General features: G+C 48.1%; 40 protein-coding genes (1 of these 40 running past the window's edge). 14 read left to right on the forward strand and 26 right to left on the reverse strand.

Annotated features, from left to right (window positions below; translation table 11 throughout):
• Nucleotides 1-206 (forward strand): integrase core domain-containing protein (locus BMZ54_RS16880; protein WP_143081038.1); only part of this gene is annotated, 206 nt, incomplete at its 5' end.
• Nucleotides 207-502: 296 nt separating this feature from the next.
• Here the strand turns inward: BMZ54_RS16880 and BMZ54_RS32765 are convergent.
• On the reverse strand, nucleotides 503-646 hold the full coding sequence (locus tag BMZ54_RS32765) for a helix-turn-helix domain-containing protein (RefSeq protein ID WP_143081039.1): 144 nt from the start codon (nucleotides 644-646) through the stop codon (nucleotides 503-505).
• A gap of 96 nt (nucleotides 647-742) precedes the next feature.
• Here BMZ54_RS32765 and BMZ54_RS16885 point away from each other — a divergent pair, with 96 nt between their 5' ends.
• The 3 genes from BMZ54_RS16885 to BMZ54_RS16895 all read left to right on the forward strand — a co-directional run bounded on the left by BMZ54_RS16885 (nucleotide 743) and on the right by BMZ54_RS16895 (nucleotide 3,836).
• Nucleotides 743-1,600, forward strand: a complete 858-nt coding sequence (locus BMZ54_RS16885) for an AraC family transcriptional regulator (protein ID WP_089914279.1) — start codon at nucleotides 743-745, stop codon at nucleotides 1,598-1,600.
• A gap of 79 nt (nucleotides 1,601-1,679) precedes the next feature.
• Nucleotides 1,680-2,810, forward strand: coding sequence for an FAD-dependent monooxygenase (locus BMZ54_RS16890; protein ID WP_089914282.1), 1,131 nt, complete (start codon nucleotides 1,680-1,682; stop codon nucleotides 2,808-2,810).
• Between the two features lie 24 nt (nucleotides 2,811-2,834).
• Nucleotides 2,835-3,836, forward strand: a complete 1,002-nt coding sequence (locus BMZ54_RS16895) for a phosphotransferase (RefSeq protein WP_089914284.1) — start codon at nucleotides 2,835-2,837, stop codon at nucleotides 3,834-3,836.
• Here the strand turns inward: BMZ54_RS16895 and BMZ54_RS16900 are convergent.
• A complete protein-coding gene (locus BMZ54_RS16900) occupies nucleotides 3,833-5,062 on the reverse strand; it encodes a BamA/TamA family outer membrane protein (protein ID WP_089914287.1) in 1,230 nt (409 codons plus the stop codon). The genes BMZ54_RS16895 and BMZ54_RS16900 overlap by 4 nt on opposite strands.
• A 185-nt stretch (nucleotides 5,063-5,247) precedes the next feature.
• On the opposite strand from BMZ54_RS16900, the gene BMZ54_RS16905 reads away from it, so the two are divergent.
• Together BMZ54_RS16905 and BMZ54_RS16910 are read left to right on the forward strand one after the other, a co-directional pair.
• On the forward strand, nucleotides 5,248-6,165 hold the full coding sequence (locus tag BMZ54_RS16905) for a TIM barrel protein (protein WP_089914290.1): 918 nt from the start codon (nucleotides 5,248-5,250) through the stop codon (nucleotides 6,163-6,165).
• A 300-nt stretch (nucleotides 6,166-6,465) separates the two neighbouring features.
• On the forward strand, nucleotides 6,466-8,826 hold the full coding sequence (locus BMZ54_RS16910) for an ABC transporter permease (protein ID WP_089914294.1): 2,361 nt from the start codon (nucleotides 6,466-6,468) through the stop codon (nucleotides 8,824-8,826).
• 84 nt (nucleotides 8,827-8,910) lie between these two features.
• Here BMZ54_RS16910 and BMZ54_RS16915 read toward each other — a convergent pair whose 3' ends face one another.
• Nucleotides 8,911-9,849: an NADP-dependent oxidoreductase gene (locus BMZ54_RS16915; protein WP_089914297.1), complete on the reverse strand. Its 939-nt coding sequence runs from the start codon at nucleotides 9,847-9,849 to the stop codon at nucleotides 8,911-8,913.
• Between the two features lie 88 nt (nucleotides 9,850-9,937).
• Between BMZ54_RS16915 and BMZ54_RS16920 the strand changes: the two genes are divergently transcribed.
• Nucleotides 9,938-10,783: an AraC family transcriptional regulator gene (locus BMZ54_RS16920; protein ID WP_089915714.1), complete on the forward strand. Its 846-nt coding sequence runs from the start codon at nucleotides 9,938-9,940 to the stop codon at nucleotides 10,781-10,783.
• Nucleotides 10,784-10,823: 40 nt separating this feature from the next.
• On the opposite strand, the gene BMZ54_RS16925 is transcribed toward BMZ54_RS16920, so the two are convergent.
• Complete coding sequence (locus tag BMZ54_RS16925) at nucleotides 10,824-12,053, reverse strand: MFS transporter (protein WP_089914300.1); 1,230 nt, start codon at nucleotides 12,051-12,053, stop codon at nucleotides 10,824-10,826.
• Between the two features lie 96 nt (nucleotides 12,054-12,149).
• Here BMZ54_RS16925 and BMZ54_RS16930 point away from each other — a divergent pair, with 96 nt between their 5' ends.
• The 3 genes from BMZ54_RS16930 to BMZ54_RS16940 are packed head-to-tail and all read left to right on the forward strand — an operon-like array spanning nucleotide 12,150 to nucleotide 15,080.
• Entirely contained in the window at nucleotides 12,150-13,049 is a 900-nt protein-coding gene (locus BMZ54_RS16930) for a LysR family transcriptional regulator (RefSeq protein ID WP_089914303.1), read from the forward strand.
• 45 nt (nucleotides 13,050-13,094) lie between these two features.
• A complete protein-coding gene (gene bla / locus BMZ54_RS16935) occupies nucleotides 13,095-13,982 on the forward strand; it encodes a subclass B3 metallo-beta-lactamase (protein ID WP_089915717.1) in 888 nt (295 codons plus the stop codon).
• Nucleotides 13,983-14,015: 33 nt separating this feature from the next.
• A complete protein-coding gene (locus BMZ54_RS16940) occupies nucleotides 14,016-15,080 on the forward strand; it encodes an ArsO family NAD(P)H-dependent flavin-containing monooxygenase (protein ID WP_202909274.1) in 1,065 nt (354 codons plus the stop codon).
• A gap of 73 nt (nucleotides 15,081-15,153) precedes the next feature.
• Here the strand turns inward: BMZ54_RS16940 and BMZ54_RS16945 are convergent, their stop codons facing one another.
• From BMZ54_RS16945 to BMZ54_RS16980, 8 genes are all read right to left on the reverse strand, one after another.
• A complete protein-coding gene (locus BMZ54_RS16945; RefSeq protein ID WP_089914306.1) occupies nucleotides 15,154-17,586 on the reverse strand; it encodes a penicillin acylase family protein in 2,433 nt (810 codons plus the stop codon).
• A gap of 96 nt (nucleotides 17,587-17,682) precedes the next feature.
• Nucleotides 17,683-18,795, reverse strand: a complete 1,113-nt coding sequence (locus tag BMZ54_RS16950; protein ID WP_089914309.1) for an aminotransferase class I/II-fold pyridoxal phosphate-dependent enzyme — start codon at nucleotides 18,793-18,795, stop codon at nucleotides 17,683-17,685.
• 103 nt (nucleotides 18,796-18,898) lie between these two features.
• Nucleotides 18,899-19,258 (reverse strand): hypothetical protein, encoded by a 360-nt coding sequence (locus tag BMZ54_RS16955; protein WP_089914312.1) that lies wholly within the window; start codon nucleotides 19,256-19,258, stop codon nucleotides 18,899-18,901.
• Between the two features lie 101 nt (nucleotides 19,259-19,359).
• On the reverse strand, nucleotides 19,360-21,150 hold the full coding sequence (locus BMZ54_RS16960) for an OmpA family protein (protein ID WP_089914315.1): 1,791 nt from the start codon (nucleotides 21,148-21,150) through the stop codon (nucleotides 19,360-19,362).
• A gap of 17 nt (nucleotides 21,151-21,167) precedes the next feature.
• The gene (locus tag BMZ54_RS16965; protein WP_162277570.1) at nucleotides 21,168-22,166 is read right to left on the reverse strand and encodes a PorP/SprF family type IX secretion system membrane protein; all 999 of its coding nucleotides are present in this window, start codon (nucleotides 22,164-22,166) and stop codon (nucleotides 21,168-21,170) included.
• 17 nt (nucleotides 22,167-22,183) lie between these two features.
• Nucleotides 22,184-27,172, reverse strand: a complete 4,989-nt coding sequence (locus tag BMZ54_RS16970) for a DUF7507 domain-containing protein (RefSeq protein ID WP_162277571.1) — start codon at nucleotides 27,170-27,172, stop codon at nucleotides 22,184-22,186.
• A gap of 419 nt (nucleotides 27,173-27,591) precedes the next feature.
• Nucleotides 27,592-33,039: a beta strand repeat-containing protein gene (locus tag BMZ54_RS16975; RefSeq protein ID WP_089914327.1), complete on the reverse strand. Its 5,448-nt coding sequence runs from the start codon at nucleotides 33,037-33,039 to the stop codon at nucleotides 27,592-27,594.
• Between the two features lie 146 nt (nucleotides 33,040-33,185).
• Nucleotides 33,186-39,608: a hypothetical protein gene (locus BMZ54_RS16980; protein WP_089914330.1), complete on the reverse strand. Its 6,423-nt coding sequence runs from the start codon at nucleotides 39,606-39,608 to the stop codon at nucleotides 33,186-33,188.
• A 522-nt stretch (nucleotides 39,609-40,130) separates the two neighbouring features.
• Here BMZ54_RS16980 and miaE point away from each other — a divergent pair.
• Complete coding sequence (gene miaE, locus BMZ54_RS16990) at nucleotides 40,131-40,727, forward strand: MiaE family protein (RefSeq protein WP_089914337.1); 597 nt, start codon at nucleotides 40,131-40,133, stop codon at nucleotides 40,725-40,727.
• A 38-nt stretch (nucleotides 40,728-40,765) separates the two neighbouring features.
• On the opposite strand, the gene BMZ54_RS16995 is transcribed toward miaE, so the two are convergent.
• On the reverse strand, nucleotides 40,766-43,009 hold the full coding sequence (locus tag BMZ54_RS16995; protein WP_162277572.1) for a patatin-like phospholipase family protein: 2,244 nt from the start codon (nucleotides 43,007-43,009) through the stop codon (nucleotides 40,766-40,768).
• 151 nt (nucleotides 43,010-43,160) lie between these two features.
• On the opposite strand from BMZ54_RS16995, the gene BMZ54_RS17000 reads away from it, so the two are divergent.
• Nucleotides 43,161-44,660, forward strand: a complete 1,500-nt coding sequence (locus tag BMZ54_RS17000; RefSeq protein WP_089914343.1) for an MFS transporter — start codon at nucleotides 43,161-43,163, stop codon at nucleotides 44,658-44,660.
• A 436-nt stretch (nucleotides 44,661-45,096) separates the two neighbouring features.
• A complete protein-coding gene (locus tag BMZ54_RS17005; RefSeq protein ID WP_089914346.1) occupies nucleotides 45,097-46,095 on the forward strand; it encodes a glycosyltransferase family 61 protein in 999 nt (332 codons plus the stop codon).
• Nucleotides 46,096-46,344: 249 nt separating this feature from the next.
• On the opposite strand, the gene BMZ54_RS17010 is transcribed toward BMZ54_RS17005, so the two are convergent.
• The 12 genes from BMZ54_RS17010 to BMZ54_RS17065 form a co-directional block, all read right to left on the reverse strand.
• The gene (locus BMZ54_RS17010; RefSeq protein ID WP_089914349.1) at nucleotides 46,345-47,319 is read right to left on the reverse strand and encodes a GSCFA domain-containing protein; all 975 of its coding nucleotides are present in this window, start codon (nucleotides 47,317-47,319) and stop codon (nucleotides 46,345-46,347) included.
• A 35-nt stretch (nucleotides 47,320-47,354) separates the two neighbouring features.
• The gene (locus BMZ54_RS17015) at nucleotides 47,355-48,209 is read right to left on the reverse strand and encodes a hydroxymethylglutaryl-CoA lyase (RefSeq protein ID WP_089914352.1); all 855 of its coding nucleotides are present in this window, start codon (nucleotides 48,207-48,209) and stop codon (nucleotides 47,355-47,357) included.
• 57 nt (nucleotides 48,210-48,266) lie between these two features.
• Nucleotides 48,267-49,055 (reverse strand): 23S rRNA (guanosine(2251)-2'-O)-methyltransferase RlmB, encoded by a 789-nt coding sequence (gene rlmB / locus BMZ54_RS17020; RefSeq protein WP_089914355.1) that lies wholly within the window; start codon nucleotides 49,053-49,055, stop codon nucleotides 48,267-48,269.
• Between the two features lie 23 nt (nucleotides 49,056-49,078).
• The gene (locus BMZ54_RS17025) at nucleotides 49,079-49,639 is read right to left on the reverse strand and encodes an NUDIX domain-containing protein (RefSeq protein ID WP_089914358.1); all 561 of its coding nucleotides are present in this window, start codon (nucleotides 49,637-49,639) and stop codon (nucleotides 49,079-49,081) included.
• A gap of 12 nt (nucleotides 49,640-49,651) precedes the next feature.
• Nucleotides 49,652-50,092, reverse strand: coding sequence for a GNAT family N-acetyltransferase (locus BMZ54_RS17030; RefSeq protein ID WP_089915720.1), 441 nt, complete (start codon nucleotides 50,090-50,092; stop codon nucleotides 49,652-49,654).
• 86 nt (nucleotides 50,093-50,178) lie between these two features.
• Nucleotides 50,179-50,652 carry a DinB family protein gene (locus BMZ54_RS17035; RefSeq protein WP_089914360.1) on the reverse strand — a complete coding sequence of 158 codons (474 nt, stop codon included), beginning with the start codon at nucleotides 50,650-50,652 and terminating at the stop codon, nucleotides 50,179-50,181.
• Nucleotides 50,639-51,556: an EamA family transporter gene (locus BMZ54_RS17040; protein WP_089914362.1), complete on the reverse strand. Its 918-nt coding sequence runs from the start codon at nucleotides 51,554-51,556 to the stop codon at nucleotides 50,639-50,641. Before BMZ54_RS17040 ends, BMZ54_RS17035 begins: the two co-directional genes overlap by 14 nt.
• Nucleotides 51,557-51,581: 25 nt before the next feature.
• Nucleotides 51,582-53,042 carry a pyridoxal phosphate-dependent decarboxylase family protein gene (locus BMZ54_RS17045; protein ID WP_089914365.1) on the reverse strand — a complete coding sequence of 487 codons (1,461 nt, stop codon included), beginning with the start codon at nucleotides 53,040-53,042 and terminating at the stop codon, nucleotides 51,582-51,584.
• 353 nt (nucleotides 53,043-53,395) lie between these two features.
• Nucleotides 53,396-53,881, reverse strand: a complete 486-nt coding sequence (locus tag BMZ54_RS17050; RefSeq protein ID WP_089914368.1) for a methylated-DNA--[protein]-cysteine S-methyltransferase — start codon at nucleotides 53,879-53,881, stop codon at nucleotides 53,396-53,398.
• A 73-nt stretch (nucleotides 53,882-53,954) separates the two neighbouring features.
• On the reverse strand, nucleotides 53,955-54,851 hold the full coding sequence (locus BMZ54_RS17055) for a DNA-3-methyladenine glycosylase family protein (RefSeq protein ID WP_162277573.1): 897 nt from the start codon (nucleotides 54,849-54,851) through the stop codon (nucleotides 53,955-53,957).
• A 4-nt stretch (nucleotides 54,852-54,855) separates the two neighbouring features.
• The gene (locus BMZ54_RS17060) at nucleotides 54,856-55,386 is read right to left on the reverse strand and encodes an ArsR/SmtB family transcription factor (protein WP_089914375.1); all 531 of its coding nucleotides are present in this window, start codon (nucleotides 55,384-55,386) and stop codon (nucleotides 54,856-54,858) included.
• A 303-nt stretch (nucleotides 55,387-55,689) separates the two neighbouring features.
• A complete protein-coding gene (locus BMZ54_RS17065; RefSeq protein WP_089915723.1) occupies nucleotides 55,690-56,133 on the reverse strand; it encodes a carboxymuconolactone decarboxylase family protein in 444 nt (147 codons plus the stop codon).
• Between the two features lie 95 nt (nucleotides 56,134-56,228).
• Between BMZ54_RS17065 and BMZ54_RS17070 the strand changes: the two genes are divergently transcribed.
• Complete coding sequence (locus BMZ54_RS17070; RefSeq protein ID WP_089914378.1) at nucleotides 56,229-57,656, forward strand: aminotransferase-like domain-containing protein; 1,428 nt, start codon at nucleotides 56,229-56,231, stop codon at nucleotides 57,654-57,656.
• Nucleotide 57,657: 1 nt separating this feature from the next.
• Here the strand turns inward: BMZ54_RS17070 and BMZ54_RS17075 are convergent, their stop codons facing one another.
• Nucleotides 57,658-57,671: the end of a DinB family protein gene (locus BMZ54_RS17075; RefSeq protein ID WP_162277574.1), read on the reverse strand. The gene runs 430 nt beyond the window's last position; 14 of the gene's 444 nt are visible here — the last part of the coding sequence; its start codon lies beyond the right edge, outside the window; its stop codon occupies nucleotides 57,658-57,660.

A 57,671-nucleotide genomic window follows, 5' to 3' on the forward strand; every position in this document is an offset into this window, starting at 1 on the left:
TAAAACATGAGTTTGGGCTGAAAAGGACGTTTAGCAACTATGGCGACGCCGTCAATGCTGTTGGTAAGGCCATCGACTATTATAACCGTGTCAGGCCTCATATGAGTTGTAACTATCTGACGCCCAATGAGGCACATACCAGAACAGGCCCTTTGGCCAAAAAATGGAAGCCAAGAAAAAAAACAATGAGTAAATTACCCTTGTAAAGCGCTCGCTGAAACAATCTACAACATGTAAAGCCAATTCTGCATTCAATACGTCAACTGTAAGGTTTTTCTGTACTAAGACAAGCCATCTCTTATAAGGGATAGCTTATATACGGCTCACATATAGCTTACATATAGCTTATATATGGCTTATCCGTTCTTTGCAACCGGATGCGAAGCGAAATGCAGTACTGAAACTATTAGTATACTTTAGAGCTAACAGTTCTAAAAAAAACAAAGGCCTGACAAGTTTTTTTAAACCTATCAGGCCATTGCATTTGTAAAACAGCAAAATTTCATGCCATCACTTCCCGGTTAAACCGGCTCCGGTAATCTACCGGCGGCATACCCGTGATGCGCTTAAATATATCCCGGAAAGATCTGGTATCGTTATAACCAATATCATACATCACTTCATTAATGGTGGATGCCTTCCACATTACTGAGACTGATGTCTCCTTCGGGGATTAAAACAGACACGTGTTTCATATTACAAAGATAATCATCACTATCTTTGGCACAATAGCACCATAATAATGCGCAAAAGAACGACTTCCATTCCTGTAAACCATTTTGATGGCGAGCTTAACGCAGGCATTTTCGTTGAAAAAATATCTTTTAAAGATCTGCCTGGTTTTGAGGAATTGGAGCGCCCGGAACGGCACGACCGTCATTCATTCTTCCTGCTTGAAAATGGAACCATTACGCTTGAAATTGATTTTAAAAAATATAAGATCAGGTCTCCCGCTGTCATTTACATGCACCCCAACCAGGTGCATCGGATCTTAGCATTTGAAAATGTAATGGTCAGCAGTTTGGGGATCAATAATGAAAACCTCAATCCTGCATATTTGAAATTACTGGAAGAGATCACCCCCGCAAAACCTTTGCTGTTAAAGAAAGAAACGTTTTCCCTGATCTCCGGAGCAGTATCCCTTTGCCTCAGATTTTCTAAAAGGAACCCTGATAAATTATATCATTCCTTACTAAAAGATAGCTGCAACGCATGGGTCGCATTAGTCATTTCACTGTATTTAGAACAATCCGGACCAACAGACAAACTTTCCCGGTTTGAAGTTGTTACCAAGGCCTTTAAGGAAATACTGGAACATCATTATGCTACTGTTAAACGCCCGGCAGCCTACGCCCAAAAACTAAATATATCTACCCCTTACCTGAACGAATGCGTTAAAAACGCAACCGGCTATCCCGTTACCTATCACATACAGCAACGTACTATTTTAGAAGCCAAACGTCTGCTCTATCATTCTGACAGATCGGTAAAAGAAATTGCATTTGAACTGGGCTATGATAATTACCCGTATTTCTCACGGCTGTTCACGAATATTTCAGGGATGACCCCATTGGCCTTCCGGAATAAAAACCTCGATTAGTATAATACCTACTCTGTATTGTTATTGTTCACGTTGATTGTACGATGTTCCTTTGCAGCAACAAAAGATCGTACAAAAAATGGAACCATTAAAAGAAAAAAAGGTACTCGTTTCAGGCGCAAGCTTTGCCGGCCTTTCAACCGCTTACTGGATGAACAAGCTGGGTTATAAAGTAACGGTTGTTGAAATTGCAAACGGGCTTAAAATGGGCGGCACACCTGTGAATGTGGAGGGGAACACCGTTAACATCGTTAAGCGCATCGGGCTTTTTGAGCAGATCAGGTCAAACAGGCTGGCTATGGAAATGCTGGAATTTAAAAATGCGGATGATGTTACGGAAGGAACAATGACATTAAAGAAATCGGGTGAGGAACTGCCGGATGATGCATATGAAATTGAGAGGAACACCTTGCTCAATATGTTATTTGATACTGTGAAGGATGATGTTACATTCATTTTCAACAACAGCATCACTGCCTTAAACGAAACAAAAGATCATATCGAAGCTACCTTTAAAGATGGCTCACAGCAGGCTTTTGACCTGGTATTTGGTTGTGACGGCATCCATTCGGCTATCAGAAAGATCTGGTTTGGACACGAAGCTGAATACTCACATTTTCTCGGTCAATATTTCTCCATCACCATCGTAAACAAATTGCTGATAAAAGAGAACACCACGCAATTCTATAATGTGCCGGATAAGGCTGTAATGCTGAATGCCTACAACAATAAGACCGATATAATTTTTTGCTTCCGTTCAGCAAAAGAGATCTCCTACGATTACCGTGATGAAGAACAACAAAGAAAAATTATCCTGGAACAATTTGCCGGACAAGGCTGGAGAACCCCGGCATTACTGGAAGAAGTAAAAAGATCGAAAACCTTTTACTTCGATAAGCTTTGCCAGATAAAAATGCCGTCATGGACCAAAGGCAGAGTGGCGTTGGTGGGCGATGCTGGCTATTGTGCTTCGCCAGCTGCGGGAAAAGGCGGATCACTGGCAATAGATGGAGCTGCCGCATTAGCGGATGCTTTTCACAAACACAATGGAAATTTTGAACTGTCGTTCCTGGAGTACAATCAAAATTTCCGTCCCTTTATAGAGGAAGTTCAGGCAAAAGTTGTAAGCGTGGGATTAGATATACTTGTTCCAGGAACCGAAGAAGCCATCCGCAAAAGAAATACAGAAGGCTTTGGCCCTGACTTTTAACAGGTATATTGTTACTTTTGCTGCTTGAATACACAATTTTTGTTACCTGCACAATTGGAGCACATACTACGCAGCGCAGGCTGGCTGGCGGCAGATACCCGCATCCTGTCCGTAATGCCGGAAACCCTGGAAGGCGGCGGCCTGGTAGGGAACGTGCAACGCCTGCATGTTACCTATGCGCATACACCGGGGCCAGGTACATTTATCGTTAAGCTGCCCTCCTATCAACTAACGGAAAGTGCTGCATTCAGCCAAACAGAGGCCTTTTTTTACCAGCAGGCCAGCTCCTGGTTTCCCGGTATTCCTGCTCCTGTATATTATGCGGGTGATGAAAATTACCTGCTGCTGGAAGAACTGCACAATGGCTGTTTTGTAAAACAGCTGGCAGGTTGTAATGCGGTACAGGCGCAGCTGGCCATCCGGCAAATAGCGCAGCTGCATGCACAATGGTGGGATCGTGACCTGCCTGCCGGCCTGCAGTGGGTGCAAGCACTTAACACTTCGCCGGCCGGTAACTTTTGCATTCAACGCCTGCAGGCATACGGTGGTGAATGGCCGGCATTGCTGCAACCTTATCTACCCAATATCACCAACCGGCTTGGCGAGCTGCAATCCCTGCTAATGGCAGCGCCGCGCACCATAGTACATGGCGATTACCATAGCCAGAATATTTTTTTCAGGGAAGATAATGTTACGCTGATAGACTTCCAGTTTATGCAGCAGGCCTGCGGCATGCTGGATGTGGCGAGGTTTATAGCTACCAGCCTTACTACGGAGCTGCGCCGCAGCATGGAATATACTTTACTGGAAAGCTACCGGGCATGCTTACACGCGCAGGGCATTCTTTACCCAACGCACCGCTGCCTGCAGGATTATAAAGCGGCCTTATTATGGAACCTGCTGCCACCGGTGGCCCTGCACCTGGTGAAGGTTATGGAGGCGGGAAAACCATGGCCCGCGCAGTTCCCCATCCTGCAAAAATGCATTACTGCTATTGAAGATCATGGGGCTATGCAGGTACTTTAAAATGCTTCGCCCAGGTTAATGTAAAATACATTGCCAAACTTGCTAAAGCCATAATCCAGCGCTATGTTGGTATTGGAGCGTTTGTTGAACTTAATGCGCAGGCCCGCACCGGCTGCGGGGTGAAAGCCGGTAAAGCGGTACTTATCCCTTTCCGTTACTGTATTCATATTTGCAAACAGGGTAAAACCCAGGAAGCCGCTGGGTAAAATATCGCGCCGGTACTCTGCTTCCAGGTCTATAAGGCCCTTGCCACGAAAGCGGTTCTGGTCTATACCCCGGCCACTGCGGTTGGTAGGGTCCCAGCCTATGCTGGGCAGATCCAGGTAAGGTGTTTTACTACTAAGCGTGGTCCAGTAATAGCCCCAAAAAGCCAGCACATTCTGCATTCTTTCCGGGCCAAAATGGAAATAACGCCGGTAATCTACGTACAAAGATTTCCAGTTATCATTACTCCCCAGGAAAGTAGGGTTAATACGGAAAATAGCATTTACATAATACCCGGATTGGGGGTTAATGGGGTTCTCCCGCGTATCATTCTGCACGTTCAGCGAAATACCCGAAGAAACCGATTGTTTGCCCGGCGCTGTACCATAATCATACTTTACATAATCCGGCAGGTACAAAGAATCATTACTTCTTACCTTAATGGCCGAATGCCAGTCCAGGTGATAACCTATCCCAGCCAGCAATCCTGGTCTTATACGCTGATAAAAAGTTTCGTAGAAGCGGAAATAGTTATTGCCCAGCAGCTCGCGGTCGTCGCCCGCGCCGCCTTTGCCCAGGCCCCAGGTATATTGCGGGTTCACAATAAAGCGTACATCGCCCACAATATTACGGTCGTTACCCTGAAACCATAAGTTGGGACGCACGGAGAACGAGAACCGGCCTGAAAAAGAAAAGGACGGCGAGAACGTTACGTTGGAGATACGCGTGGTGCGCCGGGGACCCAGGTAAAACGCCGCCTGGGTAGAGGTAACCAGCGCGGTACCACCCCCGGGTATATTCGTGGGAACGGGTATTAATGAATAATACACCTTCCCGTTTCTTTTGGGGACATTATGGGACTTTATGTGGAATAAATCGTTGAACAGGTCTATTACATCCAGCCGTGGCACGGTATCCTCGTCAGGGTCATAGTTCCTTTTCTGCAATGAATCCAGGCCCTTGTTCTGTGCCAGAACACAGCAGGGAGAAAGTAAGAGTATGATCAGCCACCATTTTTTCATCCGGGTACGCGTTCTTTTACGGGCTATCAGGCCCTCAGTTACACAAATAGATCTGTTTATATAAACAAAATATTGTGCCAGTACCCGGCTGATGCTTAGTAAGCCCCTATGATTTTAACTTAAATTGAGTATATTCAGGTTCCCTTTTACACAACGTTATTTCACGTTCATAAACAAACACTACTATGCACATTTCAAGAAGGAATTTTCTGCGTACCGGCGCCTTAGCCGTTGCAGGTACCACGTTATTAAGGAACGAATTATTTGCGGCCGCCCGCGCCAAAGAAATACTGGGCATACAGCTCTACTCCATCCGGGATGATATGAAAAAAGACCCTTCCGGTACCTTGAAGCAGCTGGCCGGTATGGGCTACAAATACGTGGAGCATGCCAACTACATAGACCGTAAATTCTACGGCTATTCCGCCACGGAGTTTAAAAAGCTGCTGGACGGCCTGGGTCTTTTAATGCCCAGCGGCCATACTGTAATGGGCAAACAGCACTGGGATGCTGCTAAGAAAGATTTTACCGATGCCTGGAAATATACGGTGGAAGATGCCGCTACCGTAGGCCAGCGCTATGTGATAAGCCCCTGGCTGGATGAAGGCCTGCGCAAAACCTACGACGACTTTAAAGCCTATATGGATGTGTTTAACAAAAGCGGGGAGCTGTGTAAAAAGTCGGGCATGAAGTTCGGCTACCACAACCACGATTTTGAGTTCAGCACCAAATTGAATGGCCAGAAACTGTTTGACCTGATATTGCAGAACACTGACCCATCGCTGGTAGCCCAGCAGCTGGACATTGGCAATATGTACCATGCAGGCGGTATAGCGCTGGACATTGTAAAGCAATACCCCGGCCGTTTTGAGCTGATGCATGTGAAAGATGAGATCAAAGCTGCCAAAGGCGGCGAAATGGGCGGCGCTTATGAAAGCACCGTGCTGGGTAAGGGCATTATACCGGTAAAACAGGTAATAGACCTGGGCAAACAGTCCGGCGGCACCAAATACTTTATTATTGAACAGGAATCTTACCAGGATAAAACCCCGCTGGAAAGTGCGAAGCTGGATCTGAAGCAGATGAAGGCATGGGGATACTAGGTGTCCGGTCCGCGCGCTTCAATTACGAATTGGTTAATTTCGAATTACGGATCTGGTGTAGCGAATGATGAGTTTATGCGTGTACCGGCTTGCCGGGCATCAATTGTGAGCCTGGTACAAAAAGTGTGAAGCCGCTTTTTTGTAACAGGCTCATTTTTATTTGTAAAAGCGTACACCTGCTGTACGTTTTCGAACAACACACCGATACAAGAATGCTTATTATCAGCATGTTATGCAATTGGCACGTATTTTATTCAATTGTTGGCCAGTATAGTGCCATCTCAAAAATATCATACGCGCATGTTTAAGACTTACTTCAAACTCGCTTACAGGAATATCATCAAGGATAAAGCTTACTCCATTATTAATATATCAGGTTTAGCAATAGGCCTGGCATCAAGTATCCTGATCTTGCTTTGGGTACAAAATGAATTAAGCTACGACAGGTTCCATAAAAATGCCGGCCAGATATATCGTATCACCGGAGATTTCGGTGATCTTAAGATCGCGCTCAACGCAGAAGGTATGCCTGCCGGGTTGAAAGAAGAAATGCCGGTTATAAAAAATACCGTCAGGCTAAGTGAAATTTCTAAAGTGCTGCTTGAAACAGATAACAGGAGATTTGAGGAAGAACGTGTGTTCTACGCGGACCCGAGCTTCATGGATGTATTTTCTTTTCCTCTTGTACAGGGGGATCGTGCTACGGCATTAAAACAGCCGGACGGTGTTTTAATAACGCAGGCAATGGCGGCTAAATACTTTGGGAGCCAAAACCCAATTGGTAAATTCTTACGAAAAGACCATCATGAAAATGTGGTAGTAACGGGCGTTCTGGCCAACATTCCTGCTAATTCAGACCTGCAATTTGACTTTATTTTTCCGATGGCAGCCCCGGAGAAAACGAAAGACGCTCAGCGAAATACATGGGAAAGCTTCAATGTTCACAGCTATATTCAATTAGATAAGGGTTTTGATCCTTCCTCTGCAAATTTAGCAGCGCTGGAAAAGCAAATGAACCAGATCTTTCATAACCATAGTTCATTCCACGTTGTGTTCCAGCTGCAGCCTTTAACCAACATCCATCTGGCGCCGGCAAGGCTGGGAGATATGCCAGGCCATGGGAATGCACAATATGTAAATATCTTTTTCATTATCGCTATTTTAATACTGATAGTAGCCTGTATCAATTTTATGAACCTGGCTACCGCACGTTCAGCCCGGAGGGCAAAAGAGATTGGCTTACGGAAAGTGGCAGGCGCGATACGCAGACAGCTGATCCTCCAGTTCTTAAGTGAGTCTGTTCTTATTTCATTTCTTTCCCTCGTTCTTGCGTTGGGGATTGTCTGTTTATTCCTGCCGGTATTCAATGGAATAGCGGACAGAAAACTGGCCATTCCTCTTTCAGATGCCAGGTTCTGGTTAAGCCTTTTGGGCACAGCTTTACTGACCGGATTGATCTCCGGCAGCTATCCGGCATTATTTCTTTCCGGTTTTAACCCGGTTAAAGTACTCAAAGCAAACATAAGATCAATGGGCGGAAATCTGCTGTTCCGCAACGCCCTGGTAGTAACCCAGTTCACCGTATCCATTGTATTGCTGGTAGGCACTGTTGTTATTTATAATCAGCTTACATTTATCAAAGACCGCAACCCCGGTTTTGAAAAAGCCAATCTTTTGTATATGCCGATAACAGGAGACCTCTGGAGCAGGCAGCAGGCCTTAAAGAATGAGTTAAAACAAAATCCGCTTACCACTGATTTTACCATTACTTCTGACCTGCCCACCAACCTGGTTGCCGGGAATTTAGGTGCAAACTGGGATGGAAAGGATCCCCATTTACAAATAGTTTACCAATTGATGGATGTTAATGAGGATTTCATACGTGTATTTAAGCTAAAGCTGTTAAATGGCAGAAGCTTTTCAGAATCCTTTCCGGCCGATTCAAATAACTTCATGATCAACGAAAAAATGCTGGGCATTATGGGCTTAAATGCAGCTACGGTAGTTGGTAAGACCTTATCATTTACCGGTTATAATGGTAAGATCATTGGCGTTGTAAAGGATTTTAATTTTAAACCGATCCAGCAGGCTATAGAGCCATTGATCTTACGTTACAATAAGGATGGCGGTTTTGTAGTAGTAAGAACATTGCCAGGTAAAACCAGCGCAACCATACAGGCGCTGTCAACGATAAGCCGGCAGCTCAACCCGGCCTATCCCTTTAAATTCGATTTCCTTGACAAGGATATGGCTAATCTTTATAAAGGAGAACAACAGATGGGCAACATCTTTAACCTTTTTGCTATCCTGGGCATTTTTATTTCCTGCCTGGGTCTATATGGTTTATCGGCCTTTATGGCGGAGCAACGTACCAAGGAAATTGGAGTTCGCAAAGTTTTAGGCGCATCTGTATTAAACCTTGTCTATTTATTATCCTCCGGGATCACCAGGTTGATCCTGATTGCCATAGTTATAGCTATCCCACTTTCCTGGTATGCTGTAAACAGTTGGTTAGCTGGTTTTGCTTATCATATTAATGTTAGCTGGCTGGTATTCTTTACGGCATCCCTGGCAGCTCTTGGGATTGCCTGGTTAACTGTTAGCTATGAATCTATAAAAGCAGCAGTTGTTAATCCTATAAAAAGTTTAAGAGCTGAGTGATTAATTAATAATGAATAATTAATTACCGGTGTGTATCCATACGCACTACTCAATTATTAATTATTCATTATTCATTCTTAATTATTAATTATTAATTACAACAACCTTCCCCACTGTTCTGCCGCTTTCCACCTGCAAATGCGCTTTGTCCATATCCGCAAAAGCAAAGGTTTGTGATACATGGGACCTGAGCTGACCTTTGGCCAGTAAATCAGCGAGTGCTTTCATATCCTCTCCGCTGGATTGTACCAGTATAAACGCGCCGCGGATGCCTTTTGCCTTTGCCTTTTCCGTTACCTCCTCACTAAGGCCGGAGGGAATGCTTACGAGCGTGCCGCCGGGTTTAATTACTTCCAGGGAACGGTCAATATGATCACCGCCAATAGCATCCAGCACAAAATCAATATTGTTCACTACTTTCTCAAATTGCTGAGACCTGTAATCGATATGTTCATCAGCCCCCAGGCTTAACACAAAATCCCTGTTGGCAGCAGAAGAGGTGCCTATTACATAAGCGCCCAGGTGTTTGGCTATTTGTACGGCGTAGTGCCCTACCCCCCCAGCCGCTGCGTGTATAAGTACCCGTTGGCCTGCCTTTACCTGCCCAAATTGCACGAGGGTTTGCCAAACGGTTAAAGGCGCCAGTGTTGCAGCAGCAGCTTCCGCGTGGGAAATGTTAGCCGGTTTTAATGCCAGGTGTGCGGCAGGTGCGGCTACGTATTCCGCATAGGCCTTACCATGGCCGGGAAAATTCACCATCCCGAATACTTCATCACCTGCTTTGAACTGCGGAGAGCTGGAAGCAGTAACCACGCCGGATATATCCCAACCTAAGATCAGAGGGGAAAACGTTTTCAGCCGGCCGTACATACCTCTGCCCTGGCGGCTCTTTACATCTACCGGGTTAATGCTGATGGCTTTTACCTGTACCAGTACTTCGTTATCGCCAATAACAGGGGTATCTATTTGTGTATGGATAAGGTTTTCGACCCCTCCAGGCTGCGCTACGATAATTGCTTTCATGTGGCTTATTGATTTAATAACACAAAATTATACAGGCGAGATGGCTATTTACTGGTATAACTTTTCGCTTTTTCTGTACATTTGTCACATGATAAAGGAAAACCTGTACGAGCCGTTTGAAATTGTGTTCAAAGAGCTGGACGAGCTGCCGGAGTATGAGCATAAACATACTTTCTTTGAGCTGGTGTACATTTTATCCGGTACCGGTACGCAGTGCATCAATAAACATTCGTTCAACTATCATCCGGGGCACATGTTCCTTATTACCCCGGAAGATTGCCATTCCTTTGATATAAAAAGCACTACACAGTTCTTCTTTATCCGCTTTAATGATATTTTTATCCGCAACAGCAGCATACCTGCCGCCAACCGGGAAAAGCTGGAATTTATTTTACAGAATGCCAACCACCAGCCGGGCTGCATTCTTAGGAACCAAACCGATAAAAGCCTGGTAAAACCTATTGTGGAAGCCATCATACGGGAGTATGTGAACCGGGACGTTTTTAATAAAGAGCTGATCCAGCAGCTGGTGAACACCCTCATTGTAGTGGTGGCGCGCAACATTGCCAAGTACCTGCCGCAGGAAGTAAATGAAGCTACGGATGAAAAAGCGCTGGATATACTGCAATACATTCAGCAGCATATCTATGCGCCGGAGAAGCTGCGTACGGAAGCCATCAGCAAGGAGTTTGGCGTATCGGCCTCCTACCTGGGCCGCTATTTTAAAAAGCATGCCAATGAAACCATGCAGCAGTACATTAATAACTATAAGCTAAAGCTGATAGAAAGCCGCCTGCTGCGCAGCGACCTGCGTATTAATGAAATAGTGGCGGAGCTGGGCTTTACGGATGAAAGCCATTTGAATAAATTCTTCCGCAAGCTTAAAGGTATCAGCCCTTCGCAGTTCAGGAATAAGAAGCACCAGACTGCGTGAAACAAAAGCGCCTATATACTATCCGCTGATGCTGCAATCTTTATTTACCTTTATTCGCGCGGTAACTATACACTGTTAATACAGCTCCCAATAATACGATCAACGCACCCAACCAGGGTGTAGCCGGCAGGCCCAGGGCCGCGCTGCCTACTGCTTTACCACCTGCATAGGAACCGATAGCTACCCCCAGGTTAAAGGCAGAAATGTTCAGGGAAGAGGCAATATCCTCCGTGCCCGGCAAGTATTTTTCCGCCAGCTGCACAATATATAGCTGCAACCCGGGCACCGTAGCAAAAGATAAAATACCCATTGCAAATAAGGTAACTACTGCCGCTACTTTAAAATATACCGTGAAAGAAAATAATAACAGCACCAGCGCCTGTAAAAAGAACATGCTGATCAAGGTCTTTGCAGGATTGGTGTTGGACAGCTTGCCCCCTATTACATTACCAAAGGCAATAGCCAGCCCATACACCAATAACAGCAGGCTTACTGATGCAGCGGAGAACCCGCTTATCTTTTCCAGCAGCGTAGCAAGGTAGGTGAAGGTTACAAAAGTACCGCCATAACCAAAGGCCGTAATAGCCAGCACCAGCAGGATAGGGCCGCTTTTTAATACCTGCAGCTGCTGTTTTAATTTCAGTGGCGGGCTGCTTTTAAGATGATTGGGAAGCAGGATCCAGGTAGCTGCAAAAGCAACAGCACCTAACAGCACTACACCTAAAAAGGTAGCACGCCAGCCAAAATGCTGACCAATAAAGGTGCCCAGCGGCACGCCCATAATAATGGCAATGGTAAGCCCGGCAAACATAATTGCGATGGCGGTAGCCTTTTTATCCGGCGCTACCAGCGTGGCTGCAATAGTAGCCCCTACTCCGAAGAACACTGCATGCGCAAAGCCTGAAATAAAACGCGCTATCAGTAAGGTAATAAAGTCGGGGGCCATGGCTGATGCAATGTGTCCTGCAATGAATAAGCCCATTAAACCTACCAATAGAGGCTTGCGGGGCAGGCTGCCGGTGAGCGCGGTAAGTAAAGGGCCGCCAAGCGCTACGCCCATGGCGTATATGCTTACCAGCAGGCCCGAAGTGGCAACGCTTACATGTAAGCTTTGTGCGATGGTAGGCAGTATGCCTACTGCTACAAATTCTGTGGTACCAATAGCAAAAGCGCTGATGGTTAAAGCCCATAAGGCAGCGGGCAATCCTTTACTGGTGCGGGTTACGGCGGCAGGTGTTATTACTGCTGCTTCCAAGTTAGTATATTCCATTATCCGGTTGATTTGTTTCCGCAACAAAATTACCCCAGGCCATATTATTAGCATAATAAGTTAAATAGTACCTTTGCATTACTAAAATGATAGATTATGCTATTAGACCTGGAATGGTTCCGTACGTTCAAAACCATATATGAAACCGGCTCGCTTACCGCTACTGCGCAAACATTATATATCTCACAACCAGGCGCAAGCCTGCATCTGAACTCGCTGGAAGCGTATGTGGGGTATAAATTATTTGACCGGTCGGCACGGAAAATGGTAGCTACAGACCGGGCTAAGGTGCTGTACAACTTTATTTCCGATGCGCTGAACAAGCTGGAAGCAGCGGAAGAGCACTTTCATAAAAGCGCCGATACCAATAAATCCAATATCAACATTGGTATGTGCCTGGAAACATTCCAGTTTACGCTGGAACAATATATTTCCGAACTGCCCTTTAACGTGAGCATTAAATTTGGCGAATACCCCGAAATGCAGCATGAGCTGGACAATGGCCTGCTGGACCTTATTATTACGCCACAAAAAGGTAACCAGCCTAACCTGGAATACAAACCATTTTCCAAAGAGCGCATTGTGCTGGTAAGCGGTGAAAAGCAGGACAGCAAACCCTTTGAACAGCTGGTCAAAAAAAAGAAATATGCAGATGCCGCCAGCTGGCTGAAACAACAGGTATGGTACAGCACTGCTACGGATATGGAGAACCTGCGCAAATTCTGGCAAACAAATTTCAACAACCACCCCGATTTCCGGCCCAATTATATTGTGCCCAATAAATGCTCCATTGTAAGATGTTTGAGTAACCGTACAGGCTTTGCCGTGATACCTGATTTTTTATGCCGTAACGAGCTGCAAACCGGAAAGCTAAAGCTGGTATGGGAAGGGCACACAGTGCTGGAGAATACCCTGTACTTTGGTAAAAGGAAACGTACCATGTTTGCAAAGGAGATCAGCCTGATAGAAGGGTTTTTTAAGGAACAGGCGGTGTAAATGGTGGATAGTTTGTTTATGTTTGTATTATTACCATTTACAACTATGCTTAAAAGATTATTTCAACTCACTTTACTGATAACAACCCTGTTGCTGACCCAACTCTGCGCTCATGCCCAAAAGCCTGCAGGCGCTTACACTCCGCCGGAAACCTGGTCGCAGGATTATGCGCCTTTCAGAATTGCCGGCAACCTATATTACGTAGGCTCCTATGAGCTGGCCTGCTATCTTATCACCACTCCCAAAGGCCATATACTGATCAACACCGGTATACCGGGATCTGCTCCTATGATCCGGAAGCATGTGGAAGCATTAGGATTCAAATTTTCCGACATCAAAATATTACTGACCAATCAGGCACATGCTGATCATGTAGGTGCAATGGCAGCGATAAAGAAAATAACAGGTGCAAAAATGATGATCAATGAAAAGGATGCACCTGTACTGGCAGACGGGGGAAGATCTGATTATGCGCTGGGCGGCAACCCTGCCTTTGAATATACACCTGTTAAGGCCAACCGGCTGCTGCATGATCAGGATACGGTAACGCTTGGCGGCATGCAGGTGATCCTACTACACCATCCGGGGCATACTAAAGGCTCCAGCAGCTTTTTGTTCACGGTTAATGATACGCTGCATACCTACCGGGTATTGATCGCCAATATGCCCTCTGTGCTGGAAGAGACCAACCTTGCAGGCATGCCCACCTACCCGGATGTTGCTAAAGATTACGCCTATACGCTTGATGCAATGAAAAAGCTGGAATTTGATCTCTGGTTCGCAGCCCATGCAGGCCAGTTCGACCTGCACGAAAAACATAAACCCGGCGATGCCTATAACCCTGCAGCCTTTAATGACCGGCCGGGTTATGATTCCATTTTAAGTGATCTGCAGAAAGCCTATCTTAAAAAGTTGGGGAGCGATAAGCATTAACCCGCGCAAGAGATTAGTTTAATAGTATGATACGTGAACAACGAACAGGAAAAATTATATGATGTAATTGTTATTGGTGGCGGACAAAGCGCGCTGGCAACTGCCTATTACCTGCGCAGAACAAATTTGCGTTACCTGCTGCTGGATAAGGAGCCCATCCCTGGCGGGTCCTGGCCGCATAACTGGTATTCGCTGCACCTGTTCTCCCCCGCACAATGGAGCTCACTGCCCGGCGTTATTATGCCAGGCGGGCCGGACTACTACCCTACCCGGGATGAAGCTATCAGCTACCTGCAAAAGTATGAAGCACGATATGCCTTTCCGGTAGTGCGGCCGGTTACTGTGCAGAGCGTAACAAAACAAAATGATGTATTTGTGCTAACCACCACCAGCGGTATTTATTATGCCAAAACAGTGGTAAGCGCTACCGGCAGTTTTACCAATCCATATATACCAGGTATCCGCGGCAGGGATATTTTCAAAGGCCAGGTGCTGCATTCTTCCCAATACCAGCAGCCGCAGCACTTTAGGGGCAAACGGACAGCCGTAGTGGGTGAAGGTAATTCCGGTGCGCAGATATTGGCAGATATAGCTACGGTAACGGATACACTCTGGATCACACGGGAACAGCCCTCTTTTTTACCCGATGATGTGGATGGGCGTTATTTGTTTGATGCTGCCACACAGCTTTATGAAGCTAAAAAACAAGGCAGGGAACCTGATCAAAAACCTCCACTGGGACAAATTGTAATGGTGCCTGCAGTAAAAGCTGCACGGGAGCACGGCGTGTACCAGGCCTTACCGGCCTTTGATCACTTTTATGCTGATGGTATTGGCTGGGATAATGGGCGGCAGGAGCCTGTGGACGCCGTTATCTTTTGTACCGGTTTTCGCCCGGCACTGGAACACCTGCGGCCACTGGGTATTATACAGCCGGATGGGGAAATACTTACCAAAATAACCAAAGCATTAACCATAGATGGCCTGTGGCTGGTAGGTTACGGCAGCTGGACAGGCTTTGCATCTGCCACACTAATAGCAGTGGGCAGAACGGCTAAACGAACCGTAGAGGAAATAGCTGCTTTTCTGCAGGTATAGCATGACACAACATGCATAAAAAACAGCTGCCGGCTTTCACCGGCAGCTGCAATGAATTTAAAGCCTTTATGCATTAACTCTTAGGCTGCATTACCATCCTGAATTTTATACCGGCATCATCCCGCTGTTTTTGGTCAAAGATGTGCAACAGGTAATACTTACCCTGCACCCAGTCGCTCACCGCATTATCATAATAAGGGCTGCCCGGGTTACCGCTTTGCCCGCCGGGATAAATACCATACGCTTCCGTAGTAGCGCCCAATTGCACCACCATACGCCAGGAAGGGCCATGATTGGCTTTGGTGGCATTTACCACATGCGTACCGCCGCCGGTGTACAGATGCATACGGCTAAAGGCGGGCAGGCTGCGTGTAAGGTGGCGGATATCCGTACCACGGAAACGCCCCCACTCCAGCTCCTGCCGCTGATCCAGCTTCTGCGCGGAATCTGTTACCTGTGCAAAAGTTTGCAGCACCAGATCAGTTAATGTTTCTTTTTGCGGAGTATGCACATCATCTACAAAACGCATAGAGGAATCGCGGATCAGCCATAACAGGGAGGCATTATCCTGCGGATAATCCAGCGCCAGGCTGTCGGCACGGTTCATCAGCTCATCGTCCCAGATGCGGTGCTTAAGCCCTTCCCACAACATATAAAAGATGGTAGCGCCTTTACTGCCAGGGCTGTTCTGCTGGTCCCACACTTTCAGCAGCTGGTAGTAGGGCTGTTGTGCAGGTTTAAGATCGGCCTCCGGCAAATGCCTGGTGAGCAAGGGTATGGCGGCGCGTGCAAACAGGTTGGCATTATCGTTCTGCAGCTGCATCATATCCTGTGTGGTGATCTGGCTCATGGCGCTCAAACGCTCATTGATCCGTTTACCACGGTACAGGTCATAATAACCAAAGTAATAATAAGGATAGCTGCTGTCTGTTGGCTGCTGGTTGGCAGAGCTTACAAAACCGCGTGCGGGATTTTTAATGTGCGGCACTTCGCCATGCGGAATATATCCCTGCCAGGCAAAGGTGCTGTCGCTGCCGGGCATGATCCACTTACCCTGATCTTTCCAGCGCAGCGGGAACTCCCCGTTATGCCATAAAGCAATATCGCCGGCTTTGGAAGCAAATACAAAGTTCTGCGCAGGGCAGGTATAATGTTCCAATGCAGCCACGTAATCATCGTAATTACGGGCATGGTTCAGCCTATTGAAGGTAAGCAGCTCATTGGAAGGGTCATGCGCTTTCCAGCGCAGGGCCAGGAAAGGCTGCCCGGGAATATCATCGTGAAAAGTATTATCAAACATTACCGGCCCCCATACGGTGTAGGCAACGGTATCGTAATAAGACTGCTGACCGCGGATCTTGATCTCTTCCACGCGTGGCACAGCATCGCGGTACTGCCCGTTGAATAAATATTGCTGACGCCCGTTGCGGAACTGCACGGCGTAATAATCCATCACATCTTCAGAGCCATTAGTTACGCCCCAGGCTATGTTATCATTAAAGCCTATGATAACGCCGGGCGCACCGGGCAGGCTGGCGCCATATACATTCATGCCGGGCGTTTTGATCTGTACTTCGTACCATAAAGAAGGCAGACTTAAGCCCAGGTGCGGGTCATTACACAGGATGGGCGCGCCGCTGCGGGTTTTGCTGCCACTTACGGCCCAGTTATTACTCCCGTTATCCGGGTCGGGTTTGTCCTGCTTAAAGTGCAGCATGGCGGCTACCTCCTGCAGGGCGCTGTCTGCGGGCATAACGGCATTCTTCACCGGTTTATCAAAGGCGGTGCCTTTGGGTATTACCGGGTCTATGCTATCGTTACGGTCGGGGTACATATTATTAAAGTCCGATGGGCTGAACAGGCGGCGGGCATTGGTATATTCCAGGTCATTCACGCCACCGGCCAGGTCGTACGACATATACTTCAGCAATGCAGCACATTTCAAAGCGCTCCAGGGTTCGGGGCGGTAGTCCAGCAGCTTGTATTCTACTGCCAGGTCGCTGTAAGAAAGGCTGCTGATATAGGCATTGATACCGGCGGAATAGGCTTCCACCACCATTTTGGTAGTGCTGTCCTTTAACATGGCTGCTGCGGATAATTCTGCTGCATATCCCATACCCAGGCGGCGCTGACGGCGGTCGTACTGCAGCAGCTTGGGGCCCAGGATCTCACTTAAACGCCCCTGTGCGGCCATTGTCTGCAATTCCATTTGCCAAAGGCGGTCGCGGGCATGCAGGTAACCTTCTGCATAATAGGCATCGGCTTCCTGCTCTGCAAAAATATGCGGCACCATACGATCATCCAGCCATACTTCTACTTTGCCTTTGAGGCCGGGCAGGGCCAGCTCCTCATTATAATCTTTGCTGATAGCTTCTGCATTTTGCCAGAACCCTTCCTGCGGGCTTAAGAACTTACCTAAGGGCGGGATGGATCCCCATTTGCGGTTCAGGGCTCCAATTAAAGCAAGGGTAATAACGGCGGCTATAAGAAAGGGTATGAATCTCATAATAATGTGCTGATGTGCAGATGGTGCAATATGCAGATGAAATTAGTGTAAAATTATGAAACCGGTAGTGTATGCACGCTTTTTTCCATTTGTACATTACCCCATCAGCATACTGGTACATTGATCCACTTCCTCAAACGTATTAAAGCTGTGTAATACAATGCGTAAACGCTCCTGCCCTTTGGGTACGGTGGGGTGCAGGATGGGCCTTATATCTAAATTGGCAGCCTGTAAGGCGGCTGCCTGGCGGCGGGTAAATTCATTGCCGGGTGTAAGCACGATCTGGATGGGTGTTTCGCTGGGCAGCACCTGCAGGGTATGCGTGGCCAGCCGGAAGCGGGCAATAAGGGCGGCCAGGTGCGTGCGGGCCTCTGTCATATAAGGGAATAAGTTATAGCTGGCCATAACAGCGGCAATAGCTGTAGGGGGTAACGCGGTTGTATATATGAAAGCGCGGGAAAAATTGACCAGGTATCTGCGCAGCTCATCAGTCCCTAATACAATGGCGCCATGGCAGCCCAGGGCTTTGCCAAAGGTATGCACACGGGCAAAACATTTACCGGCTAACCCCAACGCCTGTACTAAGCCTTCGCCCTGCGGGCCTACAACGCCGGTGGCATGGGCTTCATCTACAATTAAATGAGCGCCGGCCTTTTCACAGGCTGCGGCCATCTCTTTCAGCGGGGCCATATCCCCATCCATAGAGTATACGGATTCTACGGCAACAAATATATTGCCGGTAGCACGCTGCAGCTTCTTTTCCAGGTCGGCCACATCATTATGTAAAAAAGAAAAGGCCTGTGCGCGGCTCAGGCGAATGCCATCGCGGATAGAGGCATGGATCAGCTGATCATAGATCACGGTATCTTCCTTTTGCGGTACGCAGGAGAACAATCCTACATTAGCGTCGTACCCCGAATTATAGATCAGGCCTGCTTTGGCGGCATGAAAGGCGGCCAGGTTCTGCTCTGCTTCTTCTATCCACGCATAGTTACCGGCCAGCAAACGGGAGCCGGTGCTGCCATGCATGTAAGGCCTTTCCATTAACAGGGTATGCACAGCCTCCTGCATAGCGGCACTGCGGGCAATGCCCAGGTAGTCGTTGGAACAAAAATCCACCATGTGCGGGGCGGGCAGCTTCAGCTCGCGTAGGGCGTGCTGGGCCTGGCGCTGCGCCAGCTGATCCAGTAAGAAGGATGCTTGCTTCATGCCCCAAAACTAAACATCCGGCAGCAAATAACCGTTACCGGCAAAAAAAATATCAGGGCGGGAACTCTAGCTAACCTGTTTTGTTATTTTACTGCAACTATAATTATTGTAATATCAAATATTCCTTCGATTCATACCAATCACTGATAGCAGATAATCTCTGTATAATTTTAGGCTGTTCCTTTCCAAGGTCAAAAGCACAAAGTGTTTTGTGGCCTGCAGGAACCATATCAAAAGGAAGAAAAAAACCTTGAGTGACCGACTTTAGTGTAACCTCGCCAATAAGGTGTTCATCACCTTCCATATCTTTTACAATTGTAAAAACAGCTCCTATAGGAATATCAAATTCCGAAAAATCACAGAAAAGCAATACTTCTCTTTCACCTATGCCTAATCTCACTAAATACATCGCTCTCACGCTATCAGATGCTCTTCCTAATATCTTTAACTTTTCTTTAGCCATTGCCTTGCTCTTTTATGTCAACATTCATTGCATAATGCTCTTATAAAAAACGAATATCGTCTAAGACCATACAATGGCATTAAATATACAATTTCCTATTTCTAATACAATATCTTCAGCATACTGCGCCTGTTCTCCCTATGCTGGCTTTCATCACAGGGCACCCCATTACCACAGGGGTTCACCAGCTCACGCTCGCCCAGGTTCTCATAGTACATGCGTTTGGATGATACGCCTCTTTTTACCAGGTAATCTATTACGGCATAGCTGCGCAGGGCAGAAAGATTAATATTGTACTTGTCAGACCCGCGACTATCTGCATAGGAGCGCACCATCAGCTTCCATTCAGGATGCTGCTGCAATACCACTGCCACGCGGTCCAGCAGGTCTTTGGAGGCTGTCAGCAATACTGCGCTGTTATAATCATACAGGAAATATAATTTTTCCAGCTTGTTCACAATAGTGCTGTCTGTTTTAGTAGGTACAGGCGTAACGGCCACCGTATCCGGTGGCGTTGGTTTTCCGGCTTTGGGGTTCTCCAGCTTCTCTGTTATATGCGTATCCATGAAGTGGTAAATATCATCACCACCACCACCGCCGCGGCGGTTAGAGGAAAAGTATCCTTCGTACTGGTTGCTTTTTATTACAAAGCCCAGGTCATCTGAACCGGAGTTAAAGGGACGGCGCAGGTTGCGGGGAGCGCTCCATTCCGCACGGTTGCCCGTGGTACGGAAAATATCAAAACCGCCCATGCCCGGATGTCCTTTGCTGGAAAAGTAAAGCGAGCCTGCTTCATTCATGGTGGGAAATCCTTCTTCAAAGCGGGTATTGATCACCGGCCCGCAGTTGGCGGGTGGCCCCCAGTTACCATCTGCCTGCTTTTCGCTGTACCAGAGATCTGTTTTGCCCTGCCCGCCCGGACGGTCTGATACAAAGTACAGGATATTGCCATCATTGCTCAGCGTTGCATTACCACTAAAGTAACCGGCCATGTTTAATGCTGCAACCGGCTCCAGTGGCGACCAAACTGAATCTTTCTTTACAGACCAGAACAGCGACATTAAACGTTTTCCATTCACAGCGCCTTTCTTCGTACGGTCGGCCATATCTTTTCCCCAAACATTCAGGGTCACATACAAAGTATCTTCCCTGCTATTGAAACAAACCGGGCCTACGTGGTAGGGGATCTTTCCCAACACCTTCGGCAATACTTCTTCCAGCACGTTATTCACTATGCCGCCTTTTGTGTATTGTTTGAACAGATAGGCTTTAAAGAAAGGCTGGTTCACGCGGGGATCTGTAGCGGGGTTACGCTCGGCGCCGGTACTGAGCGCCATTTTACGGTAACCGTTGGATACTACCAGCAGCCCGGCTTTCATCATGCCGCTTACCCAGTCGGCCCCCTGTGAGCTTAGCTCTTTTATATTCTCTACTGCCAGGTTCAGTGTATCTTTTTTCCATAACAGCGCACTGTCGCACCCGGCCAGCATGATATTTTTCCATTGCATAATACTATCTGCACCGGCGCTGTTATAACGGCCCAAGTAAATTTTTGCCGTATCATATTCTTCGATATTCTTTTGTATCTCGCTATACAGGAGCTGGATCTCTGCCGGGCAATCAGGACGTTCCATCATTTGCAGGTACCAGTAACCTGCTTCTGTAAAGCGGGCCATTTCAATATAGCACTGCGCTGTTTTTCCCAGCAGCTTTAACGATGCTTTATTACCTTTTCTTTCCGCCAGCCTGCTATAAAGCGTAGCAGCTACTGCATATTCCTGCCGTGCGAAAGCGTCATCTGCCAGCTGCGGCAGGCTTTTTTGCTCCTGCGCATATAACCGCACAGGCCCCCAAACTAAAACCATTAACAGAATGGTGTAAAAACGTAACATATCAGTGTCCCCTTCTTTTAAAAGTACCGTGGATTGGATGTGCTGTAATGCTTTGACGGGAATAGCAGGCCGATAGATATTTCGTGCGATCCCCCCTGGGCGCCGGCCAGCTTGTTAATATTCATATCATAGGCATATCCCATGCGCAGCTTTTCCGATACATAATATTCTACGATAGCGCTGGCGGCATTCACAGATTGCAGCCCGGAAGGCAGCTGTTTGTTCCATATGGGCACGCCTGCACGAAACGAGCCGCCTATCCAGAAAACATTTTCAATGAGCAGCATGGCATTCAGGTCTATATTGGTAGGCCCTTTAAAATCATCCTTGAGCATGATGGATGGCTTCAGCTGCACATGTTCCGACAGCGGCAGCATACAACCTGTTGCCAGGTAAATGTGCTGCGTTTTACGGATGTTCTGGTAGTTATATCCTTTCCAGTGATACGATGTGCTGGTGTAGCGGGAAAAGAGATCCAGCACAGACAGGCTTAGGAAAAAGGATGGTGTATGATAATAAATACCGAACCGCGCGTCCGGCGAGTAAGCGTTTACGCCTCCTGCCGGAAACACCGGGTCATCCGCATCCAGGTACTGCAGCGCTTTCCCATCCAGCCGGTACTGCGTAACGCCCAGGGCTATACCCAGGCAAAGGCGGCGCGTATTTTCATTATCCAAAGGAATGCGGTATGCATAGGAGCCGTAAAAAGAAAATGCCTGCTGCGGTCCCATTGCATCTGCCATTACCTGTAATCCCAAACCTATTCCTGCACCAGCTTTCAGCGGATGCAAAGGCCCATCTACCGATACTCCGCCGGTATGCGGCGCACCAGGCAAACCGGTCCATTGCTGCCGGTAAATGGTGTTAAGGTATAAGGCATCCTTATAACCTGCATAGGCAGGGTTTACACTTAACCCGTTAAAGGCATACTGGCTGAACTGCACATTCTGCTGCGCCCTGCTATTCAAGGCTGCCAGTAGCAGTATTACTATATACCATTTCTTTCTGCTGCACATAACTGTACGTTTACGAATTAATTCCTTTTTATCACCACCCATCCTTTGTATAATTTTACGCCGCCTGCTGTTTCTTTTAATTCCAGCTTATAGAAATAAGTGCCTTCACTTAAGCCCGTACCATTCCAGTCGTTATGATATTCTTTTGACTGGTACACCATGCTGCCCCAGCGGTTGAACACATAGAGCACAGCCTTGCCGTATTTTTCCAGTCCTTTGATGATAAAGTATTCATTCTTGCCATCGCCATTAGGGCTCATGGCATTTACAATAAACAGTCCGCCGTCGCTTTCGTCCGGTATAGTTTCGATCTCCGTACCCGGGTGCCCGTTACAGCCCGCCGATGCAGGATCGCAACCAGATGTTGGCACCGTAACGGTGCCATCTGAAACATAGGCTGTATTAGTGATCACAGGCACAGTACTATCCAGGCCGGTGCTTACTTTTACTTTAAAGGTTACATCGGCAATAGCGCCTAATGCCAGGTTGCTCAGGGTCCATTTTACTGCATTCGTTGCCCTGTCATAAGTACCGCCATCTGTTGCGCTTTCAAAAGTGGTATGCGCCGGTACGGTATCAGTAATATTAATAGCCGGTATGGTTACATTCCCTGTGTTCCGCACCTGAATGGTGTAGGTTAATATTTCCCCCGCTTTTGCCTTTGGATTACCACTGGCAGTGGCCACTGATTTCCAGGTATCAAATGTGGATACCTTGCCCACCGGTATGTTGGTGGCAGGATCGCCGGGATTGGGGTGCGGATGCGGGTTATTAGGATCACTGGGATCTGGCGGCGTGCTGGGCTGCCCTCCCTTACCATTACCGTTATCTACTGCGGCGGTATTTATAATGCTGGTAGCGCCGGTAAGGTCTTTCACCACCTTTACGGTAAAGCTGCGGGTTACATCCGGTGCGCCTACTGCAATAGTAGCAACCGTCCAGCTAAGCTTGCCTGTAACATCGGGCCCTATACCACCTTCTGCGCTTACAAATTCCGTATAGGCAGGTACGTTATCCGTGATCTGCACGTTGGTTAATGTAACGCTGCCGATATTGCGCACATGAATGGTATAGGTGATCTCATCGCCGGTAGTTACCGCACCTGCAGCACCGGAGCCGGTATAGCTGGCGCTTTTCCAGTTGGCGGAGTTCTTGCCATTATCCACCGGTACCTCTGTAGCAGGATCGTTAGGGTCTGGGTTGGGTTTGGGCTGATTAGGATCGTTACCATTCTGTGGGCCGGTGGGATGATTACCGCCGCCATCTCCATTATCTACCCAGGCTGTGTTAACAATATAAGTTGCGTTGGTAAGGTCGTTCGCTACTTTTACGGTAAAGCTGCGCGTTACATCTGCGCTGCCTACCGGTATCTCTGTAACGGTCCAGGTAAGCTTGCCGGCAGCATCGGGTACAATACCACCTTCTGCGCTTACAAACTGCGTATAGGTAGGTATGTTATCCGTGATCACTACATTGGTGAGCTTTACATAACCGGTGTTACGTACATGGATGGTGTAAGTGATCTCATCACCGGACCTTACTGATCCTGCAACGCCGGTGCCCGTATATGCGGCGCTTTTCCAGTTAACAGAGTGTTTGGCGGTATCTACCGGTACGTTGGTAGACGGATCGCCCGGGTTAGGATGTGTTTGCGGGTTGTTAGGGTTACTGGGATCCGGCGGTGTAGTAGGATGCTCTCCTGATCCATCGCCATTATCAACTCCTGCGGTGTTGAGGATACCGGTAGCGCCGGTAAGATCATTCACCACCCTTACCACAAAGCTGCGCGTTACGTCTGTTGAGCCAATTGGCACCTCTGCAATATTCCAGGTGAGCTTGCCGCTTGCATCGGGTACAATACCACCTTCTGCGCTTACAAACTGCGTATAGGCAGGTATGTTATCCGTGATCGCTACATTGGTGAGCTTTACATGACCCGTGTTGCGAATATGAATAGTATAGGTTATCTGGTCGCCCGGTTTTACAGCGCCTGCAGCGCCGGTGCCGGTATAGGAAGCGCTTTTCCAGTTAAGAGATCGTTTACTCTGATCTACCGGTACGTTGGTAGATGGATCGCCGGGTGTAACAGGGCCGGGATGCGGGTTGTTAGGATCACTGGGATCCGGCGGTGTGGTGGGATGCTCTCCTGATCCATCACCATTATCAACTCCTGCGGTATTAAGGATGCCGGTTGCGCCGGTAAGATCATTCACTACCCTTACCACAAAGCTGCGGATAACATCCGGTGCGCCTACTGCAATGCCGGGAATGGTCCAGGTTAATGTACCGGTTGCATCCGGCACAGCACCACCATCGGCACTCACAAACTCTGTATAAGTGGGTATCTTATCCGTTATTTTTATGTTCGATAAGTTAACGTTGCCGGTATTGCGTATATGAATGGTATAGGTGATTTCGTCGCCGGTGGTTACCGCACCTGCAGCACCGGAGCCGGTATAGCTGGCGCTTTTCCAGTTAACAGATTGTTTGCCGTTATCTACCGGTACGTTGGTAGATGGATCGCCTGGGTTATTAGGCCCGGGGTTCGGGTTATTAGGGTTTCCCGGATCCGGCGGCGTGGTGGGATGCTCTCCTGATCCATCACCATTATCAACTCCTGCGGTGTTAAGGATACCGGTTGCGCCGGTAAGATCATTCACCACCCTTACTACAAAACTGCGGGTTACGTCCGTTGAGCCAACAGGCACCTCTGCAATGTTCCAGGTAAGCTTGCCGCCAGCATCGGGTGTAATACCACCTTCTGCGCTTACAAACTGCGTATAGGCAGGAATGTTATCCGTGATCACTACATTAGTGAGCTTTACATGACCCGTGTTGCGAATATGAATAGTATAGGTTATCTGGTCGCCCGGTTTTACGGCGCCCCCAGCACCGGTGCCGGTATATGCAGCACTTTTCCAGTTGGCTGAGCTTTTTGTTTGATCTACCGGTACGTTGGTAGATGGATCGCCAGGGGTAACAGGGCCGGGATGTGGGTTGTTAGGATCACTGGGATCCGGCGGCGTGGTGGGATGTTCTCCTGATCCATCACCATTATCTACCCCTGCTGTATTAAGGATGTTGGTGGCGCCCGTAAGATCATTTGACACTTTTACCACAAAGCTGCGGGTAATATCAGGGCCGCCAATTGCTATGCTGGGAATGGTCCAGGTTAATGTACCGGCAGCATCCGGCACAATACCGCCATCGGCACTAACAAACTCCGTATAGGTGGGTATTTTATCCGTTATTTTTACGTTCGATAAACTAACGTTCCCGGTATTGCGGATATGAATGGTATAGGTGATCTGGTCGCCTGCAGTTACAGCGCCTGCTGCACCGGTACCGGTATAGGCAGCGCTTTTCCATTGCTGGGTGGATACAACATCATTGTCGGCAATAGTAACGGTAGCGGGATTTGGTGTGCCTATCAGGATGGCAGGGCTGCTGGACGGGCTGCCCGGTATAACAGCGGTTAGCGTCATGACCACGGTTTCAGGGCCTTCTACAAGATTATCATCCAGCACGGTAACCGTTACATCTGCATAACTGCTGCCTGAGGGGATAAAAGTACTTGTGGGCATCGTATAGTCGTTACCGGCGCCCTTTGTTGCGGTGCTGCCGGTAATGCCGAAGTTAACGATCAACCCTCCTACCGGAGCCTTCACACCATTGGTCCAGCCAATTCTGAAACTGCCGTTATTACCTGCGCCACCTGGCTCCTTACCATCTGTGGTGCTGATAATAGCGATGGATGTGTTATCATCATCGGCAATATTTGCTACTGCGCTTTTATTAACAGGGTCGAGGGAAAAGTTCACTGCCGGCGATCCAGTGGATGCGCTTGCATTGGGTGTTAATGAAATACTAACCGTTTCTGTTGCTTCTATTACTTTATCGTCGTTCACTATTATGGGCAGTAACACGCTGTTAGCTCCTGCAGGCAAAACGATCTCGCCGGTAAGCGTTGTGTTATCATAGTCGTAGGCTGCGCCGGGGCCGCCTGTTGCCGTACTGATATTATCTATGTTATACTTTACAAGAATATCCTGGGTAAAGGTAAGCCCGCCGGGCAGGCTGATATTAAAACCTGCATTGTTGCCAGCGCCACCCGGTTCTTTGCCGTTTGTTGCAAGGGTAATGCTTAAGCGGTTATCATTATCAATAATATCTATGCCGCTGCCTATGTTGGGGCCTATGGTGAACATTACACCGGTTGCATCTGTAACGTTGTTTAACTGAATGGACAGATCTTCATCGCCTTCTATGTCGTTATCATCTATGGCTGTTACTACCAGGTCCACTTTATTGGCGCCTGCCGGCAGTATAATGGAGTGGGGAGATAGATCATTATAATCCACTCCTTCTGTTGCAACCCCAACGCCTGATCCCTGGATGGTATAATCGATGGTAATGTCATTTGCAGCGGTTACACCAGCGGGCAGCTCAAAAGTGAATTTACCATTTGCGCCGCCTTCTTCTGCATTAATGGCGGTGCTGCTGATGTTTATATTATTATCATCATCCGTAATAGATACCGTTGCGGCATTGTTGGCCGGATTAACCGGCACGGGAACAGCAGGTGATCCGGTGGTAGCGCCTGTAAGAGTTACTACTACTGATTCAGTAGGTTCAATGAGCTTATCGTCCAATACATCTACCGGTATTTGTACCGCATTCGTATTGGCCGGTAATACTACTGTACCGGATAAAGCCGTGTAATCATTACCTGCCGTGGCTGTGCCGCCTACTGTATAGGAGATGGTAATATCTTCCGGATGCGTGGATCCCAATGTTAACCCAACGGAAAAATTACCGGTGGTACCTGGTTCTCTTGCACCGGCTATGGCGGTGATGGCCACTTCCAGGGCATACGCGGATGTGGCTTTATGCGGGGATACTGTTTGACGGTTTACCGGTGTCCAGCTACCGCATAAAATGCAGATGGCTATTAACAGGACATATTTCCTGCTACCGGTATACATGGCAAGGATGCGCTGCTGCATATATGCAAGCTTGCACCAATAGGGAGTAATGTTTGTATAACGCATTACATTAAATTGTTTGCGCTGAAAAGATAGGTTTAGTCCGGTGCCCGGAATGAGGGGGAGTTAAGAATGCATAATGGGGTATGCTACGTTGTGTAAAACTACTCATAGGTTAAAGGCATTGGTTATAGGATAGTATTCTGATATCATAAAATTAATAATATTTATATCTAAACAATCATTATCCACTATATATTTCACAGGTATTTTCAAATAAATCGTATGTGCGTTTATGTTACTACCATCTAACAGACATGACTCTCCCGTTCAGCTGTGGCAGCATGTTTCAATAGCTATTACTGATAAATACTTTACGCCCTCTCTCATGGGAGAAAGAGCGTAAAGTATTTTTTATGCCTGATACTTTGTTTGTAGTATTACCACTTAGCCAGTATCAGCTTGGCTGAATAGATCTTTCCATTGGCGCGGATCACGCAATAGTGCATGCCCGGGGGAATGCGCTGTGCATCCAGGAAGAGCTTATACGTAAGCCCGCTCTGCGCCTGTCCGGAGAACAATACTGTTTCCCTGTCACCAAGCGCTCCGAAGATGGTTACATCTACCCTTCCGCTCACCGGCGACTTGAATGTGATGCATGCCCTTTCCACAAAGGGATTGGGGAAGATGTTATATTCAAGCTGCGCCGGTTCTTCTTTTGCTGCACGCTCGGTAAGATTAGCCGTAGCCGGTGCGGCAACCAGCATCGCTCCTGCTGCTGTTGTTACCTTTAAGCTGGCCGTGTTCTCACAACCATTTGTTTTATCTTTTACTACCAGCTTAAATGTGCCGGAGGTATTTGCATTGCCGGACATGTACACCACACTTGAGGCATCTGCACCTGATACGATAGACCATTGGGGATCTGTAGCGGTGAGTGTCCACGCATAGGATACATTAGTTACATCTTTTGCTGTTAATACATTAAAGGACTGTGCATCCGGCGCTGTTGCCGGCGGATTGATGACACATTCCGGTATAGTCTTGTTCTCTGTTACAATGGTGCTCTTTGTAGCAGTACAGCTATTACCCGGGTCAGTGACTGTTAATGTATAGGTACCTGCTTTGATGGTAACGGCCGTAGATCCCGGCACATCAAAACCGGCGCCATCCGTCCACCTGTAAGTAACTCCCGCTGTTGTGGAATTACCTGTTAAGGTAACACTGGTTTTGGTACATGTAAGCGGGCCATCATTGCTTGTTACCGGCGTGGCTGGTGCGGTGTTATTCTGTACTACCACGGTGCTTTTGGTAGACGTACACCCGGTGGCCGTATTAGTAACCGTGAGCGTATAGGTGCCCGGCACATTTGTAAATGCTGTAGCGGTAGTGGCGTTATAGGTGTTGGTTGCATTCGTCCATCTGTAAGAAACATTTGACGAAGAAGAAACACCGTTAAGCGTTACGCTGGTTCTTGCACAGGTTAGCGGACCGTTATTGCTGGCATCTACACCCTGCGGGGCTGTAAGATCCTGGATCACGGTTACTGAATCTTTATTAGTACATCCGTTCACGTTACTGCTTACCGTAACATAGTATTTACCTGGCGCGATCACGCTTACCGGGTTCTGACCCGCTGCGAAACCTGTCCAGGTAATACTTGTTCCATTAGTTGTTGCTGTCAGGTTTACAGCGGTAGTATTACAATTTAATACTGCCGGCTGTGTGATAGACAGTGTTGGCTTGGTGATATTCTGTGTTACGGTTACGCTGTCTTTTTGTGTACAACCGTTGCTACCTGTAGCCACTGCGTAGTATTTACCAGGAGCTGTTACGCTTACCGGGTTTTGACCGGCGGCGAAGCCGGTCCAGGTTATTGTTGTACCGTTAGTGGTAGCTGTCAGGTTTACAGAAATCGTGTTACAAGTTAATACTGCTGGTTGTGTGATGGCCAGTGTAGGCTTGGTGATATCCTGTGTTACTGTTACGCTGTCTTTCTGAGTGCAACCATTGCTGGCTGTAGCGATAGCGTAGTATTTGCCAGGGGCTGTTACACTTACCGGGTTCTGGCCTGCGGCGAAACCTGTCCAGGTGATGGTTGTACCGTTAGTGGTAGCTGTTAGGTTTACGGAGGTAGTAGTACAAGTTAACACTGCTGGTTGTGTGATTGACAGGTTTGGCTTGGTGATATTTTGCGTTACTGTTACACTGTCTTTTTGTGTACAACCATTGCTACCTGTAGCCACTGCATAGTATTTGCCAGGAGCTGTTACGCTTACCGGGTTCTGTCCGGCTGCGAAACCTGTCCAGGTGATGCTTGTTCCATTAGTAGTAGCTGCCAGGTTCACGGAGGTAGTAGTACAAGTTAATACTGCTGGTTGTGTGATCGCCAATGTAGGCTTGGTGATATCCTGCGTTACTGTTACGCTATCTTTTTGTGTACAACCGTTGCTACCTGTAGCCATTGCGTAGTATTTACCAGGAGCTGTTACGCTTACCGGATTTTGGCCGGCTGTGAAACCTGTCCACGTGATGCTTGTACCGTTGGTGCTAGCTGCCAGGTTCACGGAGGTAGTAGTACAGTTTAACACTGCTGGCTGTGTAATGGCCAGCGTTGGCTTGGTGATATCCTGCGTTACTGTTACACTATCTTTTTGTGTACAACCATTGCTACCTGTAGCCATTGCGTAGTATTTGCCAGGAGCTATTACGCTTACCGGGTTCTGGCCGCCGGCGAAGCCGGTCCAGGTGATAGTTGTACCGTTAGTGGTAGCAGTTAGATTTACGGAGGTAGTAGTACAAGTTAATACTGCTGGCTGTGTTACCGTCAGGCTAGGTTTGGTTATATCCTGCGTTACGGTTACACTATCTTTTTGTGTACAGCCGTTGCTACCTGTAGCCACTGCGTAGTATTTACCAGGAGCGGTTACGCTTATCGGGTTTTGGCCGGCGGCAAAGCCTGTCCAGGTGATACCCGTACCGTTAGTGGTAGCGGTCAGGTTTACGGAGGTAGTAGTACAAGTTAACACTGCTGGTTGTGTGATGGCCAGCGTTGGCTTGATGATATCCTGCGTTACGGTTACACTGTCTTTTTGTGTACAACCATTGCTACCTGTAGCCACTGCATAGTATTTGCCAGGAGCTGTTACGCTTACTGGGTTTTGGCCGGCGGCGAAGCCTGTCCAAGTGATACCCGTACCGTTAGTAGTAGCTGCCAGGTTCACGGAGGTAGTAGTACAAGTTAACACTGCTGGTTGTGTGATGGCCAGCGTTGGCTTTGTGATATCCTGCGTTACGGTTACACTGTCTTTTTGTGTACAACCATTGCTGGCTGTAGCGATAGCGTAGTATTTACCAGGTGTAGTTACGCTTACCGGGTTTTGGCCGGAGGCGAAACCTGTCCAGGTGATAGTTGTACCGTTAGTGGTAGCTGTCAGGTTTATAGAAGTTGTGTTACAAGTTAATACTGCTGGCTGTGTGATGGCCAGCGTTGGCTTGGTGATATCCTGCGTTACTATTACGCTGTCTTTTTGAGCACAACCGTTGCTACCTGTAGCCACTGCATAGTATTTGCCAGGAGCTGTTGCGCTTACCGGATTCTGGCCAGCTGCGAAACCTGTCCAGGTGATGCTTGTTCCATTAGTAGTAGCTGCCAGGTTCACGGAGGTAGTAGTACAAGTTAATACTGCTGGTTGTGTGATCGCTAATGTAGGCTTGGTGATATCCTGCGTTACTGTTACGCTGTCTTTTTGAGTACAACCATTGCTGGCTGTAGCGATAGCGTAGTATTTACCAGGAGCTGTTATGCTTACCGGGTTTTGACCGGCGGCGAAGCCTGTCCAGGTGATGCTTGTACCGTTGGTGCTAGCTGCCAGGTTCACGGAGGTAGTAGTACAAGTTAATGCTGCTGGTTGTGCTATCGTCAGATTAGGTTTAGCTATATCCTGTGTTACCGTTACACTCGCTGTACTAGAACAACCATTTGCAGTTGTTGCGGTAGCGGTATATGTGCCAGGAGCGGTTACACTTATCGGGTTCTGGCCTGCGGCAAAGCTGGTCCAGGTGATAGTTACACCATTAGTAGTAGATGCAGCTGTTAAGTTTACTGAAGTAGTGGTACATGTCAGTACAGGCGGCTGCGTTATCGTCAGGTTAGGTTTGGCATTATCCTGCGTTACTGTTACGCTGTCTTTTTGTGTACAACCGTTGTTCCCTGTAGCCACTGCGTAGTATTTACCAGGTGTGGTTACGCTTACCGGATTTTGGCCGGCGGCGAAGCCTGTCCAGGTGATACTTGTACCGTTAGTGGTGGCTGCCAGGTTTACGGAGGTAGTAGTACAAGTTAATACTGCAGGTTGTGTGATCGCCAATGTAGGCTTGGTGATATCCTGCGTTACTGTTACGCTGTCTTTTTGTGTACAACCATTGCTGGCGGTAGCGATAGCGTAGTATTTACCAGGTGTGGTTACGCTTACGGGGTTCTGACCTGCAGCGAAGCCTGTCCAGGTGATAGTTGTACCGTTAGTGGTAGCGGTCAGGTTTACAGTAGTTGCGTTACAAGTTAATACTGCTGGTTGTGTGATGGCCAGCGTCGGCTTGGTGATATCCTGCGTTACTGTTACACTGTCTTTTTGTGTACAACCGTTGCTACCTGTAGCCACTGCGTAGTATTTACCAGGAGCTGTTACGCTTACCGGGTTTTGGCCGGCGGCGAAGCCTGTCCACGTGATAGTGGTACCGTTGGTGGTAGCTGCCAGGTTTACAGAAGTTGTGTTACAAGTTAATACTGCTGGTTGTGTGATGGCCAGCGTTGGTTTGGTGATATCCTGTGTTACAGTTACACTGTCTTTTTGTATACAACCATTGCTGCCTGTAACCACTGCATAGTATTTGCCAGGAGCTGTTACACTTATCGGGTTCTGGCCTGCGGCAAAGCCGGTCCACGTGATGCTTGCACCGGTAGTCGTAGTAGCGGCAGTCAAGTTTACGGAGGAAGTTGTACAAGTTAATACTGCTGGCTGTGTTACCGTCAGGTTAGGTTTGGCATTATCCTGCGTTACCGTTACACTGGCTGTAGTAGAACAGCCATTTGCAGTTGTTGCGGTGGCGGTATATGTGCCAGGAGCTGTGACACTCACTGAATTCTGACCTGCAGCAAAGCCGGTCCACGTGATAGTTACACCATTAGTAGTAGATGCAGCTGTTAAGTTTACTGAAGTAGTGGTACATGTCAGTACCGGCGGCTGCGTTACTGTCAGGTTAGGTTTAGCTATATCCTGTGTTACCGTTACACTGGCCGTAGTAGAACAACCATTTGCAGTTGTTGCGGTGGCGGTATATGTGCCAGGAGCTGTTACACTTATCGGGTTCTGGCCTGCGGCAAAACCGGTCCAGGTGATAGTTACACCATTAGTAGTAGATGCAGCTGTTAAGTTTACTGAAGTAGTGGTACAATTCAGTACTGCTGGTTGTGTTATCGTCAGGTTTGGTTTTGCATTATCCTGCGTCACTGTTACACTCGCCGTAGTAGAACAGCCATTTGCGGTTGTTGCTGTTGCAATATAGGTACCAGGAGCTGTTACACTCACCGGGTTCTGGCCAGCAGCAAAGCCAGTCCAGGTGATGGTTGCACCATTAGTGGTAGATGCAGCCGTTAAGTTCACGGAAGTAGTGGCACAATTCAGTACTGCTGGCTGTGATACCGTTAGGTTAGGTTTAGCTATATCCTGTGTTACCGTTACACTAGCCGTTGTAGAACAACCATTTGCAGTTGTTGCGGTGGCGGTATATGTGCCAGGAGCTGTTACACTTACCGGGTTCTGGCCTGCAGCAAAGCCAGTCCAGGTGATGGTTGCACCATTAGTGGTAGATGCAGCCGTTAAAGTCACTGAAGTAGTCGTACAATTCAGTACTGCTGGCTGTGACACCGTGAGGTTTGGCTTAGCATTATCCTGCGTTACCGTTACACTGGCCGTTGTAGAACAACCATTTGCGGTTGTTGCTGTTGCGGTATATGTACCAGGAGCTGTTACACTCACTGGGTTCTGGCGGCGGCAAAGCCGGTCCACGTAATAGTTGCACCATTAGTAGTAGATGCAGCTGTTAAGTTCACGGAAGTAGTGGTACAATTCAGTACTGCTGGCTGTGACACCGTCAGGTTTGGTTTGGCATTATCCTGCGTTACCGTTACACTGGCTGTTGTTGAACAGCCATTTGCGGTTGTTGCTGTTGCGGTATATGTACCAGGAGCTGTTACACTCACTGGGTTCTGACCTGTTGCAAAACCTGTCCAAGTGATAGTTGCACCTGTAGTGGTGGTTGCTGCTGTCAGGTTCACAGAAGTAGTAGTACAAGTTAATACTGCTGGCTGTGACACCGTCAGATTAGGTTTGGCATTATCCTGTGTTACTGTTACACTATCTTTTTGTGTACAACCATTGCTGGCGGTAGCCACGGCGTAGTATTTGCCGGGGGTTGTTATGCTTACCGGGTTTTGACCGGCGGCGAAGCCTGTCCAGGTGATAGTTGTGCCATTAGTGGTTGCTGCCAGGTTCACGGAGGTAGTAGTACAAGTTAATACTGCTGGCTGTGTGATCGCCAGGGTCGGCTTGGTGATATTCTGTGTTACTGTTACACTGTCCTTTTGTGTACAGCCATTATTGCCTGTGGCAATCGCGTAGTATTTACCAGGTGTGGTTACACTTACGGAGTTCTGACCGGCAGCGAAGCCTGTCCAGGTGATACCCGTACCGTTAGTAGTAGCGGTCAGGTTTACGGAGGTGGTAGTACAAGTTAAGATTGCTGGTTGTGTGATTGACAGTGTAGGCTTGGTGATATCCTGCGTTACTGTTACACTATCTTTTTGTGTACAACCATTGCTACCTGTAGCCACTGCATAGTATTTACCAGGAGCTGTTACGCTTATCGGGTTCTGGCCGGCGGCGAAACCGATCCAGGTAATACCTGTACCGTTAGTAGTAGCTGTCAGGTTCACAGAAGTTATGTTACAAGTTAATACTGCTGGTTGTGTGATCGCCAGGGTCGGCTTGGTGATATTCTGCGTTACGGTTACGCTATCCTTTTGTGTACAGCCATTATTGCCTATGGCAATCGCGTAGTATTTACCAGGTGTGGTTACACTAACCGGGTTCTGACCTGCGGCAAAACCAGTCCAGGTGATTGTGGCACCGGTAGTGGTAGATGCAGCTGTTAAGTTCACAGAAGTAGTGGTACAATTCAGTACTGCTGGCTGTGACATCGTCAGGTTTGGCTTAGCATTATCCTGCGTTACCGTTACACTCGCAGTAGTAGAACAGCCATTTGCGGTTGTTGCTGTTGCAGTATATGTGCCAGCAGCTGTTACGCTTACCGGATTCTGACCTGCGGCAAAACCAGTCCAGGTGATTGTGGCACCAGTAGTGGTAGATGCAGCCGTTAAGTTCACCGAAGTAGTTGAACATGTCAGTACAGGCGGCTGTGTTACCGTCAGGTTAGGTTTGGCATTATCCTGCGTTACGGTTATACTGTCTTTTTGTGTACAACCATTGCTGGCGGTAGCCACTGCGTAGTATTTACCAGGTGTGGTTACGCTTACCGGGTTTTGGCCGGCGGCGAAACCGGTCCAGGTGATGGTGGTACCGTTAGTAGTAGCTACCAGGTTTACAGTAGTTGCGTTACAAGTTAATACTGCTGGTTGTGTGATGGCCAGTGTAGGCTTGGTGATATTCTGCGTTACTGTTACGCTGTCTTTTTGTGTACAACCGTTGCTACCTGTAGCCACTGCATAGTATTTACCAGGAGCTGTTACGCTTACCGGGTTCTGGCCGGCAGCAAAGCCTGTCCACGTGATAGTTGCACCGGTAGTAGTTGTAGCTGCTGTCAGATTCACGGAAGTAGTGGTACAAGTTAATACTGCTGGCTGTGACACCGTCAGGTTTGGTTTGGCATTATCCTGCGTTACCGTTACGCTGTCTTTTTGCGTACAACCATTGCTACCGGTAGCAACTGCATAATATTTACCAGGAGTGGTTACACTCACCGGATTCTGTCCTGCAGCAAAGCCCGTCCAGGTAATGCTTGTACCATTGGTGGTAGCTGCCAGATTTACAGAAGTTGTGTTACAAGTTAATACGGCTGGTTGTGTGATGGCCAGCGTGGGCTTGATGATATCCTGAGTTACCGTTACGCTATCTCTCTGGATACAACCATTGGTACCAGTAGCAGTCGCATAATATTTACCAGGAGCAGTTACACTTACCGGGTTCTGACCGGCAGCAAAACCTGTCCAGGTGATAATAGCGCCGCTGGTGGTAGTAGCGGCTGTAAGGTTTACGGAGGTAGCAGTACAGGTTAATACTGCCGGTTGTGTTACCGTCAGGTTAGGCTTCACAACACTCTGCGTTACTGTTACACTGGCCGTGCTGGTACAACCATTCGCCGTTTTAGCGGTTACAGTATAAGTGCCGGGAGTAGTAACTGCTACCGGGTTCTGACCAGCGGCAAAGCCGGTCCAGGTGAATGTAACGCCACTGGTGGTAGACGAAGCCGTTAAATTCACAGATGTAGTACCGCAGGTAAGCACCGGCGGCTGTGCTATGGTCAGGTTAGGCAGAACAGCATCCCGCGTTACCGTTACACTGTCCATGCTGGTACAACCATTTACAGTATCCTTCACCGTTACATAATACTTACCAGGTGCAGTAACTGCTACCGGGTTCTGGCCGGCAGTAAAACCGGTCCAGGTAATGGTAGTACCAGTGGTCGTAGTGGCAGCTGCCAGGCTTACAGAAGTAGTGGTACAGGTAAGCACTGCCGGCTGTGTTACCGTCAGGTTAGGTTTGGTAATATTCTGCGATACAGTAACTGTGCTGGTAGCCGTACAGCCACCCGGAGCAGTAACGGTAAGGGTATAAGTACCTGCAACCGTTACTACCGGGTTTTGTTCTGTAGATGTAAAATTGTTAGGACCTGCCCAGCTATAAGTTACGCCGGAAGTATTGGAGCTGCCGGAAAGTGTTACTGAAGTGGCTTTACAGGAAAGCGGACCACTCACGCCGGCAGCAGCATCTACACCTGTCACTTTCACATTATCCACGTAATAAAATTCATCAGTACCAGTAGCCCTGGCCCTGATCACCAGCTGCAAGCTGGTGCCGGTGCTTAGACCGGTCAGTGATATGTTACTATAGGTAGTGCTGTGATTATTAATAGCAGATCTCTTTTCTGCGAATAATACTTCAGCACCGCCGTTCAGCTTATAATAAAAACGGAGGTAATCTGCGTACTCGCCGGTTTCATTCATTACAGCACCGCCTGTTACGGCGCTGCGCACGTTTGCAGACAGACCCAGACTCGTTTTACCGGTAATATTGATCACACCGGAAGTCCACACACTTTCTCCGGTAGTGCCCTGGCCACTGATCTTAAACTCGTTGTTATTTACAGCAAAGGTGCTGCCGGAAGGCGTTGTGGTGGTCCAGCTGGTAGTACCATTGTCACTGGTGGCGCCGTTAGCAAGCGTAAAGTCTTCTAACCAGAATGCGGCAGTGTTGGCGCTAAGGCTAACTGTTGCTGTATCCTTAGCCGTACAACCGGTTGCGGAATTGGTAACCGTTAATATATAATCACCGGCCACGCTTACCTGTGGGTTTTGCGCAGTGGAGGTAAAATTATTAGGGCCGGTCCAGCTATAAGTTACTCCTGCGGTGGATGAGCTGCCTAAAAGTGTTACTGAAGAAGCGCCACAGGAAAGTGAGCCGCTTGCAGCAGCAGTAACATTCGGGGCAGTAGTGTTACGTACTACCATTACCGTATCCATTGCAGTACAACCCATGGCCAGATCAGTAACCGTTAATATATAATTACCGGGAGCCGTTACCGACGGGTTCTGCGTTGTGGAAGTGAAGCTGTTAGGTCCTGTCCAGCGGTAAGTAGCGTTTGTTACACTTGAACTGCCGGAAAGGGTAACGGAAGTACGCGTACAGGTCAGGGAATCTGTTACAGATGCAGTGGCTGTAATCGCGCTGGTTGCATTGGCGCCTGTCAGCTTCACATCATCAAAATAGTAACGTTCAGTTTTATCTGAATTCCGGGCTTTGATGATCACCTGTAACGTGTTGCCGGTTAATGCGGCAGAATTGACAGTAATGCTGGCAGTGCCCGCAGTGGTATTACCTATGCCTGCTGCATCGTCATATATCAGCACTTCAGCGCCACCATTCAGCTTATAATACACGCGCATATAATCGTCTGATTCAAACGCATCGTTGGCAGATGCCGTTTCGCTGCGCAGATATGCTGAGATCACTACGCTGCTCTTACCGGAAATATCCACTACATCAGAGGTCCATACGGCTTCTGCGGCTGCATTATAGGAAACTGCAAACTCGTTGTTCTGTACAGATATAGTGCCTGCGCCGCTATTGCTCAGCGTCCAGCTGGTAGCGCCATTATCAACAGTGGTACCGTTTGCCAGTGTAAAATCCTCCCACCAGAAAGCAGAAGGGGCGGCAGAACCGCTTGTTACCTGTACGGATTGTGTATTCGTACAGCCGTTAGCGGGATTCCTGACGGTTACCGTATAGGTACCTGCAGTGCTTACAGAAGCGCTCGGGGAGTTGCTGGTAAAGTTATTAGGGCCTGTCCAGCTATAGGAGACGCCTGACACAGAAGAACTGGCGCTGATGGTTACACTGCTTAAACATCCCAGCGCGCCACCGGTAGCCGTAACATCCGGCGGTGTTTTATTTTCTGTAACATTTACAGATGCGGATACGGTACATCCACCTGGCGTAGTGCCTGTAACATTATATTGCCCCCCTGCTGTTACAGTGGGGTTTTGTGTGGTGGAGGTAAAGCCATTGGGACCAGTCCACGCCCAGGACGATATTGTACCACTGGGCGTTACAGTAATAGTGGCATTACCGGTACAGGTTACCGGACCGCTAACAGCTGTTGCTAATGTTACTGCCGGATCTACGGCTGCTACCTTTACATTATCTACATAATAAAATTCATCGGTACCGGTAGCTCTGGCCCTGATCACCAGCTGCAAGCTGGTACCTGTGTTTGGAACGGCCACTGATAAATTCGTATAGGTGGTGCTGTGATTATTGATAGCAGATTTCTTTTCTGCGAATAATACTTCAGCGCCGCCGTTCAGCTTATAATAAAAACGTATGTAATCTGCATATTCACCGGCGTCATTCATTACGGCGCCGCTTGTTACGGCGCTTCTTACACTTGCAGCAAGATTAATGCTGGTTTTACCGGTAATATTGATCACACCGGAAGTCCATACGCTTTCTCCGGTAGTACCCTGACCACTGATCTTAAACTCGTTATTACTTACGGCAAAAGTGCTGCCGGAGGGAGTTGAGGTGGTCCAGCTGGTGGCGCCATTATCGCTGGTAGCGCCATTTGAAAGCGCAAAATCCTCTACCCATGTATTGGTAGCGGCAGCGCCGCTGGTAACGCTCACTGTTTGCGAAGCAGTACAGCCATTCGCAGGATTCCTTACGGTAACCGTATAGTTACCGGCTGTGCTAACGGTAGGATTTTTTACCGTACTGGTAAAATTATTAGGACCTGTCCAGCTGTAGGTTACGTTCGCTACAGAAGAATTAGCATTTAGCGTAACGCCAGAGGAGCCACAAGCCAGGCTGCCGCCTGTGGCGGAGAGGTCCGGCGGCGTTTTATTTTCCGTGACTGTAACGGAAGCAGTACCTGAACCGGATGAGCTGGTACCTGTTACGGTATAAGTACCAGCTGTGCTTACAACCGGGTTTTGCTGCGTAGAGGTGAATCCGTTAGGGCCTGTCCAGCTGTAAGTTACACCCGAAGCCGTGGAGCTGGCAGACAGTGTAAGGGATGGGTTGCTGCAGGTGAGCACACCGCCGTTGCCCGCAGTAGCCGTTACCGTTATCCCAGTGGTGGAGCAGGGGCCCTTCTCTTTAAACACACGGTATTCTTCAATATAATATTTGGAGGTTTGCGAGCCCCCGTTGTTGTAATTATAGATCTTCACTACCAGCTGCACATTGTTACCATTCAATGCGGGCGATATAAAATCAATCGTGCCGAAGTTACCGGTACGCTGGTCCAGTAATACTTCACTGCCACCATTTATCTTATAATAGATCTTTACATACTCTGAGCTGTTCATATCTCCTTCCGAAGATACCTTTACCGCTACCTGCCAGCCGGCATATCCTGCAGTAGAAAATACTTTGGAATACCAGATGCCTTCACCTCCCAGCTCCTGCGCATGCAGGCGGTTTGATTTAACTGCAAAATAGCCGGTGCTGGCTACCTTAGATGCATCCAGGTACCAGCCGGTGGCGCTGTTATCGACAGTAGTACCGTCTGCCGCAGAGAATCTTGCCGTTACGATCGGGCATTCAGGTGTGGCAAAAAGATTGTTGCCAGTAAATAACAGTAGTAGGAGAACGATGGACATAAAATGCCCACGTCCTTTCGTTGGTAAAATTTTCACGATAAGGTGTTGGTTAGATTTAAGTGATTACTTCTTGTTCAATAGATAAAGGCTGCTACAGATCTACACAAATTACATTATGGCGTAATATTAGTGATTATTACTATACTACATATCGTATGAATGTCGGAGAGACAATTAAACTGAAATGAATAGTTGGAATGGAGAAAGATCAATTTTCGTATAGGACATCTTGCAAATAACTGACTACTAATTATAGTAAGGTGTATTTAATAAAAATAATACCGGTCATTGCGCAACAAAAAATAACCATAATGGATAAAAAAAATTTTACCCCTGAGCACAATAAATATAGTTTACCGATAAACAGCGGGATATTCATCTGTAGGTTTACGTACTTTTTATGCCAGTTGTATGCCCCCCTGCCCTTCCGGTACATTATAACTTTGTAACTTGCCACGGTATCCGGAAGCCATGCCTGTTATGATAACCGGTCCGCGACCTGAACACCTTACTTTCATTACTATGTCCAAAGTATCCATTCTTGGCCTGCAGCTGCCAACAGACCCACGCTGGGTGAACCTGGCTTCCATTTCCCTGGAGGCCGTATTAACCGACCATGCTTTTTGCGAACAGAAGGCCGCTACGGCCTGCATATCGCTGATACAGCGCTATCCTGAAAAAGACCGGCTGGTGCAGGATCTGGCGCCTATTGTTACGGAAGAATGGGGCCACTTCCGGCAGGTGCTGGCAGAAATGAAAAAAAGAGGTTTTTCCCTGGGCAAGCAACGCAAGGATGCTTATGTAAATGAGCTGATGCTGCACCAGGTAAAAGGCGGTACTGCCGAAGAACAGCTGCTGGATAAGCTGCTGATATGCGCCCTTATAGAAGCCCGCAGCTGCGAGCGTTTCCGCCTGCTGAGCGAAGGACTGGAAGATGAATACCTCCGTGATTTTTACCGCAAGTTCATGATCTCTGAAGCCGGGCATTACCGCCTGTTCATTGACCTGGCGCATGAATATATTCCCGAAGAGAAAGTAGGCCCGCGCTGGCAGTACTGGCTGCAAACAGAAGCGGAGATCTTAAAGGGGATGGAGATTAGAGGAGACAGGATGCATTAATGATGTGCGGATGTACGTGGGAGAGGTAAGCCGGTACATTAGAAGTTGAACCCAATATTTACATAAAACTTCAACCTCCCATCCTGATCATTATACATGAGAGAGCCTTCTATGGGCCCCAGGCGGGAGCTATAGCCAGCGGTAATGGAGTAGCCGCTCAGATAACGATAACGGGCATTTACATCGCCATTAAAATCATACAGTCCCACACCTATACGCGGCAGTACGAATAGGTTCCTGAAAAGTTCATGCTGATAAGCGACTTGCGCAATAGCTGCGCTGGATGTTATTACCTCACCTTCATACAATCCCGGAAACGTCAATTGGTTATGCGCTACTTTGTTCAACCCTCCTAACAGGTAACCATTGATCGGGGATTGATTATAATTAAAATTCACACCGCTACCCAGGTTCACCTCCAGCGCACTTCTACGGCTAAACGGAAAGTAATATTTCATTTGCAGCATAGCATGCTGATAGTTCGGGAACTCCAGGCCGGTACTATCTCCCGGCACCATTACCCCATCTTTGTACAGACGGTAGCTGGGATTTTGGTTATACACCCAGCCTGCTTCCAGCTGCAGGTCCATCCCTTTGCGCGGATAGATCTTACGGTCCAGGGAATTAACGCCATAATACCAGTAGCTGTTTAACTGGTTACCGTCTCCCTTCAGCTCTTCTGATGATTCAAAGCTGGGCCGGAAGTGGAAATACTCCCAGCGGGTGCCAACACCAATGGTCATAATACGGCTCAGGGCATACTGCATATGTACGTTAGCGTTAGCATACTTGGTGCGGTATTGCTGCTGGCGGACGAAATTATCGTACACATTCAACCCGTTATTTTCAAAGTATAGGCCCATGCCAAAGCCAAAGCTGCGGTTCCAGCCCAGGTATTTAAAGTACTCTGCTTCTACCCGCGGATTATCACTGATAGCTACGGTTACGAATGAACGGGAATTGGGTACAATGAAATTCCTTTGTGTAATGTTAATAATGGCGCTGGCATTGGTGAAGGTATTGTACTGCAATGCAAACTTTACATAGGTAAGGGGATTCTCCTCCACCTGTACGTTCATGGCGCCTTTTGCCGGGCCATCCGGTGTGAGGCTGTAGGTGATCTCTTTATAAAAACGGGTGCCAAACACATTCTGTACGGCCTCCTTTAGCTGCTCCGGGTTATAACAACCGCCGGTTTTGAGACCCAGACGGCCCCGGAAGAACTTTTCGTCGGAATGCACCAGCCCTGTTATGCTGATGCTCGTTAGTTCTATGTCGGGCACAAAAGGCAGGCGGTCTTTTTGAAAAGGTGCGGTGGGGTACAAGGCGTTCAGCGAATCGGCCAGGTGCTTGAACACCGGGTACATTTCCCGGCCTTTTTGTTTGCCTTTTTCGATAATAGAATCCACACTGCCAAAGCTGGCGGCGGAATATTCCTCCATATCATGCCGGATATAGATATCACAGGCTTTGCGGGCTTCCTTAAAGTCAATAGCATCTTTATAAAATCCCAGCTGGTAAATGATATCAAATGGAGTGGTCAGCTGGTCGGCTTTGCGCAGGCCGCCGCTTACATTGGAGCCTATCACAATATCCGCCCCCATTTCCTTGGCCGTGATCACGGGAAAGTTACGTACTACGCCACCATCTACCAGCTTGCGGTCGCCGATCTTTACCGCGGTAAAAATAGAAGGAATGGCCATACTGGCCCGTATGCTGGTAATGATCTGCCCTGTGTCCAGCGTTACAATTTCGCCGGTGGCAACATCCGTGGCAATACATTTAAAGGGGATATTGAACTTTGAGAAATCCTTTATATCCCGCGCGGGCCAGCACAGGCGGGCCAGCTCCAGCCATAGCTGTTGCCCGGTAATTACACCGGAAGCCAGCTTGGGTTTGCCGTACTCAAACGGGATCTCTATTATATACTTATCGTATTCGCTTTTTTCTTCGTAAGAAATATCTTTCAGTGATGCCTGGTTGGCAAACAGGTTGTCCCAGTCAAGCTGATGAGCCAGCGTTTCAATGGTATCGCCGGAATAACCCATGGCGTACAGGGAGCCTACAATGCTGCCCATGCTGGTGCCGGTGATATAATCGATCTTCAGCCCCGCGCTGTCAATAGCTTCTAAGATGCCTATATGGGCCAGGCCCTTGGCCCCGCCTCCGCTGAGTGTGAGCCCTATTTTAGGACGGCCTTTGCCCGACTGGGCCTGTACGGCGGCAGGGTAGCTACAAATTCCAAGAAATATAACGGCTAGTATTACGCTTAAAAACCTCATAGTAACTGTCCACAGACGCAACAAAGTATTCTCTAAAGTTAACGGATTCATCTGACAGTAAAGACGTATACCAGGGTTATTTCCCCTACAAAAGATTTAAATACTGTAATAATTTTTTATATCTTCTCCCCTGTTTTTATAAATCCTACGAATGAACAACTCGAAAAATGTGCAAAATATCTGGCAGGTGATCTTCGCATCTTCTGCCGGTACCCTTATTGAGTGGTACGACTTTTACATCTTCGGCAGCTTATCCGCCATTATCTCTGAAAAGTTCTTTCCGGCCTCAAACCCTGACCTGGCCTACATTGCCACGCTGGCCACCTTTGCGGTAGGGTTTATTGTGCGCCCTTTCGGAGCTATTATATTCGGCCGCCTGGGCGACCTTGCAGGCCGTAAATACACTTTCCTGCTTACGTTGCTGATCATGGGCGGCTCTACCTTTGCCATTGGGCTGATACCGGATTATAAAACCATTGGCGTATTTGCGCCCATTATTGTGCTGGTGCTGCGCCTGTTACAGGGCCTGGCCCTGGGCGGTGAGTACGGCGGCGCCGCTACCTATGTAGCGGAACATGCCCCGGACAACAAGCGCGGGTATTACACCAGCTTTATACAAACCACGGCTACACTGGGTTTATTTGTATCGCTGGCGGTAATATTGATCACGCGCAATGTTATGAAACCGGAAGACTTCAGCAGCTGGGGATGGCGGATCCCTTTCCTGCTGTCAATAGTGCTGGTGATCATGTCTTATTACATCCGCATCCGCCTGCAGGAATCACCTTTGTTTGCTCAGCTGAAAGCTGAAGGCAAAACCTCCCGCAACCCGCTTAAAGAAAGCTTTGGTAAAAAAGAGAACCTGCGTATGGTGCTGCTGGCCTTATTTGGCGCTACCATGGGGCAAGGCGTGGTTTGGTACACCGGGCAATTCTATGCGCTCTCGTTCTTACAAAAGACCATGCAGCTGGAGTTTGTACAGTCCAATGTGATCATTGCCATTGCGCTGATACTGGGTACTCCATTCTTTATTTACTTTGGCGGATTATCTGACAGGATAGGCCGTAAAAAGATCATGATGGCCGGTATGCTGCTGGCAGCCCTGGCCTACTATCCTATTTACAGCGCCATGGATAATACCGTGAACCTGCAAAAGAAACAGGAGCTCAGCGCTCAATTCCGGATAGAAAGTAACCTGAGCAACAATAACGGCATCAGCACAGAGAAAACCACGCGCATTCACAGCTATTCGGATGGCACGCAGGTAAAGGAGATCTCTACGCTTACACAAGGCAAAACAGAAACTAAAAAAGAGATCACGCTGAACTATTCTGCTATTATACTGCTTGTAATACTGGTGTTTGTGCAGGTATTATTTGTAACCATGGCCTATGCGCCTATTGCGGCGTTCCTGGTGGAGCTGTTCCCCACACGCATCCGTTATACCTCCATGTCATTGCCGTATCATTTGGGCAATGGAGTATTTGGCGGTTTATTACCTACTATCTCTACCCTGCTGGTTACGCAAACCGGTAACCACCTGGCGGGATTGATATACCCGATCGCTGTTGCGCTGATCTGTTTTGCGGTGGGAATGGTGTTTATAAAAGAGAAGGGACTGAATGAGTATGAAATAGCAGCGGAGGGGTAGAAGTAATTACGAATTGTCAATTACGAATTACGAATTGAGCACTTCATAAATGAAAGTCCTGCGGTTAAGCTGCAGGACTTTTATTATTATATGATATCCGCTTGTTTATACCTGCCATTGCGAGGAACGAAGCAATTTCCTGCTGTTCGGGGGGGTGCTTCGTTCGTCACTAGTATCCGGGAACTTCGGGAAGAAATGAGATCTATTGATGCAAAGAAGTAACAGCAGAAAAGTTAGAGCACATGATAACCGAGCAATTGAAACTTTTTGATGACACCAGCCAGTTCGTTCTACCGGTTATAGGAATTTTCATTTTGAAAAAAGCAATAAAGTTTACGGCCTATTATCCACCGTTTTATAGGTATAAATTAATAATTTAATTAGAACAAAAATTTTATTTTTACAGATAACCGATTTAATTACACTATTCATAACTATGTTCTCAGATGAGCGGGGTAAACCAATAACTGTAAACCGGAAACCACCAATTAATTTAAAGCCAACGGACCTTCCCTTGTTTGAAGGCGCATTTACAACTTATGTTCATGAGCCGATGATTCTGCAACTTGAAAAAGCAAACGTTTTTAAGGATCAGATATTTACTTTACGTCCATTGAAATTTTATAGCCGCTTCACAAACCTGTTTGCAGTTAAGCGAAGCACTCATTTAAAAAGGCTGGTGTATTTTTTTAAACGCTCTGAGCGATTGAAAAGAGGCATCTGGGTTACAGATGAATGGAGTGTCGAGTACTTTCATTGGTTGACTGATGCACTTAGCAGGTGGGAAGCGGCGGCACGCACAGATAATAAAGCTGCCCTGATATTGCCGGCCAGATACGCAGATAAATCCTATATACATGAGACACTTCGGCTTTTAAACGTTCCTGTTTGCTTCTATAATCCGGGAAAAAGACTACTGGTAGATGAACTAATACTGCCGGCACATCTCGCGGTGACAGGCAATTACAATGTTTCTATTATCAATAGCCTACGTGCGAGGTTTTTAAAAGGTTACAATGTGCCGCCCGACAAAAAAGTATACGTTAGCCGTTCGAAGGCATCAAAGCGGAAAGTCGTTAATGAAAATGAGATAATACCAATCCTGCAACAATACGGATTTGAAATACATTGCCTTGAAGATTACAGCTTGCAACAGCAAATCGATCTCTTAAAACAGACTAAAATACTGGCAGGGTTGCATGGTGCAGGATTAACAAACATGATTTTCATGCAAGCGGGGGGATCAGTGCTGGAATTCCGAAATACGCAAGACAAAGCCAATAATTGCTTTTTTTCCCTGGCTTCTGCACTTGACCATGGTTTCTTCTATTTGCCACCACCTGGCAATGGCAACTTATACCCGGTTGATGTTTCGATTGACGTAGGTCTATTAAGAGAAACATTAGATTTGATGGCGGAGAGTAACGGTTACTAATTATATTAACTAGTATCCAGGATGTACACCCACAGGGTACTTCGGCGGAGGCGTGGCCATAGTGATCGCAACGACGTGCAGCGGAGCCTGACAATAACGGGTATACTATTACGGCTGCGGCAAGTATCCGCTGCATTCCATTCGTAATTACTCATATCATAATTACTTTCAATGGCATTCCCCGCTGGGCGGGGCAGGCTGTGCCCCGTTTTGCGTGGTCGTAATTGAATCATTCGTAATTAGCCCTGGTTAGCCTTTGAAGTATTTCTCCAACTCGCTCCAATCCAGCTGTCCATGCTGCTCCTTCAGCTGCTGCACCTTGCGGGCATAGGTTTGCAGGAATTGTTTGTGCTGGGGGCTTTCCGGGTTAAAGGGCTTATGCTGGCGGGCGCGGTTCAGATCGTGGATGGATCTGAGAAGCTGCTGGCTATCCGGGTGAATGCAGTTATTTACGAACTGCTCCCATACATAATGAATGGCAGTTTCATTAGGGTGCACCAGGTCGTCTTTATAAAAACGGTAATCGCGCAGGTCGTCTATCACCAGCTCATAGGCCGGGAAGTAGAACAGGCGGTCAAATTTATTTACCAGGTGATGCACGGCCTGCAGCAGGATGGCTTTGCTGAGATTATTTTCCACCACTCCATCCCTCACATAACGTACAGGGCTGATCGTAAACAGGATATTAATATGCCGGTTGCGGAAGAACAGCCGGTGCATCATATTATCCAGGGCGCTGATGATCTCATCTACCGTAAGCAGCTTTTTATAGAAAGATGCCATAGGCACTTTGTGGCAGTTGCCTGCCAGCTGCCCGGTTTCCTTTAATACATAGGCATGTGCAGAACCCAGGGTGATCGCCAGCCAGCGGGCTTCTTCCAGGCATTGTGCAGCCTGCGTCTGAGCGGCATTGATATTTTGCAGCGCAGCAGCGGGTGTTAGTGCGGAAAAACGGCTGTGATGATCCCAGCTATGCCACAGATCATTGTGCTGGAAAAGGTCGTCTTCCGTATACTGTTTACCATCCAGGTAGCTGTGTATGGCCTGTGTAATGCTAAGGGGGTTATATAAAATGCCGTGTGGGTTCACCAAAGTCCGGAACAAATGCTGTTGCAGCTGCACGCCCATTTCTTCCGCAAAACAGGATCCCATCAGCAACAGCCGGTCGCGGTAGTCGATGGGCGGTTCTATGGGTGTGATGGGGAAGGTAAGGCGGAAGTGCATGCTTGTAATTAAGAATTAATAATTAGGAATGAAGATTATAGCGAAGGGGCAAATATCTGCTCTGCTAATCTTTGCGCCTGCGCTAAGGCCGGCTGGTGCAGTGTTAGCGGTTCATTATGTTCCTTACAGAACTGCAGCAGATTTTCCGTGGCCAGGTTCCCTACCAGGTCATCCTTAGCCATGGGGCAACCGCCAATACCTTTAATAGTGCTATCGAACCGGCGGCAGCCCTGCGCATAGGCGGCTGCCACTTTCTCCTCCCAGTTATGAGGGGCGGAGTGAAAATGCGCGCCAAACTCCACCTGCGGATAAGCGGGTATGAGCGTGGAAAACAGTTTGGTAATGTTATCCGGTTCTGCTACGCCCACGGTATCTGCCAGGGAAATAATGCCAATGTCCATCTTTGTCAGCTCATCTACCCATTGCATGGCAATGCCTGCATCGTACGGGTCGCCATAGGGATTGCCAAAACCCATAGAGATGTATACCACCAGCTGCTTGCGGTTCTTAATACACAGCTCCTGTATGGTTTGCACCAGCTCCAGCGATTCTGCAATGGTTTTATTGGTATTGCGCAGCTGGAATGTTTCTGATATGGAAAAGGGATAACCCAGGTAAGTAATGGGTTCACACATCACGGCTTCTTCTGCCCCGCGCTGGTTGGCTACAATGGCCAGCAGCTTACTGCCGTTTGCCGGAATATCCAGGTGCGACAGCACTTCTGCCGTATCCGCCATTTGCGGAATAGCCTTAGGCGATACAAAACTGCCAAAGTCGATGGTATCAAAACCTACCTGCAACAGGGTATTGAGGTATTGGATCTTATCAGCCGTTGGAATGGGGTGATGCCATCCCTGCATAGCGTCCCGCGGACATTCGATTAGTTTCATGATCGATGATTTGAACCCGGATCTCAGATGGATGATGCCAGCATCTTACTTCCTGCATCACACATCCAGCGTCCTTTGCTTCATGGCTTCATATAAAATGATACCCGCTGCCACAGATACATTGAAGGATTCAAAGTTACCGGTCATGGGTATATGAAAAAGCGTATCTGCTGCTTTTAGCAATGCAGGATACACCCCTTTATCCTCTGATCCCATGATCACGGCTACCGGCTCTTTCAGGTCGCAGTTGTACAGCCTGGGCGTGGCTTCCATTTCACTGGCCATTACCTTAATACCGTTCAGGTGCAGGGTGTCAATAGCTTTCAGCAGGCTGTTGACCCGGCAAACGGATATTTTTTCCAGCGCGCCGGCAGAGGACTTAATGGCTTCCTCATTCAGTGCTGCAATTCCTTTATCCGGGATAATGATGGCCTGCGCGCCACAGCAAACGGCGCTGCGGGCAATGGCGCCAATGTTACGTACATCGGTAATACCGTCCAGGATCAGGAACAGCGGCGTAAGGCCCTGCTCTGTAGTGTGGGAGATCACATCCTGGAGGTCCAGGTAGCTGATCTGGCCTGTAATGGCAATAATACCCTGGTGATTAGCCTGGGTAAGACTATTCAATTTCTCCACCGGTACTCCGTTAATGGGAATATTGTATTGTGCGGCCAGCTGCTTTATTTGCGGAATAATGTCGCCGGTAGCATTGCGCAGCATATAAATGCGCTCAATGGCCTTACCGGATTGTATTGCTTCTACCACCGGTTGCCGCCCTATAACCATGGAAGAGGCTTTGGGCTTGGGTGCAAAGGTGCGGCGGGTAGCGTTTTTACGAAAATCCATGCTGCAAATTACGAACTAATGTGCTAAATCTCCTTTTCCAGCATCATCAGCTTTATTTTCTGAATGGCAGCAACAGAAATGGAATCGGTGATCTGGTGGTTTTTCACCATCTGGTAGGCCTCTTCAAAAGGAATACGCCGGGTAGTAAGCTGTTCGGTTTCTTCCGGCTCCGGCGCACGCTGCTCCAGGCCGCGGGCCAGGTACACCAGGCTCTTTTCGTCAGATACGGAGTTAGACAGGTGCATGTGTACAATGAGGGACCAGTCTTTGGCTACCAGCCCGGTCTCTTCCAGCAGCTCGCGCTGTGCAGAAGCCAGGGGCTCCTCATCCAGGGGGCCGCCGCCTTCCGGTATTTCCCAGGAGAACTGCTCCAGCGGAAAACGGTATTGCCCCACCAGGTAAATATATCCTTCCTCATCCAGCGCTACCACGCCTATAGCCAGGTTTTTGAAATGTACCACGCCGTAAATACCGGCGCCGCCATTGGGGTTAATGACCTGGTGTTCTGTAAGCCGTATCCATTTATTATCATACTGTACCTGGCTGGATAATATTTTCCAGGGATTGTTGTGCACTGTTTCCATGTTATAAAAATATCAAACGCTCAGGTAATAGTAGTAGTAAATATCATCTTTCTCAAAACCTGTTTTTTCATACAGGGCCTGGGCATTCACATTGTCATTATGCGTTTGCAGCATGATCCATTTGGCATTGGTGGATTGGGCCAGCGCTTTGGCGGCATCGATCAGCGCGCGGCCTACGCCGGTATTGCGGTACTGCTCCCATACATACAGGTCGTTCAGCACCCAGGCACGCTGCATACCTACAGATGTGAATAACGGGTATAGCTGTACGAAGCCCAGCAGCTCCTCTCCTTCCTCCGCCAGGTAGATCACGCTTTCCCGGTTGCGGATCCGGTCAGCTATAAAGGCTTCTGCACCCGGCAGGTCCGGCGCCTGCTCATAGTGGATACGGTAGGCATCAAACAAAACTGCTACGGCAGCGGCATCCTGTAAGGTGGCTTCTCTGATTGTCATACTTAAATGTAAGATTTCCCGGTAAAAAAAGATGCCCGGTCTGGTAAATACCAGCGGGCATCGTGTCATACTTCTATCTAAATCGTTCAGGTTGAATAAGTCACCTGCGCCTGCCGCAGATGATGGTGTAAGTGCACCAGGTAATCCTCCACTATATATTCCAGCGTTACCGGTGCGTGGGCGCCTATTTTACAGGTTTGCTGTAAGGCGGCTGCAGGGATGCGTTGCATTACCCGTATCAGGTGACGGTTCACTACGGCCCATAACAGGATGAGCGTTTCCCAATCTGTTTCCTGGTAGCCCTGCGCGGCTACCCAGAAATCCTGCGCATATCCCGGCAGCTCCAGCGGCCCTTGCTGTGCGCGTATAAAACGTTGATGGTTGTTGAGCGCTGAATCTATCAGGTGACCCAATATTTCCTTTTTGCTCCACTTTTCAGGCGCTGGTTTAAGGGCTGCTTCAGCTTCGGTATATTTCCGAAGGTTAGGTACCGCTACCGTTAATGTTTGTTCCAGCCCGCGGGCGGTTGCCTGTGCAGTGGTTTCCTCAGCTGAGCTCATAGCGTTGTTCTTTACTTTTATTTACGGCTGTATTCACCATATACACCCCGGTTAATGTTACCAGGCATGATAAAGCAGTGATCCAGTTTAATTGTTCATTTAAGATCAGCCATCCCAGCAGCACTGCTACTATCGGGTTAATATAGGCATACACGGATGCCAGGGATGGCGGCAGGTTATTGAGCGTGTATACGTAAGCGGAGTATCCTAATATAGACCCGAAGAAGATCAGGTATATCAGGCTGTCCCATAACTCGCCGGTAAACTCCGCATGGCGGAACTCCCCGGTAACCAGGGTTATTACCAGCATTACAATACCACTGAATAACATTTCAAATCCTGCGCCGTACAGGTAATTCACCTCCAGCGCCCACTTGGCGGTGAGCACGGAACCCATGGACCACGATAAACAGCTGATAAGCACCAGGATAATACCAAAGCGGAAATCAGGGTTCATGAGATCACCCAGGTAATCGGAAAAAATGCCTGCTACGCCAATAAAACCAATGATCATACCGGCAATTAACAGGGGCGATACCCGGTTCTTTTGCTGCACCAGGAAAAAGCTGAAGATGGTCATCCAGATAGGCACGGTGGCGGCAATAATGGCGCCCAGTCCACTGGGTATGTATTTCATGGCCCAGGTAAGCAGGCCGTTGGCGCCTACCAGCATCATCATACCAATCATGAACAGGCGTGATAATACAGCCTTGCCCGGCAGCTTATACCCTTTCAGTAAAAAGAAGCTTACTAACAGCACACCTGCCACGCTTTGCCGCAGGCCGGACAGCATAAGCCCGTGCATATGCCGCACCCCTATCCTGGAAGCCAGGTAAGTAGTGCCCCAGAAAATGCTTACTATGACCAGCGCCAGGTAAGCTTTTGTATGTTTGGATTGTGTCATTCTTGTAAAGGTTAAAGCTTAAAGCCTAAAGCAGAAAGCTTAGTAGTTTGTCTAACAGCGGTTTTTCTTTGCTTTCAGCTTTGGGCTTTAAGCTTTGTGCTATTTCTTCCATTTCCTTCCACACCCTGCGTACATCCTGCTCCGTAGTACGCCAGCTTACCAAGGCTGCGCGGATGGCTGGTGTGTGCAGGTATACCGTAGGCGTCATAAAAGCTACGCCACGCTCAGCCAGTATTTCCAGGAAACGGGTGGTGGCTTCATCCAGCTCGTTCAAAGGTTTGCTAAGTGTAAAACAAACCACGCTCAGCTTCACCGGCGCCAGCAAGCGGAAGTACGGGCTGTCTGAAATCAGCGATCCCAGTAAATTTGCCTGCTGTATATTGGCTTCTACTATATCCTGGTAGCCTTTGGCACCATAAGCCTGCAGCGAGTACCAGGCTGGTAAGGCCCGCAGGCGGCGCGAGTTTTCCGGTACATGATGAATGAAGTTAAAGTCCTTTGCAGGATCGCCTAAGTAAGCAGCGCCTACGTTCTTGAACACGGCGGCCTGTAATGAAGGATGCCTGCAAAAGATCATGGCCGCATCATAAGGCACGTTCATCCATTTATGTGCGTCAATGGTAATACTGTCTGCCGCTTCCCAGCCTTTTACCAAATGCCGGTGCTGCGGGCTGCAGGCGGCAAACCCGCCAAAAGCAGCATCCACATGCAACCAGAAATTATATTGCTGCTTTAAACGTGCCAGCGCAGCAAGATCATCAAAGTCAGTTGTATTTACCGTGCCTGCACTGGCAACAAAGATCACCGGCCGGCCTTTGTGCTGCTGCAGCCAGGCTTCCAGCGCATCTACGTCTACGGCTTCCCGTTGGGGCAGGGCCGGTATCTTTATCAGCGCATCCCTGCCAAAGCCTAGCATAGAAAGGCTCTTAGCCACACTGGAATGCGGCGTGCAGGCAAGCACTTTTGGCTCCTGCAAGACGCCTATACCCTGCTGTCCTACATCTACTCCCTGCTGTTCTCCCAGCCATTGCCTTGCCACAGCCAGTCCTGCAAAGTTTGACATCGTAGCGCCGGATACAAAGCTGCCTTCAAAATCATCCGGTAACCCAAATAATTGCCGGAGCATTTGTATGGTGGCTATTTCAATATTAAAGGCGGCGCCGCCTTTGTCGGCCGCATTCATGTCAATGGCGGAAGCCACCCAATCGCCAGCTAAGGCGGCAGGCGTTACGCCACCGGTTACAAAACCCCAGTAGCGCGCGCCTGCGCCTGCAGCGAGATAAGGGCCATATTGCTGACGGAACTGCTGTAAAGCAGCCATCGCTCCAATGCCCTGCTCCGGTAATAAAGTAGCATTGCCTGGCGGTGGCATGTACTTACTGGCCGGTAGCTCATCTATATTGGATAAAAAGTGGGTACTAAATGTTTGTGTTGCTACCAATAGGTCATTTAATTGCGCCAGATCCTGTTCTAATTGCGCGTTCATTTTACTAACGTTTAGAATAACTGTAACGGTTGAGACAGCAAAATTGATACAAAAAACTTATCTAAAACAGATGCAGTTCTGTAAAAATTGACCAGATCAGATAGCTGTTGAACCAACTTTCGTGATCAGTGGCCGGGGAGGTAATTATCCGTATCCCTGCTGCTATTGGCCTATAGCAAGCGGGCCAACGTACTATGGAAGGAATTGCAAAAACAAACAACCAGATCAGATGGTCCTAAATTAATCGTGTGGGCATATCACTTCTAGCAGGCTTTCCTTAACTGCCAAGGTACAGATACGGGTGGGATTCATCAAACAAATGGGCCATATCACATGCAAATGAGCCCTGCTGGTTAAAACAATTCCTGTGTACCATACTTATGCTTCCATTCGTGCTCCAGCAGCCACTTTTTGCGCCAGATACCACCGCCAAAGCCTGTAAGCGAGCCATTGCTGCCAATTACACGATGGCAGGGCACCACGATCGGCAAATGGTTGCTGCCATTGGCAGTGCCTACTGCACGGATGCTTTTAGGATTGTTGATCCGTTTAGCCAGCTGCAAATAAGAGATCGTATTGCCATAAGGGATGGCTAACAGCTGCTGCCATACCGTTTGCTGAAAATCTGTACCGCTTTGCTGCATCTTAAAGCTGAAAGTACGGCTGCTGCCGGCAAAATATGCATCCAGCTCCGCCATACATTGCAGGAAAATATCCGGCAAAGATTGCATAGTGACCAGCGTACGCGGATCAAAAATGATCCCCGTGATGTGGTCATCATTTCCCGTGAGGCCCAGTGGACCGATGGGAGATTGATAAGTGTGGTGGTAGAGATCCATTTTAATTACGAATTAGTTAATTACGAATTACGAATTAGAATGCAGCGGATGATAATTGACGCGGAGCTTTGCTTTACTCAGCGGATAAGCTTCTCCACAAATAAAAGGTGGCATAAGCTGCATGCTGCTGCCAATGGGCGGTGTAGTCTTTTACCGCTACCAGGGAAGGTTTGGCCGGTAGCTGCAGCTGGCGGCGCAGGGCATTGTGCAGGCCTGCATCTTCCAATGGCAATGCTTCCGGGAAACGGCTGTACTTCATTAACACATAGTTAGCTGACCAGTTGCCGATGCCTTTCCATTGCAGCAGGTATTCCCTGGCAGCAGTATATTCCATTTGCTGCAGCTGTGCTGCTGTTAACCGCCCGTCTGCCATGGCCGCTGCTATGCCTATAATATAATGGGCTTTACTGCGCGAGAACTGCATGGGGATCAGGTCATCCGGCTGCAAGCCGGCTACCACCGCAGGATGCGGGTAAGTGTAATGATCTGTACCCTCTATCTGCGCATGATAACCAAAAGCCTGTATAAAACGGCGGCGTAATGTATAGGCAAAGGGTAAGCTGATCTGCTGCCCGGTAATAGTCCATGTAATAGCTTCAAACATATCCGGTATACCAATAAGACGCAAGCCGGGGTAACGCTGCACCAGCGGCGCTAGTACCTCATCCTGTGCGGCAAAGTTGTAAAAGGATTGCATATCGGCATCCAGGTGCAGCCAGTGTGTAACAAATTGGCGGATGTTAGTTTCATTCACCGCTACCTCCCAGGGATTCGTTACTTGTACTTCCAGTGTTTTTTTATCAGCCGCTTCGCGGATCTTCAGCAACAGCGGGGCGCTATCCTGTACAATCATACGCTGCAGGTAACCGTCTTTCACAAAATGCAGGCACTCCCGGTCGGAGCGGCTGAGGAATACCAGGCACTCCGCAAAGGAAAATTGTTCAGGATGTAATATGGGTACTTTGATCATGTGCTTATGGTTTACAACGCTTACAGGCGCGGAAACCATTCTTCAGGGCTTCATCGCGGTTAGCATAGAAAATAACATTGTCTGGCCGCGGATTAGCGGAACAGGATGGTTTACAGAAAATGCCGGTGGTTTTTACGGCGTTGTAGAAGAGGGTATCAAAATCTTTATCCTTGCTGAGCATGGCCTGCAGCATTACAGGATAAGTTAGCGGGGAACCTTTCTTGTAGGTAGTACGTTCCAGGAATACGCCATGGTCATTTTTAAGGGAGCGCTGGTCCAGGTTCAGGTAGTCCTGCAGCCAGTCTTTCAGCTGGTAAAAAGCCGTTTTGTTCAGGTAACCGTAACGTTCTCTGCCGGCCTGGTAGATCCTTATCCAGCCACAGTCTTCCAGTACACTTACATGTTTGGAAACGGCCTGCCGGCTAATATCACTAAAATGCTCGTTGATCTGGTTCACATTCAGCGGCTGCTGTAACAGCAGCTCCAGTATTTGTCTGCGTACCGGATCAGCGAGCCCTTTAAACAGCTCATCCATTTGCGCAACATTTAAGTTGCACGAAAATAGCGCAACTTTTTAATTGCACAAAAAATAATTAATAATGAAGAATGAATAATCACGAAGGCCGCTTGTTCACCCGAAGTAAAGCACTGCCACAATTATAATTAAGAATGAATAATTAATAATCCCGGAGGCTGGTTGTTCACCTGAAAACAAGCCCCATGCCTATTAATAATGAAGGCTGTTGTTTGATGTATATTCCTATATTAATCATGAAGACCAGTTACTCACTTGAAATACCAGCGCTACGTCTATTAATTATTCATTCTTAATTATTAATTAGCGTAGCTGTGGAAGTGTCCGTGTTGAAATAACAATGCGGTTCCAACTGTTGATGGTTACAATCAGGAGGATCAGCTGCACCAGCTCTTTTTCGGAAAAATACTGAGCGGCCTCATTATAAACATCGTCCGGCACATGCGTGGAGGATACCAGAGTAACCGCTTCTGTAAGCGCTAAAGCAGCCCGCTCCTGCGAAGTAAAAAAGGGCGCATCCCTCCAGCCGGCCAGCGTATACAGGCGCTGTTCTGTTTCTCCTATTTTGCGGGCCTCAAAGGCATGCATATCCAGGCAAAAGGCGCAGCCATTGATCTGGGAGGCGCGCACTTTAACCAGGTCCATCAGCTTTTTATCCAGGCTGCTGTTGCGTACATACGTTTCTAAAGTACTCATCGCTTTGTAGGCTTCGGGGTCTACTTCTTTCCAGTGCATTCTTGTTTTCATCTGCTTATAGGTTTGATCCGGATACAAAATAACAGCAATACAGCTCACCAAAACAGATACAGAATTTGTTATTTTTGAGCATAACAGATAGGGTTATGCCTAAAACAGATGATTTTTTATACCAGCAGCTGGCTGATAAAATTGAGCTGCTAATTGAAAAAGGTGTGTATGCAGCGGGCGACAAACTACCCTCTGTGCGTGAGCTGCACCAGGAGCATAATATCAGTATCAGCACCGCTTTACAGGTATATACACAGCTTGAAAAAAGGGGCTGGATAGCTGCCCGTGAGCGCTCAGGGTATTATGTGCAGTATACGCAGCGGCAACGCCCGCAATTGCCGGCTATTACTACACCCCGGGCTGCTATTACCACGGTAAAGGTAAATGAACAAATGCAGCGCATACATGATGGACGGCAGTACAAAGGCTTTATTTCCCTGGATGCTGCAGCGCCGGCCAATGAGCTGTTCCCGCTTAACAAGCTGCACAAAGCCCTGCTGCATGCCGTACGTTCGCATAAGGCGGCCTTTGTGCATTATAATGATCTGAATGGTTATGAACCGCTGCGCAAACATATTGCCCGGCGTACGCTCAGCTGGAAGGGAGCCGTTAATTCATCGGACATTATTATCACCAATGGCTGTATGGAAGCCATTAGCCTGTGTTTGCGGGCAGTGGCCAAAGCCGGTGATACCATTGCCATAGAATCACCTACTTTTTTTGGATTGCTGATGACCATTGAAAGCCTGGGTATGAAAGCGCTTGAAATACCTACTGACCCGGTAAGCGGCATATCACTTGAAAAGCTGGAAGATGCCTTCCGTAAAAAGCGGGTAAACGCCTGCTTGTTCATCAGCAATTATAATAATCCCTTAGGCAGCTGTATGCCTGCTGCCGGCAAAAAGGCGCTGGCGCAGCTGCTGCACAAATACCAGGTGCCGTTAATTGAAGATGATACTTTTGGAGAGCTGCATCATGGACCGGAAAGGCCCGCTACTGTAAAGACTTTTGATAAGGATGGATTAGTGCTGCACTGCTCTTCTTTTTCCAAATGGCTGGCGCCCGGCTACCGCCTTGGATGGGTAATTCCCGGCAGGTATTACACCCAGGTACAACAGCTGAAATTTATGACCACCTTTTCTACCGGCCTGCTGCCGCAGCTGGCTGTACATAGCTACCTGGAGCATCAGCGCCCGGATCTGCACCTGAAACAGCTACGGGGGGCACTGGCCCTGCAAACGCAGCAAATGGCCCGCGCCATCCAGCAATACTACCCGGATGATACACAGCTCAGCAACCCGGAAGGTTCCTTTAACCTTTGGGTGGTGTGCAATAAAAGAACAGATACCTGGGAGCTGCACCGGCAGGCGGCAGCACATAACATTGGTATTATGCCCGGCACCCTGTTCACCAGCCAACAGAAATATAAGAATTGTATGCGCCTCAGCGCCGCACTGCCCTGGAATGAAGACCTGACCCGGGCCGTGCAAACTACCGGAAAACTGATCCGGAAAATGCTATAAGCTACTGCGCATGCG

The organism is Chitinophaga rupis (assembly GCF_900109685.1).
Lineage (GTDB): Bacteria > Bacteroidota > Bacteroidia > Chitinophagales > Chitinophagaceae > Chitinophaga > Chitinophaga rupis.

Bases quoted from the DNA above. Each gene is read 5' to 3' on its own strand.
- BMZ54_RS16945 (WP_089914306.1), bottom strand. From the start codon at position 17,586: ATGAGATTCATACCCTTTCTTATAGCCGCCGTTATTACCCTTGCTTTA.
- BMZ54_RS16890 (WP_089914282.1), top strand. From the start codon at position 1,680: ATGGAACCATTAAAAGAAAAAAAGGTACTCGTTTCAGGCGCAAGCTTT.
- miaE (WP_089914337.1), top strand. From the start codon at position 40,131: ATGTCCAAAGTATCCATTCTTGGCCTGCAGCTGCCAACAGACCCACGC.
- BMZ54_RS17060 (WP_089914375.1), bottom strand. From the start codon at position 55,386: ATGGATGAGCTGTTTAAAGGGCTCGCTGATCCGGTACGCAGACAAATA.
- bla (WP_089915717.1), top strand. From the start codon at position 13,095: ATGCTTAAAAGATTATTTCAACTCACTTTACTGATAACAACCCTGTTG.
- BMZ54_RS16885 (WP_089914279.1), top strand. From the start codon at position 743: ATGCGCAAAAGAACGACTTCCATTCCTGTAAACCATTTTGATGGCGAG.
- BMZ54_RS16900 (WP_089914287.1), bottom strand. From the start codon at position 5,062: ATGAAAAAATGGTGGCTGATCATACTCTTACTTTCTCCCTGCTGTGTT.
- BMZ54_RS16930 (WP_089914303.1), top strand. From the start codon at position 12,150: ATGCTATTAGACCTGGAATGGTTCCGTACGTTCAAAACCATATATGAA.
- BMZ54_RS16910 (WP_089914294.1), top strand. From the start codon at position 6,466: ATGTTTAAGACTTACTTCAAACTCGCTTACAGGAATATCATCAAGGAT.
- BMZ54_RS17015 (WP_089914352.1), bottom strand. From the start codon at position 48,209: ATGAAACTAATCGAATGTCCGCGGGACGCTATGCAGGGATGGCATCAC.
- BMZ54_RS17065 (WP_089915723.1), bottom strand. From the start codon at position 56,133: ATGAAAACAAGAATGCACTGGAAAGAAGTAGACCCCGAAGCCTACAAA.
- BMZ54_RS16925 (WP_089914300.1), bottom strand. From the start codon at position 12,053: ATGGAATATACTAACTTGGAAGCAGCAGTAATAACACCTGCCGCCGTA.
- BMZ54_RS16980 (WP_089914330.1), bottom strand. From the start codon at position 39,608: ATGTCCATCGTTCTCCTACTACTGTTATTTACTGGCAACAATCTTTTT.
- BMZ54_RS16905 (WP_089914290.1), top strand. From the start codon at position 5,248: ATGCACATTTCAAGAAGGAATTTTCTGCGTACCGGCGCCTTAGCCGTT.
- BMZ54_RS17040 (WP_089914362.1), bottom strand. From the start codon at position 51,556: ATGACACAATCCAAACATACAAAAGCTTACCTGGCGCTGGTCATAGTA.
- BMZ54_RS17045 (WP_089914365.1), bottom strand. From the start codon at position 53,042: ATGAACGCGCAATTAGAACAGGATCTGGCGCAATTAAATGACCTATTG.
- BMZ54_RS17035 (WP_089914360.1), bottom strand. From the start codon at position 50,652: ATGAGCTCAGCTGAGGAAACCACTGCACAGGCAACCGCCCGCGGGCTG.
- BMZ54_RS16915 (WP_089914297.1), bottom strand. From the start codon at position 9,849: ATGAAAGCAATTATCGTAGCGCAGCCTGGAGGGGTCGAAAACCTTATC.
- BMZ54_RS17000 (WP_089914343.1), top strand. From the start codon at position 43,161: ATGAACAACTCGAAAAATGTGCAAAATATCTGGCAGGTGATCTTCGCA.
- BMZ54_RS16950 (WP_089914309.1), bottom strand. From the start codon at position 18,795: ATGAAGCAAGCATCCTTCTTACTGGATCAGCTGGCGCAGCGCCAGGCC.
- BMZ54_RS16955 (WP_089914312.1), bottom strand. From the start codon at position 19,258: ATGGCTAAAGAAAAGTTAAAGATATTAGGAAGAGCATCTGATAGCGTG.
- BMZ54_RS17070 (WP_089914378.1), top strand. From the start codon at position 56,229: ATGCCTAAAACAGATGATTTTTTATACCAGCAGCTGGCTGATAAAATT.
- BMZ54_RS17050 (WP_089914368.1), bottom strand. From the start codon at position 53,881: ATGGATCTCTACCACCACACTTATCAATCTCCCATCGGTCCACTGGGC.
- BMZ54_RS16995 (WP_162277572.1), bottom strand. From the start codon at position 43,009: ATGAGGTTTTTAAGCGTAATACTAGCCGTTATATTTCTTGGAATTTGT.
- BMZ54_RS17025 (WP_089914358.1), bottom strand. From the start codon at position 49,639: ATGGAAACAGTGCACAACAATCCCTGGAAAATATTATCCAGCCAGGTA.
- BMZ54_RS32765 (WP_143081039.1), bottom strand. From the start codon at position 646: ATGTGGAAGGCATCCACCATTAATGAAGTGATGTATGATATTGGTTAT.
- BMZ54_RS16970 (WP_162277571.1), bottom strand. From the start codon at position 27,172: ATGCAGCAGCGCATCCTTGCCATGTATACCGGTAGCAGGAAATATGTC.
- BMZ54_RS16965 (WP_162277570.1), bottom strand. From the start codon at position 22,166: ATGTGCAGCAGAAAGAAATGGTATATAGTAATACTGCTACTGGCAGCC.
- BMZ54_RS16920 (WP_089915714.1), top strand. From the start codon at position 9,938: ATGATAAAGGAAAACCTGTACGAGCCGTTTGAAATTGTGTTCAAAGAG.
- rlmB (WP_089914355.1), bottom strand. From the start codon at position 49,055: ATGGATTTTCGTAAAAACGCTACCCGCCGCACCTTTGCACCCAAGCCC.
- BMZ54_RS17005 (WP_089914346.1), top strand. From the start codon at position 45,097: ATGTTCTCAGATGAGCGGGGTAAACCAATAACTGTAAACCGGAAACCA.
- BMZ54_RS17030 (WP_089915720.1), bottom strand. From the start codon at position 50,092: ATGACAATCAGAGAAGCCACCTTACAGGATGCCGCTGCCGTAGCAGTT.
- BMZ54_RS17055 (WP_162277573.1), bottom strand. From the start codon at position 54,851: ATGATCAAAGTACCCATATTACATCCTGAACAATTTTCCTTTGCGGAG.
- BMZ54_RS16960 (WP_089914315.1), bottom strand. From the start codon at position 21,150: ATGTTACGTTTTTACACCATTCTGTTAATGGTTTTAGTTTGGGGGCCT.
- BMZ54_RS17010 (WP_089914349.1), bottom strand. From the start codon at position 47,319: ATGCACTTCCGCCTTACCTTCCCCATCACACCCATAGAACCGCCCATC.